The organism is Komagataeibacter xylinus NBRC 15237, assembly GCF_001571345.1.
Lineage (GTDB): Bacteria > Pseudomonadota > Alphaproteobacteria > Acetobacterales > Acetobacteraceae > Komagataeibacter > Komagataeibacter xylinus.
On the sequence record NZ_BCTP01000002.1, the window covers coordinates 57672 to 113656 of the forward strand.

Genomic DNA, 55985 nt, shown 5'->3' on the forward strand with positions numbered 1-55985 from the left:
GCAGAAAATATTCGAAACCAACCAGCACCACGGCAGACAGTGCTGTTGCCACCATAAAACGCTTGATATCCATCAGCGACCCGCCAGACTTTTACTGTTTTGCATGCCACAGCCGCAGGCCGTGCCGGGAACAGGGTCGTGACCGCCCGCGTTCCACGGGTTGCAGCGCAGGATGCGCCACCCGGCCAGCACGCTACCACGCCCTGCCCCATGAAGGGCGATCGCGTCACGCGCATAATGACTGCATGAAGGAGTGAAACGGCAATGCGCGCCCCAGATGGGGCGGATCACCAGTTGATACGCGCGAATCATCGCGCGCAGCACATGGGCAGGCAGGCTGATGGAAGACGTGCTCACGATCCTTCCTTCACCCCGGCCTTGCTCAGGGCCTTGCGGTAATCGGCCAGAAGCGACTCGAACCGCCGCCCCCGCGTGCCAGAACGGCCTATGACCACGATATCGACGCCTTCAAGCGCCTGCTCGCGGCCCAGAATCCGCACAACCTCGCGCAGGCGCCGCCGCACGCGGTTCCGCACGACGGAATTACCTACTTTTTTGGTAACGGTAAAACCAAAGCGGGCGGCATCCGCGTCACCGCGTTCAAGCGCCTGCAGCACCAGCCCCGGCATGGGGGCCTTGCGGCCTTTGGCCGCGACCCGCAGGAACTCGGCGCGTTTTTTAAGACGCGTGGACTGATCGGCCACTTCAAGCCGCCCCTTTAGTAGAGACATTCATCGTTGCGGGCCTGGAAATGGCCCGTAACGTCAAGACGTCACCTGCCTCAGGCAGAAAGACGCTTGCGGCCCTTGCTGCGACGGTTTGCAACAATCCTGCGGCCACCAACGGTTTCCATACGCGAACGGAAGCCGTGGCGACGCTTGCGGACCAGCTTCGAGGGTTGATACGTGCGCTTCACAACGGCACTCCCAGATTGACAATGACAGACAGGTTACGGAATAGATTCCATCAGGCCCAGCACCATGCACAAGGCCCGAGCGGCGCCTTATACTGCCGCTTTCGGGCAACGTCAATGCTGCCCGCCCCTTGAACCCGAACCGGATGATTTTCCGTGCCCAGCCCCAGCTCCGACTCCGCCATGACCGAAGCGCTCAGGCGGCACATCCACGACATTCGTGGCCACCTCTCGCCTGCCATGCTGCGGGCGGATTCGCTGGCCCTGAGCAAGGATGAACGCACGCGCACCGCCGCGCGCGACATCATTGCAGCGCTCGAGGCCACCACGAAGGAACTCAGCGCCATGCGCCGCCTGCTGCCCGCGCGCCAGCCCTGACGGCAATCAGGCGTGAGGGTGCTTTTCGATCAGTTCAATCTTGTAGCCGTCCGGGTCTTCGACAAAGGCTATGAAGGTCGTGCCGAATTTGACCGGCCCCGGCTCGCGCGTGACCTTGCCGCCACCAGCACGCACCTTCTCCACCAATGCCTTCACATCCGGCACGCCCAGCGCGAAGTGACCGAAACCGGTGCCCACGTCATAGCCATCATCAACGCCCCAGTTATAGGTCAGCTCGATTTCGGCCTGGCCTGCGGCATTGTCGCCATAGCCAATGAACACAAGGGTGTATTTGCCTTCCGGCACCACCTTGCGCCGTAGCTCCTGCATGCCCAGCAACTCGTAGAAGGCAAGGCTTGCCTCGAGGTCGCGCACGCGCACCATGGTATGGAGGTAGGTTCCCACTGGCGTTTGTCCCTTCAGGTTGTTTTTGCGTCCCCGCCCGCAAATCCGGTCAGGAACAAGCCGGCCTCATCTGCCATGGCAATGCAGGCGGCAGGGTCGGTCATGAGCGTGGCCCCGGCCTCGATGGCAATGCCACGCAGCCCTGCCGCCGCGGCCCCCGCAACCGTGCGCGGCCCGATGGTAGGCAGGTCGGCGCGGCGCTCCTGGCCAGGCTTGGCCATTTTGACCAGAACGCCGCCAGGCCGGTCGGGTTGCCGTAACGCGCCCACGCGCTCGAGCATGCGGTCCGTGCCTTCCAGCGCCTCGACCGCCAGCACCAGCCCGCCCTGCACCACACAGCCCTGCCCGATATCAAGCGCGCCAAGCTGGCGCACTACCCGGCAACCGAGTTCCATGTCAGCCAGAGCCGCTTCATCAGGCGCATGCCGCCCCATCGCGCCCCGACGGGCCACGGAACCGGCAAGATATTCATGTGCGCCGCGAATGGTGAAGCCTTCCTCGCCCAACACCCGCACGATGGCGCCGAGCAGGCCGTCATCACCCGCGAACAGGGCCTTGCCAATGCGCGCGAGAATGCGCGCCCCCGTGGCATCAGGCCGCAGATTGACAAGGGAGGGCCGCCGCACCGGGCCAATCATCACCAGATCGCGGCAGCCATGTTCATGCAGGGTGGACAGGATTTCACCCGCCGCGGCAAGGCGGATCATGCGGTGGGGCCAGGGGCCAATCACATCCGGCTCGGCAAACCCCTGGAAGCCGACGATAAAAACCTGCCCGCCAGCCTGCGTTACCGCGCGGGCCACCTGGCCGGGCAGCGGGCCGCCCCCGGCAAGAATGCCGACACACTGCCCCGCAAGCCGACCGGCTTCGTGCTCAGGCGCCATCGCTCTCGATCATGTCGCCGCCCTGCACGCGCACAAGCCCGCGATGGCTGGGAGCTGCGATAAAATCGAGAATTTCAACCACGCGCGCATCATCGGCATAGGTGTTGCGCACATGCTCGAGCCGGGTCTGGAACACGGTGCCGGTAGCATGCGCCGCCTTGGGATACAGCGCGCGGAACGCCTGGCGCATGCGCCGGATCTCATCAGGCTGCACGCCGTTGCGCCGCAGCCAGATCCAGTGCAGCCCCACCAGCCGCGCGCGGTTGCCCAGCACGCTGCCATACGGGATCACGTCGGCTTCCACGCCACACACACCGCCCACAAGGGCCGCACGGCCGATGCGCACGAACTGGTGCAGCGCCGCCGCCCCCATGATGCGGGCATCATCGCCAATCGTGACATGGCCACCCATGACCACGTTGTTGACGATGATCACCCCGCGCCCGAGCGTGCAGTCATGCGCCACATGGGAGTTGGCCATGATCAGGCAGTCCGGCCCGATGCAGGTAATGCCCGTGCCCGTGGCCGTGCCACGATGAATGGTCACGTTTTCACGGATGATGGTGCGCGCGCCCACCACGCACGCGGTCGGCTCGCCCCTGTATTTCAGGTCCTGCGGCGCCATGCCCACGGTGGTGAACGGGTAGCACACGACCCCTTCGCCCAGCGTGGTATGGCCGTCAATCACCACATGCGAGATCAGTTCGACATTATCGCCAATCTCGACATCAGGCCCCACCGTGCACCACGGCCCGATCCGGACCCCGCCGCCAATGCGCGCCCGACTGGAAACAATGGATGACGGATGGATTTCAAGCGCTTTGTCACGCCGTTCATCGAGTTGGGTACCGTTAGATGAACTTCCTGCCAGAATAGCCTCCATCCCCGCAAGTAACTATGGCTTTGGAAAGCGGAGCCGCGCGGCGGCCCGTTCCCTGCGGGATTACCCCATGATCATGGCGCTGAACGTTGCTTCGGCAACGGACACGCCATCAACACGCGCAACGCCCTTGAACTTCCAGACATTGGCGCGGCTGCGTTCCTTCTCCACATGAATGTGCAACTGGTCGCCCGGGCCTACGGGGCGGCGGAACTTCGCGCCATCGATGGTCATGAAATAGACCAGCTTGCCCTCGAAGGCCTGCCCGAGCGTCAGCACCACCAGGGCTGCTGCGGTCTGGGCCATCGCCTCGATGATGAGCACGCCCGGCATGACGGGGCGGGCAGGAAAATGCCCCTGGAAATGCGGCTCGTTGACCGTGACATTCTTGATGCCAACCGCCGACTGCCCCAGCACGATATCGACCATGCGGTCAATCAGCAGGAACGGATAGCGATGGGGAATCGCTTCCATGATCCGCATGATGTCAATCGATTCCAGGGTCGCGGGCTTGGCGTCCGCTGGCAGTGCCTCTACTTCTTTATCCACGTCGTCCAACCACTTGTTCGGTAAGGAGGGAAAACCTGCCACCAGATGGGCGCGGCGCCTCCTACCGGTTGAATATCTGATGACGTCTGGCGATCAGGCCTTGTCAGCCTTTTCCCCGCCGCCATCCTGCGTCGTTTTCCTGGCCATTCGACGCATAAAGGCCACGTTCCGGAAGAATTCCCGGAAAGGCATCGCCGGACTGCCGATCACGTCGGCTCCGGCGTCCACATCGGACATGACGCCACACTGCGCCCCGATCCGGGCCTTGGCACCGATCTTGATGTGTCCGATCAGCCCGGCCTGCGCCGCGACGGTCACGAAATCACCGAGTTCGGTGGAACCGGAAATCCCTGCCTGGGACACGACGATACAGCAGCGTCCCAGCCGCGCATTATGGCCAATCTGCACCAGATTGTCGAGGCGCGAGCCCGCACCGATCACGGTATCACGGATCGAGCCGCGATCCACCGTGGAATTGGCGCCGATCTCCACGCCATCTTCGAGGATGACACGGCCAAGCTGCGGCACGTTCTCGAAGCCCTCGGGCGTTACGGCAAAGCCGAACCCGTCCTGCCCGATGCGCGCGCCAGGCAGCAGGGTCACCCGCTCGCCCAGCAGCGCGTGCGAGATGGCGACATGCGCGCCAATACGGCAACGCGCGCCAATCTCGACACCCGCGCCAATGCTGGCATGGGTGCCGATATCCACCCCCGCCCCTACGCGCACCCGCTCACCAAGCACGGCAAACGCGCCAATGGCGGCGGTCGGATCAATCTCGCACCCCGCGCCGATTACGGCGGTGGGGTGAATGCCTGGCACAACCGGCGGCGCGGGATAGAACAGGGTGGCGATTCGCGCCCATGCCTGATACGGCGCGCGCGATACCAGCACCGCCGCATGCGCGGGCACCTTGTCGGCAAAGGCGGGGGCCACGATCACGGCTCCCGCGCCCGTGCCTTCAAGCAGGGGCAGGTAGCGGCGGTTATCAAGAAAGCTGACCTGCGCGCGCGTGGCGGATTGCAGGGGGGCTATGCCGGCAAACCGGCGCGCCTCGCCGCCATCCTTCGCCTCGCGCAGTTCGGCCCCGCTGCACCGGGCCAGGTCAGCCAGGTCAAATGGCCCCTGCGTGACAAAGAAGCGTGGATCGCCTGGTATGTTGTCCGGCGTCACTGTCATGAAACGGACCTTAATGCTTGGCGGGCGCAGCAGCCGCCGGGGCGGGAGCGGGCTTGTCGGCATCGGCCGTGGTGGGCATGGTGCCCGATTTGGCCAGCACCTCGGGGTCGGCATCCGCAGCGGGGATGAAGACGGTGGGCAGCACGGCGTTAAGCTGGGTTGCCACCTGCTGCGTAACGTCAAGCGGCTCCTGGCTCAGGGCCACCTGCTCACGATGCAGCACAAGGTTCATGCCACGGCTGGCGGCCACCTGCCGAATGATCTGCACCAGTTCACGCTCGATCTGGCCCAACGCCACCTGAGCCGCCTCCTGAATGACGCGGTTGCGGTTGCGAAAATCCTTCTGCGCCGCCATGACCCGTTCCTGCAGCTTGCGCTCCTGGGCCTGGATCTGGTCGGACGCCATGGTCTTCGCCTGGCCCTGCAGCTTCTGCTGCTCATCGCGCCAGCCTGCCTGCTCCTTCTGCGCCTCACGCGCGAGGTCATCACGCCGGGCGCCAAGCACGCGCTCGGCCTGCTGGGCCGCACTCGACAGGCGCATCACTTCAGGCACACTGATCACACCAATGACGGGCGCGGGCGGCGGTGCGCTCTTGGACACGTCAGGCGCCTTGGGCACGGGCGGCAGCGGCAGGATCGGCGGATTCTGGGGCTGCGCCTCCTCCATATCGGTCGGGGCGGCGGCGAGCGGCATGGGCGCCGCCGCCTCACGCTGGGGGGCACGGGCCGCAGGCTGCGATGCCTTGGGCACGAACCACCCGGCATTGCCGCCGGTTCCCTGCGCATGGGCGCTCGATACGGCCTGATATCCCCACCCGAGCAGAGCGGTTGCGGCAAGCAGACGGATGCCGGATTTACGCAACATTATCACCTCAGAATTGTTGGCCGAAGCCGAAGCGGAGCAGCTGGGTCCTGTCATTGGTTCCCTTGTGCAGGGGAACACCCAGATCAATATTCACGAGACCGAACGGACTCTTCCACGCAATGCCCACGCCTGTCGAGACAACAGGTGTCAGCGTATCGTCATAGACCGGAGTATATTTCGGCCAGTCCTTCATGGAGGTGTAGCGACGGCGCACGCGCAGGCCATCGAGGCCACCCATATCCACGAAGTAACGGCCCTTGATGCCCATGGCCGAGGCGAACGGGATGGGGAAGTCCACCTGCGCCGAGGCCGTATACATGAACCGGCCACCCAGGAAGTCCTGCTGCGAATGCATCGGGTTGCCGTCACGCGCGGGAATGGCGTAGCTTCGCGGCCCGACGCCACCATCCATGAAGCCGCGCAGCGAGTTACCACCAAGATAGAAGTTATCGATGATGTCGCTGCGACCGCCGCCCCAGTTCATGATGTCGCCCGCGCCACCACGGAAGCTGACGGTCCAGTCATGGTTGCCCATGATGCTGTCGAGCGGAATGTAGTAGGCGGCATCGACCTTGCCACGCAGGTAGCGCTCGTTGCCGCCGATACCCGCGAAGTCACCACCCACACGTACCACGAAACCTTTATGCGGCTGCTGCCGCCGGTCGCGTGTATCGTATGTCAGTGTGGTGCTGAGCTGCGACAGCAGCGACCAGCCGGACTGGTCCTGCACGTAATACGACGAATCCGACCACGTATCATCCACCTGCCGGTCGGTCAGCGTATAGCTCCACGACTGCGACAGGTGGCTGTTGTAGGAATAGCCCATCCGCAGCGTGATGCCATACCGGCCTTCAGAATAGCTCTGATAGGTCATGTAATGGTTCTGCATGCCGAAGATATCGATACCGGCCACAAGGTTGCGGTTGAGGAAATACGGGTCGGTCAGCGAGATGTCGGCCTGGTCTTCATAATACGCGGCGGTGCCGGTAAAGCCGGCATCGATGCCGGTGCCGAGCAGGTTATGCTGCTTGAGGCCAAGGTTGCCGAGCACGCCCGCATCGGTCGAATAACCGCCACCGAGCGAGAATTCGCCGGTAGGCTTTTCCACCACATCGGCCGAGATGTTAACCTTGTCCGGCGCGGAACCCGGGGTCTGGTCGATCGACACGGTCTTGAAGAAGCCGAGGTCTTCAAGAATCATCTTGGAATATTTGCGGTCGAGCGGGGTGTACGGGTCGCCTTCGGCCATGGGCAGCTGGCGGCGGATCACCTTGTCTTCGGTAATGGTGTTGCCGTTGATGTCGATGCGCTCGACATACATCCGCGGCCCTTCGCTGATGTCGAACAGCAGGTTGACGGTGCGCTTTTCGGGGTTGCGGGCGATCTCGGGGTGCACCATGGCGAAGGGATAGCCCTTGCCCTGCAGCAACTCCTGCATGTTGGTGGCGTTATGCTGGATCGCGCTGCCGTCGTACCACTGCCCATGGAAAAGCGAGATGTACTTCTTCATCGAATCCGCCGAGACATGCCGCAGCGAGGACTGCACGCTCATCTTGTTCAGGCGGTAGCGCGGGCCTTCCTCCATCGTATAGGTGATGTAGAAGCTCTTGCGGTCAGGCGAGAGTTCGCCCGTGGCGTTCTTGACCTGAAAATCGACAAAGCCGTTCTTCAGGTAGAAACGATGCAGCAGTTCGGCGTCGTATTTGATGCGCTCGGGGTTGTACTGGTCGCTTGAGGCAAAGAAACGGTACCATGCCGTCTCCTTCGAGGAAACGATGCCCGCAAGCTGCGCGCTGCTGAACGACTTGTTGCCAACGAACGTGACCTTCTTGATCAGGGTCTTCTGCGCTTCGTTGATATGGAAGATCACATCCACCCGGTTATGCGCGAGCCGGATGATCTGGGGGGTGACGGTGGCGGCGTAACGCGCTTTTTCGGCATAGACGCCCAGGATCTTCTGCCGGTCGGCCGAGATGCCCTGCGGCGAGTAGACCGCGCGCGGGCGCAGCGAGATGACCTTGGTCAGGTCCTCATCCTTGGCGGCGTGATTGCCCTCGAACACGATGCGGTTGACGATCGGGTTCTCGACCACATGCACTTCAAGCACATTACCCACGCGCTTGAGCGTTACATCATGGAACAGGCCGGTGGCGTAGAGCGTCTTGAGCGAACGGTCGAGCAGATCCTGGTTGAACCGGTCACCGGGCTGCACGACCATGTAGGACAGGATGGTGCTGGTCTCGATCCGGCTGTTGCCCTTGATGTCAACCGCCTCGATCGGGTCCTCCAGCGGGGGGGGCTTGATCGCCTCCACCTGGGGGCCCTGAGCCTCATCCGCGCCGCCGGGCGCCGCCTCTCCACCGAATGGCGTGTTCTGTGCCGCTTCATCCTGTGCGTAGGCGCCAGCGGTCCAGAACAGCGGCACAACGCAGACAGACGCAAGCAGCGCTGAACGTTTACTCGACAATATCGCTATTCCTCACCACTCGGCATGCGGATCAGCCATGCATTAAGACCGGATGGAGGGCCGGCTCCCTTCCTGTCATGTATCAGCCTTGGTGGCGCACCTATCCGATATACACCACACTGTGCAAGCACTTGTATCACTCGGTGCACCTTACCCGTGTCCAGCGCGCGAGGCGAGCCACTGAAACAGCCCAAAATGTGACAGATCGTTAAATGTCGAAAACAGGAATAGCCCGGCAATGAGGGCGAAGCCAACCTGGAAGCTGACCTCCTGCACCCGGCGCGAAACCGGTCGCCCCAGAATAGCCTCAAAAATATAAAATACCAGCCGCCCGCCATCAAGAATCGGCACCGGGAACAGGTTGATCAGTCCAAGATTGATCGACAGCAGCGCCATGAAGGAAACGAGGCTCGCCACCCCGTACTGCGCCACCTGCCCCGACATCTGGGCAATGCGCAGCGGGCCGCCAAGATCCTTGGCGGTGTGCTGGCCGGTGACCATCTGCCACAGCCCCTCAAGCGTCTGGACCGAAACGTTCCACGTCTCCTTCACGGCCGAGACGAAGGCGCGCGGCACGGATTGCGGCTGGTCGATCGTCACCGCGAAGACCACGCCAAGCTGCCCGTGCGGCTTGCCGCCCTTTTCCGCAACACTGCCGATATGGACGGGCAGCGTGCTGTCGCCCCCCGTGCGGTGAATGCCCAGCGTGGTGTCCAGGCCCGGCCGGGCGGCTACGAAGTCGTGCAGGTCGGTCGCGTCACGCACCGCGTGGTCGCCCACGCGCGTGATCATGTCGCCCTTTTCCACCCCGGCCACGGCAGCCGCGCTGCCCGGCGCCACCGTATCAACCTGCGTGAGCAGGCGGGGCTGGCCCGTCGTGGCATACAGCCCGGTAAACAGCACGATGGCGAGCAGGAAATTGAAAACCGGCCCCGCCAGGATCACGATGGCCCGCGAGCCTACCGGCTTGTCATGAAAAGTGCGACCGGGCTGCCAGGCGGCCTTCTGTTCCTCGGTCGCGTCTTCCGGCCCTTCGAATCCATGCGGGCGCACGTAGCCGCCAAGCGGAACCGGGCACAGCCGCCATTCCGTGCCCACGCTGTCATGCCAGCGCAGCAGCGGGCGGCCGAAACCGATCGAAAACACCTCGACATGCACGCCACGCCAGCGGGCGGCAAGGTAGTGACCAAGTTCGTGGATGAAGACCAGCACTCCCAACACAAAGGAGAACGCCAGAAGGGTCCGGATCAGATCATGCATGAATGCTAAGCTATCCCCCGATGGCCGCCATGACCATCCACAATCACATCAAGCCGCGCGGGCAGCGGTGCGCAGGCGGGCGACACGACGGGCTTCGCCATCCCAGTGCAGGACCTGCTCCAGCGTATCCGCGCGCTGCGGCCCGATGGACTGCATCACATCCTCGACGATGCGGGCAATATCAAGAAAGCCGATTTCGCGCTTGAGGAAAGCCTCGACCGCGATTTCATTCGCCCCGGACAGGATGGCCGGCATGGCCCCGCCCTCGCGCAGGGATTCGCGCGCAAGGCGCAGCGCGGGGAAGCGGACTTCATCAGGCGCTTCAAAATCAAGCCGCGCCAGCGCCGCAAGGTCGAGCCGGGGCGAGTTGGTGGGCATGCGCCTGGGCCAGGCCAACGTGTGGGCGATGGGGATGCGCATGTCAGCCGAGCCAAGCTGGGCCACTATGGAGCCATCGGTATACTGCACCATGCCATGCACAACGGATTGCGGGTGCACGACCACGCCGAGCTTGTCCTCGGTCACGTTGAACAGGCGGGCGGCCTCGATCAGTTCCAGCCCCTTGTTGAACATGGTGGCGGAATCGATGGTGATCTTGGCCCCCATGGTCCAGGTCGGGTGCTTGAGCGCGGCTTCAAGCGGGGCCTTTTCCATTTCCTCAAGCGTGGCGCGGCGGAACGGCCCGCCCGATGCGGTGAGGATGATCTGCTCGACCTCATCGGCCTGCTTGTCGGCCATGGACTGGAACACCGCGTTATGCTCGGAATCGACCGGCAGCAGCACAGCCCCCGCATCGGCCACGGCCTTGAGCATGACATCGCCCGCGCAGACCAGCGCCTCCTTGTTGGCAAGGGCCACGGCATTGCCGTTCTTCACCGCCGCCAGCGTGGGTTCCAGGCCGGTCGCCCCCGTAATGGCCGCCATGGTCCAGTCAACCGACAGGCTTGCCGCCTCGATCACGGCCTTGCGGCCACCGGCGGTCTCGATGCCCGTGCCCGCCAGCAGGGTTTCCAGTTCCGGCAGCAGGGTTTCATCGGCAATGACCGCGCGGCGGGCGCCCAGGGCGCGGGCCTGCTCGGCCAGTCTGGCCACATTGCGCCCGCCCACCAGCGCGCCGGTGCTGAACTGCCCGGGCGCCTGCAGCAGCAGGTCCACCGTGGAGCAGCCGATGCTGCCCGTACTGCCCAGAACGGAAACTGTCTTCATTGCAACCTTATTCCCCAAAACGTCCCATGACCGGGACCATGGCTTCAGTGCTGGCCCACATACCAGAAAGCCGCCCGCCCTGCCGCCCCCAAAGACAGCAGGGCCGCCATGGGGGCCGCGACCAGCAGCCCGTCAAAACGGTCGAGCAGGCCGCCATGGCCAGGCAGGATGGTACCCGAATCCTTTACGCCACGCGCCCGCTTGAGCGCGCTTTCCGCCAGATCACCCACCTGGGCTGCAAGGGCGATCACCCCGCCAAACACCGCACCCCGCCACAGCGCGCCCGGCTGGGCCGCGGGCATGAGGCTTGCGATCAGCATGCCGCCGAGCACTGCGCAGCCAAGCCCCCCAATGGAGCCTGACCACGTCTTGGCAGGCGAAATGCGCGGCGCCAGCTTGGGGCCACCAAAAAGGCGGCCTGTCATGTAGGCCCCGGTATCGCTCAGCGCCACGCAGGCCACGACAAACAGGACCACCCCTGCCCCCGGGTCACTCATGGCGCGCAGCCACAGCAATGACAGCCCGGCACAGCCAATGGCCACCTGCCCCGCCCCGAGCGCCGGGCCAAGCACAAGCCCCGCCACCATGACCAGCAGCGCGCCGCTCCAGTGGCCTGCCACGGCGGCAATGCCGATGCACGCGGCCCACGCCATGCACAACTGCCCGCGCCGCGTTTCAAGCCCGAAGCCGAACATCCGCGCCCACTCGACCGCCATGCCCGCCATGGCCAGCACGATCATCGCGCCATAAAGCAGGCCGCCATACCACACGCACAGCCCGGCGCACGGTATCAGCACCGCAGCCGACAGCACGCGTGCGCGCAGGTCTTTCCAGTTGCCGGATTTTGCAGGCGTGGCGGAAGCCACCGCCCCTTCACGCCGGTCTTGCACCGAATCGCCTTTCACGCCGCGAATAGATCTCGAGCACGGTATCGAAATGCGCCTCGTCAAAATCCGGCCAGGGCGTGTCGAGAAAAACCAGCTCGGCATAGGCCGACTGCCACAGCAGGAAGTTCGACAGGCGGCTCTCGCCGCTGGTGCGCACCACCAGGTCGGGGTCCGGCATGCCTGCCGTCAGCAGGGCGCTGGCAAAGAGGGATTCATCAATCTCGTCAGCCGCGATATCGCCCCGCGCCACGGCCTGCGCCATGCGGGCCGCCGCCTGCACGATATCCGCCCGCCCGCCATAGGAAAGGGCAAGAACCAGCACCAGCCGGTCATTGCCCATTGTCACCTGCTCGGCACGCCGCGCTTCTTCCTGAATGTCAGGGGGGAATCGCGTCAGGTCGCCAATGATGCGCAGCCGCACGCCTTCGCGCGACAGTTCGGCCACCTTGTGACGCAGGTAAAAGCGCAGCAGCCCGGTCAGGTCAGCGACCTCGCCGGGCGTGCGCCGCCAGTTTTCCGATGAAAAGGCATAAAGCGTAAGCCACTTCACGCCGCGCTTGATCGCGACCGTAACAGTGCGCTGCACCGCCTCGGCCCCGGCGCGATGGCCCGCCAGCAGCGGCAACCCCCGCATATTGGCCCAGCGCCCGTTGCCATCCATGATGATGGCAACATGCTCGGGCAGGCACGCAGCGCCTGCAACCGGATGATCTGACCCGGACAAGACCTGATCGTCCTCCTTCGTCATGCGCGATAGGGAGTGGGGAAAAGCGGGACAGGATGCACGGACGGGTCAGACCTGCTTGATCTCGCGTTCTTTCTCGACCAGCAGGTCGTCCACGCGCTTGACGTACTGGTCCGTCAGCTTCTGGATCGCGTCAGACCATGTCTTGACGTCGTCCTCGCTGATGTCGCCCGCCTTCTCCAGCTTCTTGGTCTGGTCCATGCCATCGCGGCGCACGCCACGCACGGCAATCTTGCCGTTCTCGGCATATTTGCCAGCGGCGCGGGCCAGTTCGTTGCGGCGCTCTTCCGTCAGTTGCGGAATGGGCACGCGCACGGTCTGGCCATCGGCCGCCGGGTTCAGGCCCAGCCCCGCATCACGGATCGCGCGCTCGACGGCACCCACCAGCGTGCGGTCCCATACCTGCACGGTCAGCATGCGCGCCTCGGGCACGGCAATGGAGCCAACCTGCGTGAGCGGCACTTCGCCGCCATAGGCTTCAACCCGCACCGGCTCAAGCAGGGCCGGGCTGGCACGACCTGAACGCAGGCCCGCGAAATCACGGCGCAGGCTTTCGATGGCGCCGTCCATGCGGCGGGTCAGATCCGCCAGCAAACTTTTCTGATCGACAGACACTGTGGCCCTCCTCCTAATAATCAGTCCATCGCCTGGCGCATCTGCGCCACGGGCAATCCGGCGTGCGTCAGCCCGCCGCCACGATGGTGGTAAAACGCCCCTCGCCCCGCATCACGCGCGAGAAGGGTTCCTGGCCGTGAATGTTGAAGACCACGATGGGCAGGCGGTTCTCGCGCGCCAGGCTGATGGCTGCCGCATCCATGACATTGAGGTCATTGGCCAGCACATCGCGGTAGGTCAGCGTGTCATACCGCGTGGCATCGGGGTGCTTGCGCGGGTCGGCGGAATACACGCCATCAACCTGCGTGCCCTTGAACAGGGCATCGCATTCCATTTCGGCCGCACGCAGCGCAGCACCCGTGTCGGTGGTGAAGAACGGGTTACCGGTGCCTGCGGCGAAGATCACCACCCGCCCCTTTTCCATGTGCCGCACGGCGCGGCGGCGGATATAGGGCTCGGCGATGGAGGACATGTGGATGGCCGTCATGACCCGCGTGGGCACGCCGTGGCGCTCGAGCGAGTTCTGCATGAGCAGCGCGTTGATCACGGTGGCCAGCATGCCGGCGTAATCGCCCTGCGCGCGGTCCATGCCGCCGGCTGCCGCCGCAACCCCACGGAAGATGTTGCCGCCGCCAATGACAAGGCACACCTCAACCCCGGTCCGTGCCACGGCCGCCACGTCAACCGCAATGGCGTCAACCGTTGCCGGATCGACGCCGTAAGACCCGCTCCCCATCAGGGCCTCGCCTGACACCTTGAGCAGAACACGCTTGTATGACGGAGCGGGGGGTTTGACGGGCTGGGTCATTGGGCCTCGGAACAGGTCAGGCAAACAGGGCTAGGGACGGGCAGGCCGCCCGGCCATGCCCTGTCATATAGACGGATGCCCCCCCCCACAAGCCGATGATGCCGCTCTTTTGAGGATTCAAGAAATGTCATCCAGGCCGATGGCACGCAGGCGGGCGCGCTCCTCGTCCCATCCCGCGCGTTCCTTCACATTGAGGAAAAGGTGGCAGTTACGGTCCAGCAGGCGGCCAAGTTCGCGCCGCGCCTTCTCGCCAATGGCGCGAATCCGGCTGCCCTTGTCGCCAATCAGGATCGCCTTGTGCGAGGCGCGCGTGACATAGATCGTGACCTCGATGCGCACCGAGCCGTCAGGGCGTTCCTCAAAGCTTTCCGTCTCCGCCGTGGCGGCATAGGGCACTTCCTGATGGGTCTGCAAGAACACCTGCTCGCGCACCATCTCGGCGGCCAGCAGGCGGTCGGGCAGGTCGGTCAGGTCATCCTCGGGGTAGAGATAGGGGCTTTTAGGCAGCTCGGCGGCGATCCGGTCGAGCAGGTCATCCACCCCCTCGCCCGAGCGCGCGCTGACCATGAACACGTGCTCGACCGGCAGGATGGCGGAAAGCTGCGCCGTGAGCGGCAGCAGCATGTCGCGCCTGACGAGGTCGGTCTTGTTGAGCACCAGCCACAGCCTGCGCTTCTGTTCGGCAAGGCGGGTGGCGATCGCGCGCAGCGCATCGGTCATGCCGGCGCGGGCATCGACGATGAGCAGGGTGATGTCCGCATCTTCCGAGCCGGTCCAGGCGGCGGCGACCATGGCGCGGTCGAGCTTGCGCTTGGGCTGGAAGATGCCCGGCGTATCGACGAGCAGCATCTGGGTGGTGCCGCGCATGAGAATGCCCAGCACCCTAAAGCGCGTGGTCTGCGCCTTGGGGCTGACGATGGACAGCTTGGTGCCCGCCATGCGGTTGAGCAGCGTGGACTTGCCCGCATTGGGCGCGCCCACAATGGCCACGAAACCGCAGCGTGTCGTATGATCAGTATCCTGGCCGGTCATTGTCCCTGCCCTTTACGGTTCGTGGTGATGGCGGCCTGGCTGTCCACGCCCAACTGGCGCAGCAGGTCCGATGCGGCATCGCTTTCAGCCGCGCGCTTGCTGCCTGCAATGCCCTGCCCGGTCTTGCCCTGCGCATCAACCGCAATGACAAAACGCGGCGCGTGCGAGGGGCCGTCCGATGAGACGACACGGTACTGCGGCAGCGGCAGCCCGCGCCCGAGCACCCATTCCTGCAAGGCCGTCTTGGGGTCCTTGGGCGGGCGGGCCTGGGCCGTGATGGCCTCGCGCCACATGCGCCGCACGAAGGCGCGGGCCGGATCAAGCCCGCCATCAAGATACAGGGCGCCAAGCACCGCCTCGACCGCATCGGCCAGTACGGTAGCCATCTGCCGCACGCCCGCGCGGGCTTCATGCTCGGCTACGTCAAGCGCCGACTGCAGCTGCATTTCATGGGCCACCTGCGCCAGCACCGTGCGCGAGACCAGATGGGCATGCCGTGGGCCAAGGGCGCCTTCCTGCTCATCGGGAAAGCGCTCGATCAGCCACTCGGCCATGACAAGGCCAAGCACCCGATCGCCGATGAATTCAAGGCGTTCGTTCGATCCTGCCCCCCGCCGGGCCACGCTGAGGCGCGTGCGGCGGTTGCCGCTGCGCTCATGCGCCGCCGAGCGATGCGTGAGCGCGCGCAGCAAAAGCTCGGGGCGGGTGAAGTGATAGTCCAGGCACGCCTCCAGCCGCCTGATCTCGGCCGCGGGAACGCGCTCGGCCTCCATGATCAGTGCACCCCCATGAACAGGCGGCCCCAGCGGATCTCGGTGGGCCAGTACCACACCTGCCAGAACGGGTGCGCGTTATCGACCGACATGAAGATCCACTTCGCCTGCCCCACCAGGTTCTCCATCGGCACGAAGCCGAGATCCTGCGGTTCATCGCCCATGAAACGGCTGTCGGCGCTGTCGTCGCGGTTGTCGCCCATGGCGAAGAAATAGCCCGGCGGCACGACATATTCCGGCGTGTCGTTCTTGCCGCCCTCATCGGTCAGCTTCAGGATATCATGCGCCACGGGGCCATGGCCGCCGCTGCCGGGCAGGATCTCGCGGTAGCGGTCGCCCTCCATGCGGGTGCGGTGCTCGTCGATGGCGGCATAATCGCCTTCAGCCTCGCGGGGCACTTCGGTGCCGTTGAGGTAGAGCTTGCCCTCGCGCATCTGCACCGTATCACCCGGCAGGCCCACGATGCGCTTGATGTAGTCGATCGAGGTATCCTTGGTGAAGCGGAATACCGCCACGTCGCCGCGATGGGGCATGCTGTTGAAAATCCGCCCCTCGAACAGGTTGGGCGCGCCGGGCAGCGCGAAATGCGAGTAGCCATAGCTGTATTTGGCCACCCACACGTAATCACCCACCTGCAGCGTCGGGATCATGGAGCCGGATGGAATGTTGAACGGCTCGAACAGCACCGTGCGCACACTCAGGGCCAGCACGCCCGCTATGACCACGGTGCGCACGAGTTCGAGCAGCCCGCCGGAGCGGCGCTCAGGCTCGGCCTGTGAGAGAATTGTCTTGTTATCGTCCATTGGCATGTCTGTATCTTCAATCCGGCTCTGGCATCGACCGGACGGGCTGCGCCGGACGAATAACGTGCGGATCAAGCCCACGCACGCCCTGCCTGTCAAGCATTGCCCAAGGGCAGCGTAAAGGGCATCAGGCCGTGGCCGCCTTCTCCGCCATGATCATGACCTGGGCAAAGGCATAAGGGTGCTCATCGGTCATGGTCAGGAATATGCGCGCTTCGTGGCCCGCGGGCAGCAGGGCCTCAAGCCGTGCCTGCGCCCCGCCCGAAAGCCGCATGACCGGCTGCCCGCCGGGCAGGTTCTCCACGCCAAGGTCGCTATGGAACACGCCACGGGCGAAGCCCGTGCCCAGCGCCTTGGCGCAGGCCTCCTTCGCCGCCCAGCGCTTGGCGTAGGTGCCCAGCCGCGCATTCCCCTGCCTGCGCGCGGCAGCCTGCTGCTCGCGCGCGGTGAATACGCGGGTGATGAAGCGCGTGCCGTGCCGGGCGAGGACCGTCTCGATCCGCCGCGCATCGCACAGGTCCGAACCGATGCCGATCAGCATGACCTGCTACCCCCTTGCCCGCTCAACCTGCACAACACCCTTAGCGGCCCGCAGCGCCACCATGATGGCGGTCAGGTGCCGCAGGTCGCGCACCTCGATATCGGCAAGGATCTCCATGAATTCAAGCTGGCGGTTGACGATGCGCAGGTTCATCATCACGCCCTCATGCTTGGCGGCGATATTGGTCAGCGTGGCCAGCATGGCGGGCTCGTTGGCGGTGACCACGCTCAGCCGCCCGGTATGGTGGCCGGTGGCGTTACGGGCAATCAGGTCGTAATCCCAGTCAAGGTCCATGAACCGCTCGGGGGTGGCGGCAAAGGTTTCCAGCGTCTGGCAGCCCAGCGTATGCACCGTAATGCCCTTGCCGGTGGAGACGATGCCCACGATCCGGTCGCCGGGCAGCGGGTGGCAGCACCCGGCAAAATGCACCGCCATGCCAGCGCCCACGCCCGCAAGCGCCATGCCGCCAGCAGCAGGCTTGCGCCGCCCCGGCACGCCGCCACCCAGCGCGCCGCCAGCAGGGGCACGCATGGACAGGCCCGGCACCATGCGCGGTGCACGCGGGGCGCGGCGTAGTTCGGGGTAGGCAAGCTGCACCACCTCGCGCGCGGACTGGTTGCCATTGCCCACGGCCACATACAGGTCGGCAACGCTTTGCAGGCGCAGGTCCTTGAGCAGGCTGTCGAGCACCTTTTCCGAACCGTCAACGCCCTCCTGCCGGAAGGCCTTGGCCAGCGCCACGCGCCCGCTTTCCAGATGGGCCTCGCGCTGCTGCAGCGCCACATGGCGGCGGATGCGCGCGCGCGCCTTGCCGGTAGCCACAAACCGCTCCCACGAGGGCGAGGGCGTGCCGCCGCGCGCGGTCATGATCTCGACCTGATCACCGTTCTGCAACTCGTGGCGCAGCGGCATCAGGCGGCCATTGATGCGCGCGCCCACGCAGGTATCGCCCACCTGACTGTGCACGGCATAGGCGAAATCAACCGGCGTCGCCCCGCGCGGCAGCGAGATCAGCTGCCCCTTGGGCGTGAAGCAGAAGACCTGGTCCTGATAGAGTTCGAGCTTGGTATTCTCGAGAAACTCATCGGGGGCCGATGAATCTTCAAGGATATCGAGCAGATCCTGCACCCAGCGCAGGCCCGAGACCACGCCCTTCGTCGCCCCCTTGGCCGCCGCATCGGGCAACTGCTTGTACAGCCAGTGCGAGGCCACGCCGTTCTCGGCCACGTCGTGCATTTCCGCCGTGCGGATCTGCACTTCAATCTTCTGGTTGCGCGGGTGGCGCAGCGTGACCCCGGTGTGCAGGCTCTGGTAGCCGTTGGCCTTGGGCGTGGAGATATAATCCTTGAACCGCCCGGCAATGACCGGATAGGCCGCATGCACCGCGCCAAGCGCGATGTAGCATGCCTCACGCGAGGGCACGATGATGCGGAAGGCCATGATGTCGGAAAGCTGCTCGAAGGCGACATTGCGCCGCTGCATCTTTTCCCAGATGGAATAGGGCGTCTTTTCGCGCCCCGTCACCTCCACACCCTCCAGCCCGGCATCAATGCACAGGGCCTGGAGTTCGCGGCGGATCTCCTCGATCACGTCGGCGCCCTGCCCGCGCAGGTAGTTGAGGCGTGCGCGGATCGTGGCCATCGCCTCGGGCTCGAGGGCGGCGAAGGACAGGTTCTGGAGTTCGACCTTGACCTTGTCCATGCCGATACGACCGGCAAGGGGGGCGTAGATCTCCATCGTCTCGCGCGCGATGCGCTGCCTGCGGTCGATGCGCTGCACGTAATGCAGCGTGCGCATGTTGTGCAGGCGGTCGGCGAGCTTGACGAGCAGCACGCGGATGTCGCGCGACATGGCCAGCACGAGCTTACGGAAATTCTCCGCCTGCTTGGTACGGTCGGACTGGAGTTCGAGCCGGGTGAGCTTGGTCACGCCATCGACCAGCTCGGCAACCGTATCGCCAAACTGTTCGCGCAACTGCTTCTGGGTCACCCCGGTATCTTCCACCGTATCGTGCAGGAGCGCTGTCACGATCGAGGCGGTATCGAGATGGAAGCCGGCCAGGATATTGGCCACGGCCAGCGGGTGGGTAATGTAGGGGTCGCCGTTATCGCGCGCCTGGCCCGCATGGGCGGCCTGGGCCACGGCAAAGGCCCGGCGGATCAGCTCCGCATCGGCGGTGGGGTCGTACGCATGGATGCGCCGGATCAGCCCCTCGCAGGAAAGGACGCGCTCCCCGCCCTCGTGCCGGGCGGGAAGGGTGGCCGCAGGCGCGGCCACGCCACCCGTGGCAGGCACGGGCAGGGAGGAAGATGTGGTTTCCGATCCGGTCGGGTCAGTCACCTTCGACCCTTTCGTCAGGAATTAACGACCCCGTCCGCTCAGGGCCGATTCAACCGATGCCTCGAGTTCTTCAGCCGACATGCCGCTGGTGGCATGGCGGGCCTCTTCCTCGGCCGAGACATCCTGCAGGCCGAAGATGTTCTGCTCGGTCGGGATCAGGTCGACCACTTCCTCATCGGCAGGCTCGGGCTCGGGCGCGCGGGCGAGCGAGCGCACAAGATCGCTGCGGATCTGCTCGAGGTTAATGGTCTGGTCCGCGATCTCGCGCAGGGCGACAACGGGGTTCTTGTCGTTATCGCGGTCAATCGTCATTTCCTCGCCGCGCGACAGGGCGCGGGCGCGCTGGGCTGCGAGCAGCACCAGTTCAAAACGATTGGGAACCCGCTCAACGCAGTCCTCGACAGTGACGCGTGCCATCAGGCCTGAACTCCGGTTGTTAAATAGGTGTGTTGATAAGAATTTACCTTATTACGCCGCCGCCTGTCGTGATGCAAGCCTTATGCGGTGCTTCAAGCCTGCTCCGGCTGCGCCATGCGCCGGATGGCCTGCCCCGCGACCCCGGGCAGGAAGGCGTCGATCCCCTGCCCTGTCACCGGGTCGCGCCAGTCGGGCATGACATCGCGCAGCGGCAACAGCACGAAGGCGCGCTGCGTTGCGCGCGGGTGCGGCACGATGGGGTCTGGCGCCGCGCGCACGAGCGTGCCCATGGAGATGATGTCAAGATCAAGCGGGCGGGCGGCGTTGGCCACCGTGCGCCTGCGCCCGGCCGCGGCCTCGATGGCGTGCAACCGGCCTAGCAGCCAGGCCGGGTCCACATCGCCCGCCATGCGCACGACTCCGTTCACGTAGGGCGGCTGGCCCGAGGGCGGCACCGGCGCGCTCTCGTACCACGCCGAGACGCCCACCACCGAAAGGCCAGGAATGCGGGCGAGTTCGTCCACCGCCCACAGGCAGGTCGTGGCCGCAGTTTCACCACTTTCGCGTGGCAGATTGGCGCCCACCGCAATAAAGGTGTCTGGGATGCAGGAGATGGATTGCGGCATGTTCATCGAGAAACTATGGTCCGGTAGCCTGCGATCGGTGAGTAATCCGCTCGTCAGGGAACTTCTGTGAGGATATACGCTTCTATATAACTGGACCGATTGCTGACACACAACTTCCCTATCGTAATAAAATACATGCCAGTCGAAATTTAACACGATCGCAACATATTCACTTTCTTGTTTCAGGGACTGAACACAAATGTTTTTTCAACCCGAGGAACGGCTCTGCCTTTTTATTGATGGCACCAGCCTGTATTCCGCATCACGCAACCTTGGTTTTGAGGTTGATTACCGCAAGCTGCTGCAATTCTTCCGTTCAAAGTCAAACGTATTGCGGGCCTATTATTATTCCGCCGTGCTCGATACCGAGGAATACTCCCCCCTCAAGCCACTGACGGACTGGCTCGTCTATAACGGCTACTCCCTCGTGACCAAGAACGCGCGCGAGTTCATCGACCATAACGGCCGCCGCCGGGTGCGTGGCAACATGGATGTGGAACTCGCGGTAGACATGATGGAAATGGCGCCGCGCATCGACCATGCCGTGCTGTTCAGTGGTGATTCCGACTTCCGCCGCCTGCTCGAATCCGTGCAGCGCCAGGGCGTGCGCACCACCGTGGTTGGCTCGATCAAGACCACGCCGCCGCTGATTGGCGATGAACTGCGTCGTCAGGCCGACCAGTTTGTTGAGCTGGCCGACATCGCCACCCACTTCATGCGCCGCCATCTTGAAAACCGCCCGCCCCGCCACAACGCCCCCCCGCCGGTGCGCCACCCGGCGGACCAGATGAGCGAACAGGACGGCGACTGAGACAAAAAACCCGCCCGGGGCAAGACCGGGCGGGTTTTTCAATACAGATCATTGATAAATAAAGAATAAAAGTTTTCGGGTGTCGCTTTTCAAAGCTTTTTTAAAAAAAAGCTTCACCAAAAACTTTTATCATTTCAGCACATGACCTGCCCTCAGCCATCAAGTTGCAGGGCATTGCGGGTGCGTTCGCGCACCTGTGCGCACAGGGCCGCATCCTGCCCGAGCCTGGTGCCATAGGAAGGCACCATCTCGCGCAGCCGCGCCTCCCACTGGGGCAGGCGGTCGGCAAAGCAGCGCTGCAACACCGTGAGCATGATGGGTGCCGCGGTGGAGGCGCCGGGCGAGGCCCCGAGCAGGCCCGCGATGGAACCGCTGCCGCCGGTCACGATCTCCGTGCCGAATTGCAGCACGCCGCCCTTCTGGGCGTCCTTCTTGATCACCTGCACGCGCTGGCCTGCGGTAATCAGTTCCCAGTCTTCCTTGCGGGCGGTGGGCACGAAGTCACGCAGCGCCTTGAGCCGGTCCTCGTTGGACTGCATGACCTGCTGGATCAGGTATCTGGTCAGCGGCATGTTGTCGCGCGCGACCGCCATCATCGCCCCGATATTGTCCATGCGGATGGAGCGCGGCAGGTCGAGCCACGACCCCTGCTTGAGGAACTTGGTCGAGAACCCGGCATAGGGCCCGAACAGCAGGCCCTGCCTGCCATCGATCACACGGGTATCGAGATGCGGCACCGACATGGGCGGCGCACCGACCGAGGCCTTGCCATACACCTTGGCATGGTGCTGGGCCACCACATCGGGGTTGGTGCAGCGCAGGAACTGCCCGCTGACGGGAAAGCCGCCAATGCCACGGGCTTCGGGGATGCCACTTTTCTGGAGCAGGTGCAGCGCACCGCCGCCTGCGCCGACAAACACGAACCTGGCGCGCACCTTGCGCTCGCCTCCGCCATGCACGGCACGGACCGCAACATCCCACTGCCCGTCGCTCGTGGGGGTGAGATCCTCGACCTCATGGGCAAGGTTGAGGTCAAAGCCAGGCTTGCTGGCCAGCAGGTCGATCAACCGGTGCGTCAGCGCGCCAAAATTCACGTCCGTGCCCGCCGGGTGCCAGGTTGCGGCCAGGGGCTGGCCGGGCGCGCGGTCCTGCATGACCAGCGGCATCCACTGCCGCATCTGGCCTTCATCGGTGGTGAACGACATGCCCTCGAACAGCGGGTGCTGCTGCAGGGCGGCGTAACGGCGGCGCAGGAAATCGACATTCTCCGCCCCCCACACAAAGCTCATATGCGGAATGGGGTTGAGGAAATCACGCGGGGAGGCAATCTGCCCGGTTTCAACAAGGTAGGACCAGAACTGGCGCGAAACCTGAAAGGCCTCGTTCACGTTCACGGCCTTGGAAATATCCACCGTGCCATCGGGGCGCAGGGGGGTGTAGTTCAGCTCGCACAGGGCCGAATGGCCGGTGCCCGCGTTGTTCCAGCCATTCGAGCTTTCCAGCGCCACGTCATCAAGCCGCCCGAACAGGGCGATGGACAGGCCGGGCTCAAGCTGGCGCAGCAGGGCGCCGAGCGTTGCACTCATGATGCCGCCACCAATCAGGACCACATCGTACGTGGTGGCGGATGAGGGATTCGAGGTCATGGCATTCTCCGGATCGGCATCGGAAACCCGCTGCGTGACTGTTCATCGGCTGGACCGGGCAGCCCGCCCGGCGGCGCGGGACACCCGGCCTGATTACATTCATGTTGGCGCCGGTGACACCCGGCGCGCCGGCCCCATGCGCAATGGGCAACCGGACTGTCAGCCCTTTCCTTGCCACCATGTGCGCCGGGGCGCTGCATCATCTCTACGCGAGGACGCCATATTCATGCCCCAATGGCCCCCGCCCATTCACCCCCGCGCGGGCCGCAAACCGGCACGCGGGCAGGCGCTGGCCTTCCCGCTGGCCTTCCCTACACGCATCGCGGCGCGCCGTCATCCGCACTGATCCATGCAGGTGGCCGGAGTCCCGCCATAGCCGTGGCGGATCATCACCGCCGCCACCATGCACGACAGCACGCGCACCGCCACCGGGTCTGCCCGGCTGGTCAGGATGACCGGCACGCGCATACCCATGACAATGCCCGCCGCCTGCGCCTGCCCGATGAAGGTCATCTGCTTGGCCAGGATATTGCCCGCCTCAAGGTCGGGCACCACCAGAATATCCGCCTGCCCCGCCACGGGCGAGACCACGCCCTTGCAGCGCGCAGCCTCGGGGCTGACAGCATTATCAAGGGCAAGCGGCCCGTCCACCACGGCACCCGTGATCTGCCCGCGTTCGGCCATCTTGCACAGCACCGCCGCATCGAGCGTGGAGGGGAGTGCGGGGTTGACCATCTCCACCGCCGAGAGCAGCGCCACCCTGGGCTGCGCCATGCCCAGCATGTGCGCAAGGTCGATGCTGTTCTGCACGATGTCGCGGCGGGATTCGAGGTCGGGCGCAATATTGACCGCGCCATCGCTCACCAGCAGCACGCGCGGGGCCTGCGGGGCATCGAGCACATAGACATGGCTCATGCGCCGGGCCGTGCGCAGCCCGCCCTCGTGGTGGCCAAGTTCGTGCAGAAAGATGCGCGAATGCAGCGAGCCCTTCATCAACGCCGCCACCTCGCCATCACGCGCCATGCGCACGCCGTGCCGGGCGGCGTCCTCCGCCGTGGGCAGGTCGATGAAAATACACCCCGCAAGCGACACGCCCGATGTGCTGGCCAGTTGCCGGATCTGCCCCTCCGGGCCAATCAGCACCGGCTGGGCCAGATTGTTACGCGCCACCTCGGCCGCGGCCTCAAGGGCGGGCAGGCTGCACGGATAGACCACGCCCAGCCGCATGGGGGCATGGCCGGACAGGGTATGGGCCAGATCATCAAAAAAACGCAGGCTACGCATCATGCCTTCTTTCGGGTTGCGGGCAGGGGCTGCTTCCCTGATGCCACAGCCTCCCGTATCCACCCGCCATCATCTTTATGCGAGGCGGCAACTGGCACGGATGGGAACGCTGCCCGTTCCGGCGTGCGGGCACGCCACCGCACGCGCGCCCATTGAGGCCCGTGGGCCGCCCGATGGACCGCGCCACAAGCGCGGCACTTCCACAGTTCCCCCCGTGACAGGCCACCCGCCCCTCATGCATGCTGGAGGGGAATACGGGTACGGGCCTGAACGCCACCCACCATGACAAGGAGAATATTCATGTCCACCGCATCGCTGGTCGGTTTTATCGGCTTTGGCGCCATGGCGTCACGCATGGGGGCCAACCTGGCCAAGGCGGGCTACGGGCTCGTGGCCTATACCCCATCAGGCAAGGGGGGCGATGGCAGCACGCGCTTCGTGCCCACGCCGCGCGCGCTGGCGCAGGAAGCGGATGTCGTGATCGTGTGCGTGCCCGATGACGAGGCGCTCGAAGCCTCGCTGCAGGGCGCGGATGGCGTGCTGGCAGGCATGAAGCCCGGCAGCCTGCTGATCAATACCAGCACCGTCGCCCCCGAGACCTCCGTAGCCCTGGCCGAACAGGGCAAGGCGCTGGGGCTGACCGTAATCGACGCGCCCGTGGCGGGCAGCACGCCAGAGGCGGAATCGGGCAATCTGATCATTCTCGCGGGTGGCACGGCGGAGGCGATCAGCCGCGCCCAGCCGATGTTTGACGCCATGGGCCGCCTGACCATCCATGCCGGCCCCGCGGGCAGCGGCTCCAGGCTCAAGCTCGTCATCAACGGCATCATGGGCGCCACGCTGGCCGTGGTGGCCGAAGGCGTGACCTATGGCCTGGCATCCGGGCTGGAGCGCGACATGCTGTATGACGCGCTCGATGCGGTGCCGGTCATCTCGCCGCACCACAAGCGCAAGCTCAAGGCCGCGAAGGCAGGTGATTTCAGCCCGCAATTCCCCACCCGCCTCATGCAGAAGGACATGCGCCTGCTGCTGACCGACGGCGCCCGGCAGATGGCCCCGCTGCCCGCCATGGCCGCCGCCACCCAGAGCCTGTCGCTCACCCGCAGGCGTTACCCCAACGAGGATTATTCCGCCCTGTTTGCGGTAATGGAATCCATGGTGGCCAACACGCCCTGATGAAACACCGCCTGTAGCAAAAGTTTCTGGTGAAGCTTTTTTCAAACAGCGTCGGGAAACGCCGCCTTTGCCGAACAAGGGCGGCACACAAAAACATCTGTTTTCATCAATATGCGGGTTTCATATCCGCCCGCGCACCATCGCGGCCATGACTGCCAGCCTGTCGCCCAACCCACGCGGCTGCGGGCTTGCTGGCACGGCGCGGGCTTTCATGTCGCGCAGGCCAAGGGCCGCAGGCAGGCTTGCGGCCAAGGCCGGGCGCGGCAGGCGGCCACCCGCGCGCGCCTGCGCCAGCCAGTCCTGTCCCTGCTGGCGCAGCGCCCCTCGCAGGGCCGCGATCTGGCCGGGGGTTGCCTGGCCGATGCGTAGCCCGTCACGCGTAAGGTTAGCCTCGGCCAACATGTCATCGGGCAACGGGCAGCGGCCTGCGGCCAGCACGGCTGGCAGGTAGCGCACCAGCGCCCCCACCCCGTACACCCCGCCATACAGGCGCACCCGCTCCAGCACCGGACCATCCTCAACGCCCGCGGCCATCGCCATGGCCACCTGCATGCCCCCGGCACCCGCCAGCATGGCGGCCTGCCAGTGCGCGCGGTCAGGCAGGCCGTCAAGTTCATCCTCGCGCGCCGTGATGATGGCCTCGATCGTATCGCGCCGCACCTGCCCCCGCGCCAGCAGGCCAAGCAGGGCGCGGGCGGTGTCGTGGCGCTGGGCATTGCCACTTTCCACCACGTCACGCCACCATTGCAGGCGGATCAGCCCCGCCATCGGCCCCGCCACCGCCCATGAGGCAGGCGTGGCCACGGCGCGCACGCATTCATGGTTGAAGGCGATCAGCACCATCGCCGCCGCGCGGGCCGGCGCAGGCAGGAACAGCGCGCAGAAAAAGCGGTCCGGGTCCGCCGCGCGGGCGGCGTGCAGCATGGACACGCCATCGTGCGCGACGGGAGATGCATCCATCGGGCCGGTCATGGCGTTTGATTCCGAAGGCATGGGAGGCGCGCGTTCATATGTCCGTCACTTGACGCACCGGGCCCGCCCCCATAGCAATCTTGGTATGGCGGCCACGTGCCGCCCCTTGCAATTCCCAGGAGAATGTTCATGGCTTTCGAATTGCCGTCCCTTCCCTTCGCCTACAATGCCCTCGCCAACCGTGGCATGTGCCAGGAAACACTGGAACTCCATCACGACAAGCACCACCAGGCCTATGTGACGGCGCTGAACGGGTTTGTCGAATCCAAGCCGGAACTGCAGGGCAAGTCGCTTGAGGAAATCATCCTCATGGTCAAGGGCAAGCCCGACCTCGCCCCCGTGTTCAACAATGCGGGACAGCACTGGAACCACATCCTGTTCTGGCAGAACCTGGCACCCAAGGGCGGTGCGATCCCCGATTCCCTGAGCAAGAAGATCGTTGAGGATCTGGGCAGCATCGAGAAGTTCAAGGCCGACTTCAAGGCCGCTGCCGCCTCGCAGTTCGGCTCTGGCTGGGCATGGCTGGTTCTGGGTTCCGACGGCAAGCTGAAGGTGACCAAGACCGCCAACGGCTCCAACCCACTGGCCGAAGGCCAGGGCAAGGTGCTGCTCGGCCTCGATGTGTGGGAGCACTCCTACTACCTCGACTTCCGCAACCGTCGCCCCGACTACATCGTCAACTACCTCGACCAGCTCGCCAACTACGAGTTCGCCGAGGCACAGCTCCAGTCCGCCTGATCTGGCCCTGCGGCCCGGACTACGGAAAACCCGGCTTCGCGCCGGGTTTTTTGCGTCTGGAGCAGATCCGGTTTGAATGAACACGTTCGAACTGGTGAAGATGCGCGATAAACAATGAGCCAGAGCAATTCCACCGAGCCGGAGTTCCGTGGAATTGCTCTAGTGCTGTTCGGGCGGCGCATTGCTGCCCAGCGCGCGCAGCTTCGTGCCGCGCATGAGTTCCGCCTCGATCTGCTCCAGCGTCATGCCCCGAGTCTCGGGCACGCGCAGCGCCACCATGGCCATGAACACCACGTTGAGCGCCGCATAGACCCACAGCACCCACCCTGCCCCCAGCACCTCAAGCCCGGTAAGGAACGTGGCGCTGACCACCATGTTGGCGATCCAGTTGGCGCAGGTGGAGCACGCCATGCCGAACTCGCGCCCGCGCAGCGGCAGGATCTCCGCGCAGAGCAGCCACGCCAGCGGCCCGGCCGAGAACGCGAAGGCCGCGACAAACACTAGCATGCACACCCCCATAACCAGCCGCAGCCCCGGCATGGGCGGCACGCCGCCTGCCAGGATCATGGCCTGCCCCGCCATGGCCAGCGCCATGACCGCGAATCCGCCAATCAGCATGGGCCTGCGCCCGATCCGGTCCACCCAGAACGTCGCCACAAAGGTTGAAAGCAGGTTGATCACCCCCACCCCCACCGGCCCCCACACCTGCACGTAATGGCTGTAGCCCACCAGCCCGATGATGTAGGGCGCGTAGTACAGCACCGCGTTGATGCCCGAGAACTGCTGCGCCACCTGCAGGCCCACCGCCAGCCACATGGCGCGGCGGCAGTTGGGGTCATGCATGAAATTGCCGATACCGTCCTTGCGTGCCGCCAGCCGGGCCATGATGGCGTTGCGCTCGGCCATGACCAGCCGGGGCAGGCCGCGCAGTTCGATCAGCACGCGCCGCGCGTCACGCTCGCGCCCCTGGGCCAGCAGCCAGCGCGGGCTGGGCGGCAGGAACATGACCCCCATCATGAACACAAGGCCCGGAAACCCCACGATGCCCAGCATCCACCGCCACACGCCAAAATAGGAAAACAGCCCATCCGACACATAGGCCGCGAGCAGCCCGCACGAGATCATGAGCTGATAGCCCAGGATCATCGTGCCCCGGCGGCCGGAATCGGCAATCTCGGCAATATAGAGCGGAGTGGTGAACGTGGTGGCCCCCGTGGCCACGCCAAGAAGCAGGCGGGCGAACAGGAGCGTGCCGAACGATGAAGCCTCGGCACAGAGCAGCGGGCCGATCACGAACAGCCCCGCCGTGAGCACCAGCGTGCGCTTGCGCCCCCATGTGTGCGAGAGCCATGCGGCGGCCATCACGCCAAGGGCGGCACCGAGCAGCATGATGGCCACGATCGATTCGCGCTGCAGGTCCGACAGGGTGAATTCCTGCGCGATCAGGTCGAGCGCGCCGGACATGACCCCCGTATCCAGCCCGAACAGGATGCCTGAAAGGGCCGCCAGCCCCCCGATCAGCCCTGCGCGGCCACGTATGGCCGGGGGGTGGTGGGAGCCTGCGGGCTGGCCTGTCTGCGCGATACCGGGCGGCCTGTGCATCCTGCCTGCTCCTGCTGTTGACAGCAGCAACGATGCAGACAGGGGGAAGTTCGCCCCACCCGGGGGCGAACATAGTCGCGTCGGGCGCGATCAGCCCTTTTTCGCTGTCTTTTCAGGCGTGCTGTCATTGGCGGGGGTGGCGGCACTGGTAATGACCGAGCTGATGGTGTCACGCAGCACGCTCACGCGCACGCCCTGCGCGATCTCGACCTCGACCTCGTTCGACTCCGCCGAGACCTTCTGCACCACGCCGATGATGCCGCCAGCCGTCAGCACCCGGTCGCCCCGGCGCAGCTCGGAAAGCTGGTTGCGCAACTGCTTCTGCTTGACCTGCTGCGGGCGGATGAGCAGGAAATAGAAAATGCCGAACATGGCCACATAAGGCAGCACCGCCATGATGCCATCGCCGCTCAGCAGGCCGCCACCCGCAGCCTGGGCATGGGCGGGCGTGGTCAGTAAATCATTGAAAATAGAGGCCATTACAATCTTTCCGGCAGAATGAAGGGTTGAACGGGTTGCGGGTTTGCCATGCGGACCATAGTTTTCGCCTGTTTCCCGTCAAGGCGTTCGCCTGGCCCGTGTCAGCCAACGCGCTCCGGATCGCCCGGTGGCATGCGCCACCGCCCTGTCATGCCCGAATCAGGATCGACGATGGACCAGACCACCCTCCCCGTTCTCGAACGCATTGCCGCAGCCCTCGAGCGCCTCTCGCCGCCCGCGCCCTCGCTTGCCGGGCTGGAGCAGGCGGATGCCTTCATCTGGCACCCTGGCCTTGGCCGCCTGACCCCCGTGGCCCACGTGGCGCATGTGGAAATGGGGCTGCTGCAGGGCATCGACCGCCAGCGCCAGATGCTGCTCGACAACACGCTGCACTTCGCGCACGGCCTGCCCGCCAACAACGCCATGCTGTGGGGCGCGCGCGGCATGGGCAAGTCCTCGCTCGTCAAGGCCGCCCATGCGCAGGCCAACCTTGAGGGTGGCAAACCCGCGGCCCTGGGCAAGGGGCGGCTGGTGCTTGTCGAGATCCAGCGCGAGGATCTTTCCACCCTGCCCGACCTGCTGGCACTGCTGCGTGAAAGCCCGCGCCGGTTCATCGTGTTCTGCGATGATCTGTCGTTCGAACGCGAGGATGCGGACTACAAGGCGCTCAAATCCGTGCTTGATGGCGGCATTGCCGGGCGGCCGCCCAATGTCCTGTTCTATGCCACGTCGAACCGCCGCCACCTCATGCCGCGCGAGATGATCGAGAACGAAAGTTCGAGCGCCATCAACACATCCGAGGCAACGGAGGAAAAGGTCTCGCTTTCCGACCGTTTCGGGCTATGGATCGGCTTTCACAACTGCGCGCAGGATACCTTCATGGATATGGTCCGCGCCTATGCGAAGGAACGCGGCCTGCCGATTGGCGACAAGGACCTCGTGCGCCGCGCCAATGCGTGGTCGCTTTCGCGCGGCGGGCGCTCGGGGCGCGTGGCCTTCCAGTTCATCGAGGATCTGAGCGCGGAACTTTCTGCCCGGCCATGATCCATCACAAGGATTGATCCGTGCGGCTGCTGGCATGCTGGGCGTGTCCATCCCCCTTGGTGGACCACCACAGGCCAGCATGAAGCCCGATGCGAAAGGATGCGCCAACCGCGTTACAAAACATGACGGCACGGAAGCATTTGCCCTGCTCGTAAAAAACATCCTTAATATCGCCATGGCGGCAGGATAATGTTCGGAATGCGTCGCAATATATGGTGTACCAGACGCCCTGCCCATGGCACATCAGGCTGCCATGCCCTGTTAACAGTCAAGAGAGACAATGGATCAGTCGTTACCGCCTGACAGCATGCAGTCCTCCGCCCCGGCCAGCGGGCGGGATCTGCGCCGAATCCGTGCCAACCCCGATTTCTGGTATCCCGTTGCGTGGTCACGGGAACTGAAACCCGGCAAAACCATTGGCACCCGCTATGCGGGCCAGCCCATTGCCCTCGTCCGCCCGAAGGAAGGGGGCAGCGTCTTTGCGCTTGAAGACCGCTGCGCCCACCGGCAGGTGCCCCTGAGCAAGGGCACGGTCAAGGGCGACTCCGTGCAATGCTGCTATCACGGCTGGGCCTATGGCCGCTCGGGCCGGTGCATCGACGTGCCCTATCTGGGCAAGGGCAAGCTGCCCAACGGCGTGCGCACCTACCCCGTGCGCGAAGTCGATGGGCTGATCTTCGTGTTCCCCGGCGATCCGGCCAAGGCGGAGGCGACGCCCTTCCCGCGCCTGGCGGAGGTGGCGAACCCCGCCTACAAGACCCGCCGCTTTGGCCAGCTTGTGCATTGCCACTACAGCTTCATGCACGAGAACCTGATGGATATGAACCATCAGTTCATGCACATGAAGCAGATGGGCCAGATGAAGCCACGCTTCCTGGGCCAGGAACGCGGCCCCGGCCTGGTGGAGGCGCGCTACAGCTTTGCGCGCACAAGCGGCAAGCAGCCGATTGGCGAGGCGCTGATCTTTGGCCAGAAGCGCGATAACAGCGAGAGATTCGCCCATCGCGATGTCATGACCATCCGCGCCACCTACCCTTACCAGACGCTTCATATCCAGACAGGCGACAACCCGCCGGTCATGGATCTGTGGATTGCCTACGTGCCGCAGGACGAAGCGGAACTGACCAACCGCGTGTTCGGCCTGCTTTCCATCAAGCGGCCCGGCATTCCCGGCGTGCTGGACCTGGCGTGGCCGTTCCTGACCGCGTTCACCGAGCGGATCTTCCGCGAAGACCGCGAGATCGTGGAACTCGAGCAGAATGCCTGGTACGAGCAGGGCGGCGACCGCAACCAGGAAATCTTCCCGGTCATCAACAACCTGCGCTCGCTGCTGGTGGAATGCGGCCTGCCCGCGCAGGACGATACGCCCGCACCGGTTGCACGGGGTGCGGCATCGGCATGATGGATCAGGGGGGACATGGTTCAGCCACCTTACTTGAGGCCGGCGAATATCGCCTGCGTGAAGTCCGCACATCTGATGCAGGCACGATGCACAGGCTGATCAATGACTGGAGCGTGGTGCGGATGCTCAGCCGCGTTCCCTTCCCCTATTCGCTGGCCATGACCGAGGACTGGATCGCCTCCACCATCGAACAGTCGCAGCATGGCGATGCCTATCACTTCGCCATCACCTGCCCGCAGTCCGACCAGCCTGATGCGCTGATCGGCTGCATCGGGCTGCGCATCAATGCCGCCGACCGCTCGTGCTCGCTGGGCTACTGGGTGGGCCGCGCGCACTGGAACCGCAAGGTGGCCAGCACCACGGCAGGCCGGCTTGCCCGCTGGGCGCTGGCCAACCTGCCGGTGGACCGGCTGACCGCCTCCGCCGCACATGACAATCACGCCTCGGTCGCGGTGCTCAGGCGCATCGGCTTTCGGGAAAATGGCACGGCCACGCAGGAATTCGTCTCACGCGGGGGGGAATACCCGGTGCGCCTGTTTGAAGCACGGCATGCCGACCTGTCTGGCGAGGAGATGATGGAAGAGACCGAAGCTGGCGATACGCGCCGGATCGTGCTGGTAGCCGCCGTGGCCCTGGTGGATTCGGATGCCCGCGTGCTGCTGGCCCGCAGGCCCGAGGGGAAGTCCATGGCCGGGCTGTGGGAGTTCCCCGGTGGCAAGGTGGAAACGGGTGAGACGCCCGAGGCCGCCCTGATCCGCGAACTTGATGAGGAGCTGGGGCTGGACGTGGCCCGCTCGTGCCTCGCCCCCTTCACCTTTGTCTCGCATGATTACGGGCATTTCCACCTGCTCATGCCGGTTTATGTCTGCCACCGCTGGAAGAACACGCCCACCCCGCGCGAAGGGCAGAAGCTGGAATGGGTGCCCGCTGCAAAACTGCGCGACTACCCCATGCCCGATGCCGACCGCCCGCTGATCCCGCTCCTGCAGGATCTGCTGTAAAATACGGAGAATGACATGATCGATCTCGGCCAGTCCGCCCGCATACCAACGCAGGAGGACATTGCAGCAGTCGAGAAACGGATCGGCGCCTCCTTTGATCCCGCCTACCGGGAATTCATCGCCCACCATAACGGCGCCCGGCCGGACTATAATACCTGCACGGTCGCACCTGACAATTCCTGCGGCATAGACCAGTTTCTTGACATTGCCGACATAGCCGGACGGATGGTTCTCCTTGCCGATAATGTGGTATCGGCCCTTTTTTTCCCGTTTGCCGAGGGCGAGAGTTCAAACTGTTTCATGATGCGTAAGGACGGCACGCCGGGCGTGTGGTTTTACGACCATGAGATGATGGGCATGGAAGCCCTGACGCCCGTAGCCCCGTCCCTGAACGCTTTCCTGCCCATGCTGCTGCCCCGCGGCACCATCGCGGTAACGCTGAAACCCGGACAGGTGAAGTCCGTCTGGTCCGACCCGGACTTCGTGCCCGTTTTCCACGAAAAATAAAACGCGCAGGGGATCAGGCTGCGGGGAAGGCGTACGGCTCCTGCCCCGGCACGTCCACGCGCAGGCTGAACAGGCTGCCTGCCTGCGGGTTGCGGGCCAGCACGTCATCGGGCGTGCTCTTGCGTGCCGTGGTCACGTACAGCGTGCGCAGGTCCGCCCCGCCAAAGGCTACCTTGGTCACGTTGAGCGCGGGCATGGCAATCGGCTCGAGCCGCGTACCATCAGGCTGGAAACGCTCGATGCGCCCGCCATTCCACACGCCCACCCACAGCGTGCCCGCGCTGTCCACCACCACGCCATCGGGGTAGCCATTATCCACGCGGGCAAAGATCCGCCGGTTCGACAGGCTGCCATCGGTTGCAAGGTCAAACTCGTAAATCAGGCCCGCGGGCGAATGGTTGTGATAAAGCCGCGTGCCATCGGGCGAGATGCCGGGGCCGTTGGTCACGACATAGCCTTCATCATGCCGCAGCAGGTCAAGCCCGCGCGCGGAGCGGGTGACGGAATACAACGCGCCGGAGGGCGTGCCTTCTTCATCATCCATGGTGCCGAACCACAGCCGGCCTTTTGAATCGACGCAGCCATCATTGATGCGGTTGCCCGGATGCTCCGGCTCCACTTCCACCATGCGATGGAAGGCACCGGTGCGCGGATCGAACCGGTACAGGCCATCCTTCAGCCCGCAGACCAGCGTGCCGTCGCTGGCCGGCACGACAAAGCCGGGCCGTGCCGGTGCCTGCCACGACGCCCTGGCCCCGCTGGCCGGGTCAAGCCGGTGGATGGCCTGGCCCACGATATCGACAAAATAAAGCGCCTGCTCGCGCGTGGACCAGACCGGCCCCTCGCCAAGTTGCGCCCTGATATCCCATACGCATTGCGGGTGTGGCATCGCTGGCGTGTTCATGCAGTCTCCTTTGGGGTAAGCTTGTGGTCGTTACAGGGTGGGGCCAGAATGCCCCTGCCCGCAACCTAGTGGAATGCCGATCATGAATCCCACCGCCTGCCTGCTGGTCATTGGCAACGAAATCCTGTCCGGCCGGACACAGGATGTAAACGTGCAGTATGTTGCCCGCCGCCTGTCGGAAACCGGCATCACGCTCAGCGAAGTGCGCATCATTCCTGATATCCGCGCGGTCATTGTCCGTAACGTGACCGAGGCGCGGGCAGCCTATGACAATGTGTTCACGACCGGCGGCATCGGGCCGACGCATGATGACATCACCTCCGCCTGCGTTGCGGAATCGTTTGGCGTGCCCTGGGTGCACCACCCTGAAACCTTCAGCCTGCTCGAAACCCATTTCGCGCCTGGTGAGTTCAACGCCGCCCGCCAGCGCATGGCCACCATGCCGCAGGGGGCAACGCCCATCCGCAATGCGGTTTCGGTCGCACCCGGCTTTAGCATGGGCAATGTGCATGTGATGGCGGGCGTGCCGCGCATCATGCGCGCGATGTTTGAGGAAATGCTGCCCACCCTGCCCCATGGCACGCCCGTCACCTCACAGGCGTGGCATGCCAATGGCCTGTACGAAGGCACGCTCGCTGCTCCGCTCGAGGCGATACAGGAGCGCTACCCCGCCATTGACATCGGCTCCTACCCCTACCGGCTTGATGAGAGCCAGCGCGGCGTGTGCCTGCTGTGCAAGGGCACGGACACGCAGGCCGTCAGTGCCGCCGCCACCGCCGTGCGCGACCTGATTGCGGGCCTTGGCTTTGCGCCGTTGCCGGGTGAGCCGGCAAAAGCCTGAACCTATCGGGAAACAGTAAAAGTTTTGGGGTGCCCCTTTTTTTCAAAAGGGGACTTTCTTCGAAGCTTTTTGAAAAAAGCTTCACCAAAAACTTTTACTGGACGAAGTCGTCAGGCGACGGCTTCACGCCCCATGGCGAGGAATTTTTCGCGGCGCTGCGCCTTGAGCAGCACCGGGTCCTTGGCCAGCAGGCCGGGCAGTTCGGCGGCAATGGCATCGCCCACGGCGCGGATGGCGGCCTTGGGGTCACGCTGCGCACCGCCAAGCGGCTCGGGAATGATCCGGTCGATCAGCCGCAACTGGAGCAGGTCCTGCGCGGTGATCTTGAGCGCATCGGCTGCGGTGGAGGCCTGCTTGGGGTCGCGCCACAGGATGGAGGCACAGGCCTCGGGCGAGATGACGGAATAGATGGCGTGCTCGAGCATCATCACCCGGTCGCCCGCGCCAAGGGCCACGGCACCGCCGGAGCCACCCTCGCCAATGACGGTGGCAATGACGGGCACCGGCACGTTCAGGCAGGTCTCGATGGAGCGGGCGATGGCTTCCGCCTGGCCACGGGCTTCGGCATCAATGCCGGGCCATGCGCCGGATGTGTCGATAAAGGTCAGGACCGGCAGGCCGAATCGCCCCGCCAGTTTCATCAGGCGCTGGGCCTTGCGGTAGCCCTCGGGCCGGGCCATGCCGAAATTATGCTTGAGGCGGGTCTCGATCTCGGCACCGCGCTCGGTGCCGATGACCACGACGGGCTGGTCATTGAACCGGCCCACGCCGCCAATGATGGCCTTGTCATCGCCAAACAGCCGGTCACCGGCGAGCGGCGAGAACTCGGTGATCAGCGCCCCGATGTAATCGACCGTGTGCGGGCGCTGGGCATGGCGGGCCACCTGCACCTTCTGCCACGGGGTCAGCTTGGCGTAGGCCGTACGCAACTGCCGGTCGGCTTTTTCGCTCAACCGGGTGATCTCTTCCGCGATGTTGATCCCGTCCGGACCGGACATCCTGCGAAGTTCGTCGATCTTGTTCTCAAGCTCGGCGACCGACTTTTCGAAATCTAGAAACTGGCGCATGCGCTGCCGATAGCACAGCCTGCGTGCCAGCCAAACATTTTCACGCACGGAATTCCGCCTGCCATGCATTTTTGTCCATCCCGCCCTGCCGGGCGCTGGCATGCATTGCATCCCTCCAACGCGCATCGTGTCCTGGCGGCAGGCCGGTTTTCAATTGCCTGCAACAGCAGGGGCGGGAACGGTCTTTTTTAATGAAGGCTGCATTGTTCGAAGCTTTTTGAAAAAAGCTTCACCAGAAACTCTTTTTCGCCTGGCAGTTTTTCAATCGTGCTGCTGCGCCAGCGGGTGGTGCTGGGCCACGGCATCACGCAGGCGGTCGAGCATGACGTGGGTATAAATCTGGGTGGTGGCGATATCCGCATGGCCAAGCAGCACCTGCAACGCGCGCAGGTCCGCCCCATGGGCCAGCAGATGGGTGGCGAAGGAATGGCGCAGCACATGCGGCGACAGGCGCTGCGGGTCCAGCCCCGCGCGCAGCGCCACATCGTGCAGGATTCGGTCGAATCCCTGCCGGGTCATGGGCTGGCGGGCACTCCGGCCGGGGAAAAGGTACGGGCTTTCCCGCCCGGCATCGAGCGCCATCAGCGCGCGCGCCGCCGCGCGCGCCCGGGCTGACATGGGCACCATGCGCTCGCGCCCGCCCTTGCCGCGCACCAGCATCATGCCCGGTGCCGCATCCACCGCGCGGCGGGGCAGCGATAGCAGTTCCGATATGCGCAGGCCCGAGGCATACAGCATCTCGAGCGCCGCCTTCGCCACCATGAGCCGGCGCCCGCGCGCGGGTGTTGCATCGGGCTCGGGCACGCAGGCGGCCAGCAGTTCCGTCACCTCGGGCTCGGACAGGAATCGCGGCAGCGGCGCATCGAGCCGGGGGGCTTCAAGCAGGGCGGCGGGGTTGTCAGGCCGCATCCCCTCGCGGGCCAGGAACAGGAAATACTGCTTGAGGCACGACAGCCTGCGCGCCTGCGTACGCGCAGCCAGCCCCTGCCGCGCAAGGCCCGAGAGGTAGTCGCGCAGGTCACTCTCGCCCGCCGTGAGCGGGGTCATGCCCCGCGCGTGCAGGGCGGCATCCATATCCGCAAGGTCACGGGTATAGGCGCGGATGGTGTTCAGCGCCGCCCCGCGCTCGGCGGCCTGCATTTCAAGAAAGGCGTCAACGCCGCTTGCGCTCACCGTGCGCCCCGCCCGCTCAGCCCGGCGCCAAGGGGGCTACCGGCAGCGGTGCAGGCGCGCCTAGTGGCGGCAGGGCCGCAGGCGGCGGCGGGGCGGCAAAGGGCACATCCTTGTGCACATCCTCCTGCACCAGCGCGGGGGGAAAGGCCCCGAGCGCGAAAAAGCCCCCGATCACGCACAGGACCAGAACACTGGCCAGGGCAATAACAATACGGATCATTCAACCGCTTTCCTATGCTGCAAACCCCGGTGGCCCCTGGCCGGGCGGGCGCAGGCGCGTTGCCCCGCCCACGCGGGGCTGGCCCTGACCACGGACTCTACCGGTCCTGTCCTGCTGTATGTTAGGTTGCGCGGCATGTCACGCCAGATTCCCCCCATTCGGCCCCAGCCGGAGCCCGCATCCCTTGCCATCCCCCTTGACCTGAACGCCGTTGGCCCGGCCAGCCCCCGGCAGCCGGGCAGCGGGCGCACCATCGTGCTGGTCGGGCTGATGGGCGCGGGCAAGACCACGATCGGCCGCCTGCTGGCCACGCGCCTGGGCGTGCCCTTTGTCGATTCGGACGAGGAAATCGAGCGCGCCGCCGGCTGCACCATCGCCGACCTGTTCCAGCGCTATGGCGAGGCCGAGTTCCGCCGGGGCGAGCGGCTGGTCATCCGCCGCCTGCTGTCCGGCCCCCCCGTGGTGCTGGCCACGGGGGGCGGGGCCTTCATGGACGGGCGCACACGCGCGAGCGTGCGCGAGCACGCCGTCTCGATCTGGCTGCGCTGCCCGCTTGACGTGCTGGTGCAGCGCGTGGCCGACCGCACGCACCGCCCGCTGCTCAACAACGCCACACCGCATGCCGTGCTGGCCGACCTTATGCGCCTGCGCCATCCGGTCTATGCGGAGGCGGACATTATCGTTGATTGTGGAGATGACAACGTGGAACACAGCGCCGACCATGTGCTGCACGCCCTGCAGCACAACCAGCAGCCCCTGCGCGTGCCCGTGCGGCTCGACCGCGCCAGCTACGAGGTGCTGATCGGCCCCGACGTGATCCGCCGCGCGGGCGCGCTGCTCGCCCCCGTGCTGCCACAGAAGCGCGTGATGGTGATTACCGATGCCACCGTATCGCCCCTGCACCTGCCCCGCCTGCTTGAAGCCCTGGCCGAGACCGGCATCCGCGCCGAGACCATCACCATCCCGCCCGGCGAGGGTTCAAAAAGCATCAGCCAGTACGAGCGCGTGACCAACGCCCTGCTCGAGGCGCATGTCGAGCGCGGCACCACGGTCGTGGCGCTGGGTGGCGGCGTGGTGGGCGACCTGTCAGGATTCTGCGCGGCCACCACGCTGCGCGGCCTGCCGTTTGTGCAGATCCCGACCACGCTGCTCTCGCAGGTGGATTCGTCAGTCGGTGGCAAGACCGGCATCAACACGCCCTTTGGCAAGAACCTGCTCGGCGCGTTTCACCAGCCCATCGCGGTGCTGGCCGATACCTCCACGCTGGCCACCCTGCCCGTGCGGGAACTCAAGGCCGGTTACGCCGAGATCGTGAAATCCGGCCTGCTGGGCGATGCGGGGCTGTTTGACTGGTGCGAGCGCCATGGCGCCGCGGTGCTGGCGGGCGATCCGGCCATGCAGGCCGAGGCCATCCGCCTCGCCTGCGCCTTCAAGGCCCGCGTGGTGGTGGCCGATGAGCGCGAGGAGCGCAAGACCGACGGCCGCGCCCTGCTCAACCTGGGCCATACCTTTGGCCACGCGCTGGAAGCCGAGATGGGCTATGACGGCAGCCTGCTGCATGGCGAGGCGGTCTCGATCGGGCTGCGGCTGGCCTTCATGCTCTCGGCCCGGCTGGGCTACTGCCCGGCCGAGGATCTGGACCGCGTCACGGCCCATCTCGAGCGCCTGTCCATGCCCGCGCGCATAGGTGACACGGGGCGCAATTTCTCCGCAGCCCAGCTCGTGCGCAACATGCAGCGCGACAAGAAGATGCGCGATGGCCGCCTGTCCTTCGTGCTGGTGCGTGGCATTGGCCGGGCCTTCACCTGCCGCGACGTGCCCGACGAGGCCGTGCTTGACGTGCTGCGCGCGGATGGCTGCACGGCCTGATGCCGTGGGCGGGGCTGTGATATTCTGACCACAGGCCGCCCACTCCCCGCCGCGTGCCCCGCGACATTTACCTTATTTCAATCCTTGCCCCGCAAAACGATCCTGCCATGGATTGATGCGGATGAACGCAGTTTCGCACGCCCCTGATATCCCGCTGGCGCTGGAATGGCGGCGCATACGCCGCCCGGATCAACCCGTATCAGGCCAGTGTGGAACATGCCCCCATCTCCACCAAATAAAGAAGGCGTCTGATCAAGCATCAAGGACGGGACCATGCGTCTTCGCGCGGCACTGCTGGCGACTGCATTGACGACAACACCGGTCATGGCCGCAATGGCCACGACCATCACCGGGCCTTACGTCGATATCGGCGGTGGCTACGACCTGACCCAGACACAGCACATGCACTCCTATGACGGGCAGGCGATAACGGAAAACGAAAACCTGGCCGGCGTTTCGAACCTGCCCCCGGCAGCCCAGAACTTTGTGAAACAAAACCTGCAACAGGAAATGAGTCCCGCAGCCCATGCGCGCGAGCGCATGCATCACGGCGATGGCTGGACCGGCTTCGCCTCCTTCGGCTGGGGCTTTGGCAACGGCCTGCGGGCAGAAGTGGAAGGAGCCTATAACTGGTCGGAAACCACCCGCTACACCACCACATCCTATCATGGTGGCGGGGGCAAGACCGATGGCGCCGACCGCTCCTATGGCGGCTTTGTCAACGTGCTGTATGACATCGACCTCAAGCGCCTGTTCGGCATCGACGTGCCGGTAACGCCTTTTATCGGCGTGGGCGCGGGCTATCTGTGGCAGACCGTGAATGATGCAACGCCCATCGCGAACAGCAACATAATCGTGCGCCATAACGGCACCAATGGCAGCTTTGCCTATCAGGGAATTATTGGCGCGGCTTATGACATTCCCGGCGTGCCAGGCCTGCAGATGACCACCGAATACCGCATGATCGGCCAGGTGGAATCCTTCAATACGGGCAATCTCGGCCAGACTGCGTTCAATGGCAGCAACACGCCGGTGACCGACCACGATTCCATCCGTTACGACCAGCGCTTCAACCATCAGTTCATCGTGGGCGTGCGCTATGCGTTCAACAACGCGCCGCCTCCGCCGCCGCCCGCGCCCGTAATCGTGCCACCCGCGCCAGTGGCTGCCCGCACCTATCTGATCTTCTTCGACTGGGATGGCGCGGCCCTGACCCAGCGCGCACGCGCCATCGTGGCGCAGGCGGCGCAGGCCTCCAGCCATGTGCAGACCACCCGGCTTGAAGTAAACGGTTATACCGATAACTCCGCCGCCCATCCCGGCCCGCGTGGCGAGAAATACAACCTTGGCCTGTCACTGCACCGGGCGGAGAGCGTGAAGGCGGAACTGATCCGCGACGGGGTGGCAGCCAGCGCCATCGACATTCATGGCTATGGCGAGGCCCATCCCCTTGTGCCGACCGGCCCGGACACGCGCGAGCCACAGAACCGCCGGGTGGAAATCATCCTGCACTAGGTATGACTGCAATATATTGAAAAAAATGGAGAATCCGGCACGGGGCGCATCAGCCCGCAACCCGTGCCGAAGAATCCGTTTCCGGCCCCGAAACGGGTTGAAACAGACCTTCCGTTTACACCATTGTCCTATGCAAAATGAGGGGGGCTGGAAAAGCGGTCCTAAAAAATCCTTATAAAATCAGGGTTTTTTATAGACCGTCGTAAAGAGGACTCAAAGATATGTGTTTTTTTTGCCACACCTGTCCCGCATGGCGCATTTTGCCCATTCTCAAGCCGGGCCAGACAGGCTAATCCCCGCTTCATAGCTTGCGGGTAATCTCAGGCTGCCCTGTCTCGGGGCAAATCCCATTGCCCGATCACAAGACGGGGCTCTGCCCTGCAACAACAGATTAAGGACTGAAACATGCGTCTTCGCGCAGCGTTACTGGCAACCAGCCTGCTGGCAGCGACACCGTTCGCAGCCAAGGCAACGACCATCACCGGCCCGTATGTCGATATCGGCGGCGGCTACAATCTGTCCCAGACCCAGCACATGCGTGATGCTGAAGCCGAACGCGGCAATGGTGAAGGCCGCCTTGGCCACCGTCATGGCTGGACGGGCTTCGGCTCGGTTGGCTGGGGCTTCGGCAACGGCCTGCGCGCTGAAGTTGAAGGGGCCTACAACTGGTCCGAAATCTACAGCAAGGCCCGTGGTGACAAGGGCAGCGACCGCTCCTATGGCGGCTTCATCAACGTGCTGTATGACATCGACCTGAAGCGCCTGTTCAACATTGATGTGCCCGTCACGCCGTTCGTCGGTGTTGGTGCCGGTTACCTCTGGGAGAACATGCAGAAGGGTGCCTATAGCGGCGCCTACGGCGGCGGTGCCGGCTCCAGCCTGAAGGGCACCAATGGCAGCTTCGCCTACCAAGGTATCGTCGGTGCGGCCTATGACATTCCGGGCGTGCCCGGCCTGCAGATGACCACCGAATACCGCATGGTGGGTCAGGTCGAGTCCTTCGGCATGGGCAACATCCGTGCGGAAGACGGTTCGGCCGTGCGCTTCGACCACCGCTTCAACCACCAGTTCATCGTAGGCGTCCGCTACGCGTTCAACAACGCGCCGCCGCCGCCGCCGCCGGCTCCCGCCGTCGTGCCGCCCGCGCCGACCGCAGCGCGCACCTACCTGGTCTTCTTCGACTGGGACGGCGCAGCCCTGACCGGCCGCTCGCGTGAGATCGTGGCCGAAGCCGCTCAGGCTTCCACCCACGTCCAGACGACCCGCATCGAGGTTAACGGTTACACCGACAACACCTCCGCCCATCCGGGTCCGCGCGGTGAGAAGTACAACCTTGGCCTGTCCATGCGTCGTGCTGACAGCGTGAAGGCTGAACTGATCCGTGACGGCGTGCCCGCCAACGCCATCGACATCCATGGCTACGGCGAAGCCCATCCGCTGGTGCCCACCGGTCCCGATACCCGTGAGCCTCAGAACCGTCGCGTCGAGATCATCCTGCACTGATCCCGACCAGACTGGTCAAAGGAAAGGGAGCCTTCGGGCTCCCTTTTTTTGTTTCTGAAACTTTGTTTAATATTGTCAGCGCGCCCGACAGAGTGTGTTCCCTGCGCCACAAAATCTGCAAAATCTTCTGCCACAAGATTGTTTGCAACAGATAGAAAACTACGCAAGTCATTGTTTTAAAATAGAAAAGTATCCATCACCGATTTGTCTGCACCGCGTGTTACCTTTGTGCACGGCTGGAACAACGGGCAATGCGGAACCACATGTCCTGCATCGTGTTTAAGTGATGAGATCGATTAATCATCGCATCATGGCAATGATGTCGTTTACAAAGAAGTAATAACATGAGGAAGGACCAACAGATGCGTCTCCGCTCTGCCCTGCTGGCAACCAGCCTGCTGGCAGCGACACCGTTCGCAGCCAAGGCAACGACCATCACCGGCCCGTATGTCGATATCGGCGGCGGCTACAATCTGTCCCAGACCCAGCACATGCGTGATGCTGAAGCCGAACGCGGCAATGGTGAAGGCCGCCTTGGCCACCGTCATGGCTGGACGGGCTTCGGCTCGGTTGGCTGGGGCTTCGGCAACGGCCTGCGCGCTGAAGTTGAAGGGGCCTACAACTGGTCCGAAATCTACAGCAAGGCCCGTGGTGACAAGGGCAGCGACCGCTCCTATGGCGGCTTCATCAACGTGCTGTATGACATCGACCTGAAGCGCCTGTTCAACATTGATGTGCCCGTCACGCCGTTCGTCGGTGTTGGTGCCGGTTACCTCTGGGAGAACATGCAGAAGGGTGCCTATAGCGGCGCCTACGGCGGCGGTGCCGGCTCCAGCCTGAAGGGCACCAATGGCAGCTTCGCCTACCAAGGTATCGTCGGTGCGGCCTATGACATTCCGGGCGTGCCCGGCCTGCAGATGACCACCGAATACCGCATGGTGGGTCAGGTCGAGTCCTTCGGCATGGGCAACATCCGTGCGGAAGATGGTTCGGCCGTGCGCTTCGATCACCGCTTCAACCACCAGTTCATCGTAGGCGTCCGCTACGCGTTCAACAACGCGCCGCCGCCGCCGCCGCCGGCTCCCGCCGTCGTGCCGCCCGCGCCGACCGCAGCGCGCACCTACCTGGTGTTCTTCGACTGGGACGGCGCAGCCCTGACCGGCCGCTCGCGTGAGATCGTGGCCGAAGCCGCTCAGGCTTCCACCCACGTCCAGACGACCCGCATCGAGGTTAACGGTTACACCGATAACACCTCCGCCCATCCAGGTCCGCGCGGTGAGAAGTACAACCTTGGCCTGTCCATGCGTCGTGCTGACAGCGTGAAGGCTGAACTGATCCGTGACGGCGTGCCCGCCAACGCCATCGACATCCATGGCTACGGCGAAGCCCACCCGCTGGTGCCCACCGGTCCCGACACCCGTGAGCCCCAGAACCGTCGCGTCGAGATCATCCTGCACTGATCCCGACAAAAGAAAGGAAGCCTGTATGGGCTTCCTTTTTTTACTTTTATTCTTACCCGACGTATCCTATCACAAAGCAACTCCACGTTATGACAGGCCCATCGGGTGCCCTGGTCTCATCCCACACCCGGGAACAAGGATTATCTTTTGTCCAGACCCTCATCTCAAAAACTCATGCAATTCCTCAAATTCGGAATTGTCGGTGCGTTGGGACTGGTATGGGATACGTCAACCGTTTATGCGCTGCGCCCTCTACTCGGCCTGACAGTAGCCACGATTGTGGCCTACTTTGTGGCTGCTTCCATCAATTGGTTGATCAACCGGTTCTGGACATTTCGCAATGCGGGCAACCAGCATCATTTCATTATCCAGTGGCTGCGCTTTCTGGCAGCGAACTCACTGGGCTTTTTCCTGAACCGTGGCTGCGTGTTCATGCTGTTCCACACCTCGCCCGTGTTCAAGGCCTATCCGGTTCTGGCGCTGGCAGCCGGGGCGGTGGCAGGCATGATGTCGAACTTCCATATCAGCCGCAAACTGGTCTTCCCTAAAGAACGTCTGGCGCTGAAGGTGGAAACGGCAGAAATCGTGCCGTTTCAGCCCGAACGCCCCGTGCCCCAGAAGGCCGTTTCCAGCCAGACGGCGGTTGTGAACTCACGCAGCAAGGTCGGATAACGCGCCTGCGCGCCGCAGGCCGCACCCACCGCCTCCAGCCTGCGCACGCCATCTTCCACCAGCGCCGTGTAGTCATCTCCCCCATAAAGCGCGATCCACGACCAGTATGGATTGCCTTCGCGCACTGTCAGCGGGCTTGCATGCAGCCTCGCCCCCACTTCCGCATAGCCGATCAGGCACGGGGCCATGGTCACCAGCAGGTCCAGCAGGTCGCCCGTCTGGGCACGGTCAAGTATAAAACGGCTATAGGCAAGTAATTCCAGAGATTCCTCTGCCTGTTCCAGCGCTGCTTCTTCTATGCCCCACGTGCGGCAGTAGCCCACATGCATGGCCAGTTCCGTATCCAGTATGCCCGACATCAGCCCAGCCGCATGCCGCATGCCCGCAACCGTATCGGCCTTGTACACCGCCAGCGCACAGGCACGGGCATACTGGATGAGGTACAGGTAGTCCTGAATCAGGAAATTGCGGAACGCCTCGGGCGGTAATGTGCCATCCGCAATACCACGCACGAAGGGGTGGCGCACGAAGCCCAGCCACTGCGCCATGCAGTCACGCCGCAGGCGGCCCGCAAGCCCCGTGGCCAGCAGGGGCCAGTCACGTTCGGCCTGCCATTCGTCGTCCATGTTCCATCCTTTCATGCAGGGGGCGTGCCTGTCACGCATTCGCCATCTGGGGTTTACGCGCATGTTGGCACTTCCGGTCTGGTGCTACGTGCGCTAGGTGAATGAATCCGGTTTTACATCTATATCTTTCAATACAGGATCGTCTGTTTCCCGCCATGCCCACAACAAACGACATTCGTGCCACCTTCCTCGACTATTTTGCCGGGAACGGGCATCAGATCGTGCCGTCCTCGTCACTGGTGCCGCATAACGATCCGACGCTGCTCTTTACCAATGCGGGTATGGTGCAGTTCAAGAACGTGTTCACCGGGCAGGAAACGCGCCCCTATTCCCGCGCCACCACGGCCCAGAAGGTCGTGCGCGCGGGCGGCAAGCACAACGACCTGGACAATGTGGGCTACACCGCCCGCCATCATACTTTTTTCGAGATGATGGGTAATTTCTCGTTCGGGGACTATTTCAAGGCCGAAGCCATTGAACTGGCCTGGAAGCTGGTCACCGGCACCTTCGGCCTGCCCAAGGACAGGCTGCTGACCACCGTCTATGCCGATGACGAGGAAGCAGCCGCCCTGTGGCGCAAGATTGCCGGCCTGTCCGATGACCGGATCATCCGCATCCCCACTTCCGACAATTTCTGGCGCATGGGCGATACCGGCCCCTGCGGCCCGTGCTCGGAAATCTTCTATGACCACGGCCCCGAAGTGGCCGGCGGCCCCCCCGGCTCGCCGGATGAGGACGGCGACCGGTTTACCGAGATCTGGAACCTCGTGTTCATGCAGTATTTCGAGAACCCGCCCGGCACGCGCGCACCGCTGCCGCGCCCCTCGATTGACACCGGGCTGGGGCTGGAGCGCTTTGCCGCCATCCTGCAGGGCAAGCGCGACAATTATGATACCGACACCTTCCGTGCGCTGATCCTGGCCTCGGCCGAGGTCACGGGGCAGGACCCCGATGGCCCGTTCAACGCCAGCCACCGCGTGGTGGCCGACCACCTGCGCTCGACCTCGTTCCTGATCGCCGATGGCGTGCTGCCGTCCAAGGACGGTCGTGGCTACGTGCTGCGCCGCATCATGCGCCGCGCCATGCGCCACCTGCACCTTATGGGCACGACGGAGCCGACCTTCTACCGGCTGGTCCCGGCCCTGATCCGGCAGATGGGCGAAGCCTATCCCGAGCTGATCCATGCCCGCGCCCTGATCGAGGAGACGATGAAGGGCGAGGAACTGCGCTTCAAGGCGATGCTCGACCGTGGCCTGTCGCTGCTGGCCGACGAGACCGAGCGTCTGGGCAATGGCGCGCCGCTGCCCGGCGATGTGGCCTTCAAGCTGTATGACACCTTCGGCTTCCCGCTTGACCTGACACAGGACGCCCTGCGCGGCACCAGCCACGGGGTGGACGTGGAAGGCTTCAACGAGGCGATGGACGTGCAGCGCAAGCGCGCCCGCGCCGCCTGGAGCGGCTCGGGCGACAGCGCGACCGAGACCGTGTGGTTCGAGGCGCGCGACACCTTCGGCGCCACCGAGTTCCTGGGCTACACCACCGAGACCTCGGATGCCGAGGTGCAGACCGTGGTGTTGGATAACGCGCAGGTCGAAGCCGCAGGCCCCGGCACGAAGGTGGCCCTGCTGCTCAACCAGACCCCGTTTTATGGCGAGAGCGGCGGCCAGGTGGGCGATACCGGCACCATCACGGCACCCGGCCTGCACATTGCCGTAACCGACACCCAGAAGAAGCTGGGCGACCTGCTGGTGCATTACGGCACCGTGGTTGAAGGCACGGTCAAGCCCGGCATGGCCGTGACCGCGCAGGTGGATCATGCCCGCCGCAGCGCCATCCGCGCCCACCATTCGGCCACGCACCTGCTGCACGAGGCCCTGCGCCGCCGTCTTGGCGCGCATGTGACCCAGAAGGGCAGCCTGAACGCGCCTGACCGCCTGCGCTTTGACGTAAGCCAGCCCCGCCCGATCACGCCCGAGGAACTGGCCGAGATCGAGGCCGAGGTGAATGCCCGCATCCGCGAGAATACGGATGTGACCACACGGAGCATGACGCCCGAAGAAGCCATCGAGCAGGGTGCGATGGCCCTGTTTGGCGAGAAATATGGCGATGAGGTCCGCGTTGTTTCCATGGGCGGGCCGGAAGAAGGCCGCGCGGGCTGGTCGATCGAACTGTGCGGTGGCACGCATGTGCGCCGCACGGGCGATATCGGGCTGTTCCGCATCACGTCGGAAAGTGGCGTGTCCTCCGGCGTGCGCCGCATCGAGGCCGTGACCGGGCTTGCCGCGCAGAACGCGACGGTGGCCACCGAGGAGCGCCTGAACCAGATCGCCGCCATGCTGCGCGTGCCTGCAGCCGAAGCGCCAGAGCGCCTGGCCGTGGTGCTGGAAGAACGCAAGGTCATGGAGCGCCAGATTTCCGACCTGCAGCGCAAGCTGGCCTCGGGCAGCCAGGCGGCGGCAAGCATTGTGGAAATTGGCGGCATCAAGCTCGATGCCCGCAATGTGGGCGAATTGCCGCCCAAGGAACTCAAGCCGCTGGCGGATTCGCTGCGCAAGGAAATCGGCTCGGGCGTGATCGCGCTTGTTTCCACCGCCGATGGCAAGGGCAGCATTGTCGTTGCCGCAACGCCGGACCTGGCCGAGAAGGTTGATGCCGTCACCCTGGTGCGCGCGGCAAGCGCTGCCATGGATGGCAAGGGCGGCGGCGGCCGACGCGACATGGCGCAGGCCGGTGGCCCGGACATCAGCAAGGCCGATGCCGCCCTTGAGGCCGTGCGTGCAGCCCTGGGACAGGCCGCCACCGCCTGACCCGACGGGCAGAAACATCCATACGCCCATGCAACGGCGCACCTCGGTGCGCCGTTGTGCTGTACGGCACCTGCTGCAAGACAGAAATACTTCAATGCATAAAGTTAATATTCATTAACTATATTATGATAACATAGTATTTCCGTATAACTTCATAGCGAAACAAATGGGACTGCCAGATGTTTCCATGATATAGACAAAGCGGGACATGCCTCCGACCGGTGCATAGCCCCTTGATGCCACGACAGGACATGACTTCACACCGGTCCGGACATTCAGGTGACAGGATATTACAATGGCCCATACCAATACTGCCCGGGAAACCCTCATCGACCTGCTGCACGGGGTGGAGCGTTTCAACACCGAAGTCTTTCCCCAGAACCGCGACCTCTTCGCCAGCCTTGCCGAGAGCCAGTCCCCCGATACGCTGTTCATCGCCTGCGCCGACAGCCGGGTGAACCCCAGCATGATCACCCAGACCCAGCCGGGCGACCTGTTCGTGCTGCGCAATATCGGCAACATCGTGCCGGCCTATGGCGAGATGCTCGGCGGCGTGTCGTCGGCCATCGAATACGCGGTCAGCGCGCTCAAGGTCTCGCACATCATCGTCTGCGGCCATTCCAACTGCGGCGCGATGAAGGCCCTGCTCGACCCGCAGGCCAGCCACCTCGACAAGATGCCCACCGTGGCAAGCTGGCTGCGCAATGCCGAGGCCGCGCGCGCCGTGCTCGAGGCCACCGATGCCGGCCCCGCCACCGTGCGCAGCCTGTCCGAGCAGAACGTGCAACTCCAGATCGCGCACCTGCGCACCCACCCCGCCGTGGCGGCGGGGCTTGCCCGCGGCACCCTGACATTGCAGGGATGGTTCTATGATATTGCCAGCGGGGAAGTGGTGGTGCTCGATGAAACCTCGCGCACTTTCATCCATGTCGATGAAGCGATTGCCAAACTGCGCGCCCAGCAGGCCGACAGCGCCACGGCGTAACCTTCTGCCATGGCCAGCCCTGGTCGGGCTGGCCATGATCTGGGTCGCCTGCCCCGCATGGGCGGCGGGCAGCCTCAAACTGGCAACCTGGAACCTGGAATGGCTGACCACGCGCGCGCAGGGTGACCCTGCCCTGCCGCCCGATGTCACGCCCCGCACCCCCACCGACATGGCGCGGCTGGCGCATTATGCCAGCCGCCTCGCCCCCGATATCGTGGCACTTGAGGAGGTGGACGACCCGGCCCTTGCCGCTCGCCTCTTCCCCACGCCCGCCTATCATCTCTTCATAACCGGTGATTCCGTGGTGCAGCGGGTCGCCGTCGCCGTGCGGGCCGACCTGAGCGTGGTGCGCCACCCCGATGTCACCGCGCTCGATGTCTATGCCGCCGATGCGCCGCGCCACCTGCGCGCGGGGCTGGACCTGACCATCGGCACGGGGGCTGACAGCCTGCGCGTGCTGGTGGTGCACCTCAAGGCCGGATGCCGCGATTCCAGCCCCACCGACCGCAGGCCCGCCTGCAATACCCTGCAGCGGCAGGTGGCCGTGGTGCAGGACTGGATCATGGAACGGCAGGATGAAGGCGAGGCCTTCGCGGTACTGGGCGATTTCAACCGCCTTTTCGCCCCCGATGACCCGATGCTGCATGCCTTGGGTGAAAACGGTCCCCTCACGCTGGCCACGGCAGGGCATGCCAGCCCGTGCGGAGCGGGAACCTACTTCATTGACCATCTCATCATGGGGGGTGCTGCGCGCGACTGGGTGCAACCGGGCAGCCTGCGCGTGATGCTCTATCGGGACCGGGCGCAGGACGGCAGCGCCCACCTGTCCGATCACTGCCCGGTTTCGGTCCGGCTGTCGCTGCCGTAAGGAGAGCGCGTCCTTATTCGGGCCAGATGCCCGAGGCGTGCAAGGCACTCCACCCCACAATCATCACGATCATCACGAACGCCACCGCCCCCATGAGCTGGAACAGCTCTTTATAGGGCATGAATGGCGGGGCCGCCGCCGCGTCAACCGCGGCCTGCGTGGTGGCCACGGCATCATGCGGGGTAGCGACAACCTGCGTCTGGGCCTCGGGCACGGGGCCGGGATCAGGAACCGTGCTCGCGGCCATGGCCGCTTCATCTTCCTGCACGGCTTCATGCAGGGCCTCAACCGGGTGTTCCACCCCTACGGGCACAGCGGACTGCGCCACCACGGCCGGATCCTGATCGGGGGTATCGGTCATTGACGCTGTACTCCTGCTTTGGCCAAGTCTATGCCATATAGGACAGCCCGGCACGATAACCAGGGCACAGAATAGGACATCCCGTGCCATACTGCCACATGCCCCATAAACAGGAGAGACGCATGCCAGCCCTGAAACCGACCCGCCGGGAGTGCCTCGCCGCATTGGCCGCCAGCCTGCTGCCCCTGGCCCTGCCCGGCAGGGCCCATGCGGGCAGGCCGCTGCGCATTGGCATGATCGGGGCGGGGCATGCCGGCACCACGCTGGGGCGTTTATGGACGCGGGCGGGCCATCAGGTCATGTTCAGCGCGCTCGAGCACAGGGAGGCGGAAAAGCGGGCATCGGAGTTCTACCCCCTCGCCCGCGCGGGCACGGTGCAGGAGGCCGCGAAGTTTGGCGATGCCGTGGTGCTGGCCGTGCCCTATGGCGCCCTGCCCCAGCTTGGTCACACCATTGGCTCCATCGTGGGCTCCAAGCCGCTGATTGACGTGACCAACCCCTATGGCTGGCGCGATGGCAAGATCGGGCGGCTGGCGCTGCGCAATGGGGCGGGCATTACCACGCAGTCGCTCTTTCCTGCCGCGTCCGTGGTGCGGGCCTTCAATTCCGAGGACATGACCACGCTCGCCGCCCAGACATGGCGCCCGCCGCCGCGCCTGGCCCTGCCCATGGCGGGCGACGTGGTGCAGGCGCTGTACGTGGCGGGCTGGCTGATCCATGACGCGGGGTTTGACCCGGTCATGGCGGGGCCGCTTTCAACGGCCAGCCTGTTCCAGCCCGGCGGCCCGGCGTTCGAGGCGCAGATGAACGCCACCGACCTGCGCCACCTGCTTGGCGTGACAGCCAACAACCCCGTTGACCGCACGCTGGCTTCTCAGTTCGCAGGCGGGATGTAGTTCGCCCGCCGCAGCGCGAAGCCGAACTGCACCCAGCCAATGCCGGCTGCAATCAGTTCAACGGCAATGAACGTGCCGATCAGCCACAGCCCCGACCACGGCAGGGTGACGTACAGGCACACCCCAACCAGCAGGCTGATCAGGCCGCCGAGCAGGATGAACCACCACCCCTGCAGCCCGCGCTGCTGGAACGCCATGATGATGCGCGCGATGCCCGATATCACCAGGCAGGCGGAAATGAAGAGGGTGATGACCATGGAGCCGGTGCTCGGCTCCTCCATCATCATCGTGCCCGCAAGGATATAGAGCGCGCCGCCCGCAATCGACATGAGCCGCCCGCTCCAGTCACGCACCACGAAGGCATGCACAAGCTGCACCGTGCCCGCCACGAACAGGAGCACGCCAAACAGGATGGTGCTGGCAAGTGACACGGCCAGCGCATCGACCCATGCCATGATGCCCAGCCCGAACGAGATCGCGCCCAGCCCCACAAACAGCGGCCAGCGCTGCGTCAGTGACGTATCCATTGAGTGAAGGTCCTCCTGATTATTGATGGATGGGTTCATCCGCATGCTGCCCGTTTTCATAACAGGCAGCACCCCTGATGCGATACAGGCTTTGTGGCAATGATTGACACGCACCCCCCGGTACTTCTATACGCGCCCGACTGCCGGGAACGTGGACGATACGGCTGGTGCCCATGGGTGATTGCTCCCCGGCGCCAGTAATACGGATCGCGCCCGCCCTGTTCATGCGGAACAGGGCCTACCGGTGCCACACCATGGCCCCAGGCTCACGCCACAGGCCGTGCAGATTGAAGAGAAGAGAGCGCACCATGAGCAAGCGCCTTGAGAGCAAGTATAAAATCAACCGCCGCCTTGGCGTAAACCTGTGGGGCCGCGCCAAGTCGCCGGTCAACAAGCGCGAGTATGGCCCCGGCCAGCACGGCCAGCGCCGCAAGCAGAAGCCTTCTGACTTCTCCGTGCAGCTGATGGCCAAGCAGAAGCTCAAGGGCTACTACGGCAACATCGGCGAGAAGCAGTTCCGCAAGTATTACGATGAGGCCGTGCGCCGCAAGGGTGATACCTCGGAGAACCTGATCGACCTGCTCGAGCGCCGCCTCGACGCGGTGGTGTACCGCCTGAAGTTCGCGATCACCCCGTTCGCGGCCCGTCAGTTCATCAGCCACGGCCACATCACGGTCAATGGCCGCAAGGTCAACATCCCCTCCTTCCTGGTGCGTGATGGCGACGTGATCGAAGTGCGCGAGAAGTCCAAGCAGCTCGCCATCGTGCTCGATGCCGCCCAGAGCGGCGAGCGTGACGTGCCGGAATACATGGAAGTGGACCACCGCCAGATGAAGGGCTCCTTCCTGCGCAGCCCCAAGCTGTCGGATGTGCCCTATCCGGTGCAGATGGAACCGAACCTGGTCATCGAATTCTACTCTCGCTGATCAAGTCCCGGAACCGGGCAGGCGTGACGCCGGGCGTGGGGATTTTTCCCTGCGTCCGGCGTCCGCGTTTCTGGCCCCTGCCCGCTTCCGCCTCCCTTCCGCCAGGCCAGCCGCAGGAATGGACAAGACCGTGACCGCCACCGCCGCCGAAACCCCGCTTGCCGCCGAGATCACCCGCCGGCGCACATTCGCCATCATCTCGCACCCCGATGCGGGCAAGACCACGCTGACCGAGCGCATCCTGCGCGCGGGCGGCGCGATCCAGATGGCAGGCAACGTGCGGGCCAAGGGCGAGCGGCGGCGCACGCGCTCGGACTGGATGGGAATCGAGCGCGACCGCGGCATCTCGGTCGTGACCTCGGTCATGACGTTCGAGTATGGCGGCTGCATCTTCAACCTGCTCGACACGCCGGGCCATGAAGACTTCTCGGAAGATACCTACCGCACACTGACGGCGGTGGATGCCGCCGTGATGGTGATCGACGCCGCCAAGGGCATCGAGGCCCGCACGCGCAAGCTGTTCGAGATCTGTCGCCTGCGCGATATTCCCATCGTCACCTTCATCAACAAGATGGACCGCGAATCGCAGGACCCGTTTGCCCTGCTTGATGAAATTTCGTCCTCGCTGGCGCTCGATGTCTCGCCCGCCACATGGCCGGTGGGCCGTGCCGCCAAATTTGTCGGCACCTACGATATCCATAAACGCGAACTGCATGTGACCGAGGAGCTGGACCAAAGCGACCCGCGCATGGTACAGCTTGGCGAGGAACTGGAACTGGTCGAGGCGGCGCTGCCGGAATTCGACCTTGAAAGCTTCAATGCGGGCCACCTGACGCCGGTGTTCTTCGGCAGTGCGATGAAGGAAATCGGTGTGACCGACCTGCTCGACGCGCTGGCCGCCTTCGGCCCGCCCCCGCGCGACCAGGCTACCGAGACACGCAACGTCCGCGCCGATGAACCGGCGCTGACCGCGCTGGTGTTCAAGATCCAGGCCAACATGGACCCCAACCACCGCGACCGCATGGCCTTCGCGCGCATCTGCTCGGGCAAGCTACAACGCGGCATGCGGCTCAAGCATGTGCGCATTGGCAAGCAGTTCGCGCTGCACACGCCGCAGTTCTTCTTCGCCCGCGACCGGCAACTGGCCGAGGAAGCCTTTGCAGGCGACGTGGTGGGCATTCCCAACCACGGCACGCTGCGCATTGGCGACACGCTGACCGAGGGCGAGGACCTGCGCTTTACCGGCGTGCCCTATTTCGCGCCTGAAATCCTGCGCCGCGTGCGACTTGATGATGCGATGAAGGCCAAGAAGCTGCGCCAGGCCCTGACCGAACTGGCCGAGGAAGGCGTGGTCCAGCTCTTCCGCCCACAGGATGGTGCGCCCCCCATCGTGGGCGTAGTCGGCACGCTGCAGCTTGACGTGCTGCAATCGCGCCTGAAGGGCGAATACGGGGTCGCCATCGGCTTCGAGTCGACGCCCTACAACCTCGCCCGCTGGGTCACCGGCCCGCGTGACAGGCTGGAAGCCTTCTGCATGGCCAACCGCACGGCCATGGCGGATGATATTGATGGCGACCCGGTCTTCCTCGCCTCATCGGCGTTCATGATGAAGCGCACGGCTGAGGGCAACCCGGAGCTGACCTTCCACGACATCAAGCAGATTGGCCAGGAAATCGGCTGACCGCGCGGGCGAGGCCCTTATGGGGTCTTGCCTATCCCTGCCTGTCTGCCCCATCTAGGCGCATCATGTCCGACACACAGCCCCGCCTGAACCTGCCCCGCCTGCACCTGCATGACAGCAGGACGCGCAGCACCACGCCCTTCACGCCGCTCGCCCCGGATAACGTGCGGGTCTATTACTGCGGCCCCACGGTCTATGACCTGGCGCATATCGGCAACCTGCGCGCCATGCTGACCGCCGACGTGCTGGTGCGCCTGCTGCGCCACCTGTATCCACACGTCACCTACGTGCGCAACATCACCGACGTGGATGACAAGATCAACGCCCGCGCCCATGCCAACAATGAGTCGATTGCCGACCTGACCGCGCGCACGATCCATGATTTCCATGAGGATCTGGCCGCCGTCCGCATCCTGCCGCCAGATATCGAACCCCGCGCCACGCACCATATTGGCGAGATGCAGGACATGATCGCCCGCCTGATCGAAAGCGGCCATGCCTATGAGGCCGAGGGTCATGTGCTGTTCGCGGTCGACACCTATCCATCCTACGGCGCGCTGTCGGGCCGCAGCCCCGATGACCTGATTGCCGGTGCCCGCGTGGAAGTGGCCCCCTACAAGCGCAATGCGGGCGACTTCGTGCTGTGGAAACCATCAGACGACCAGATGCCGGGCTGGGACAGCCCGTGGGGCCGGGGCCGTCCGGGCTGGCATATCGAATGCTCGGCCATGTCGCACCGCTATCTGGGCGAGAGCTTCGACATCCATGGCGGCGGCTCCGACCTTTTGTTCCCGCACCATGAGAACGAACGCGCGCAGAGCATGTGCTGCCACCCGCACGGGCACTTCGCCAATCACTGGGTGCACAACGCCATGCTGCTGGTGAACGGGGAGAAGATGTCGAAATCGCTCGGCAACTTCCTGACCGTGCGCGACGTACTGCGTGACACCCCGGCCGAGGCCCTGCGCCTTCTATTGCTGCGCGCGCAGTACCGCTCGGTGCTGAACTTCACCCGCGAAGGGCTGGACGAGGCCAAGCAGATGCTCGACCGCTTCTACCGCGCGCTCGAGGCCCTTGACCCTGCGCAGCCAGCCGTAGAGCCGCCCGAGAGCGTGGTGAGCGTTCTGTGCGATGACCTGAACACCCCCCGCGCACTGGCCGAGATGCATGCGCTGGCCGACAGGGCCGTAGCGGGCGACAGCATGGCCGCCGCACAACTCAGGGCCGCGGGCAACCTGATCGGCCTGCTGCATGACACGCCCGAGGCATGGTTCCGCAGTGGGGCGAAAGTCGACCCGGCTGAAATCGAGCGCCTGATTGAAGAACGTCTGGCCGCCCGCAAGGCGCGTGACTTTGCTCGCGCGGATGAAATCCGCAACACCCTCGCGGCACAGGGCATTGTGCTTGAAGATGGCCCGCAGGGCACGACATGGAGGCAGGCATGACCGGCCGTGATGGCGGGGCGGATATCGGCCCCATTGGCAACAGCCCTGTCGTGATCCTTGTCCGGCCCCAGATGGCCGAGAACATTGGCACCACCGCGCGCGCCATGGCCAATGGCGGGCTGTTCCACATGCGTCTTGTCGCCCCGCGCGATGGCTGGCCGCTGGAGCGCGCGTGGCGCAGCGCCTCGGGTGCCGACCGCATTCTTGAATCCGCCCAGGTGTTTGAAACCGTGGATGATGCGGTGGCCGACCTGCACCACGTCTTCGCCACCTGCCCGCGTCCGCGCCATATCGTCAAACCCGTGCTGACCGCACGCGGGGGCGCTGCCGAACTGCGCGAGATGACTGATCGCGGCCTGAAGGTGGGGCTGATGTTCGGCCCCGAACGCGCGGGGCTGGATAATGA

Annotated in this window: 60 protein-coding genes (2 of these 60 cut by a window edge); 24 read left to right on the plus strand and 36 right to left on the minus strand. The window is 64.6% G+C overall.

The window, feature by feature from the left end:
- The 4 genes from yidC to rpmH all read right to left on the minus strand — a co-directional run.
- Positions 1–73, minus strand: the start of a protein-coding gene (yidC, locus tag GXY01S_RS01105; RefSeq protein WP_061271550.1) for a membrane protein insertase YidC. Its footprint begins 1694 nt before the window's first position; only the first 73 of its 1767 coding nucleotides appear in the window; its start codon is at positions 71–73; the stop codon falls past the left edge of the window.
- Complete coding sequence (gene yidD, locus GXY01S_RS01110; protein WP_061271551.1) at positions 73–357, minus strand: membrane protein insertion efficiency factor YidD; 285 nt, start codon at positions 355–357, stop codon at positions 73–75. The genes yidC and yidD overlap by 1 nt, the downstream gene beginning before the upstream one ends.
- Positions 354–704: a ribonuclease P protein component gene (rnpA, locus tag GXY01S_RS01115; RefSeq protein WP_061271552.1), complete on the minus strand. Its 351-nt coding sequence runs from the start codon at positions 702–704 to the stop codon at positions 354–356. The genes yidD and rnpA overlap by 4 nt, the downstream gene beginning before the upstream one ends.
- Positions 705–781: 77 nt before the next feature.
- Complete coding sequence (gene rpmH, locus GXY01S_RS16895; protein WP_082770661.1) at positions 782–916, minus strand: 50S ribosomal protein L34; 135 nt, start codon at positions 914–916, stop codon at positions 782–784.
- Between the two features lie 153 nt (positions 917–1069).
- Here rpmH and GXY01S_RS01120 point away from each other — a divergent pair, with 153 nt between their 5' ends.
- Positions 1070–1291 (plus strand): hypothetical protein, encoded by a 222-nt coding sequence (locus GXY01S_RS01120; protein ID WP_129551748.1) that lies wholly within the window; start codon positions 1070–1072, stop codon positions 1289–1291.
- A 6-nt stretch (positions 1292–1297) separates the two neighbouring features.
- Here GXY01S_RS01120 and gloA read toward each other — a convergent pair whose 3' ends face one another.
- The 20 genes from gloA to folK all read right to left on the minus strand — a co-directional run bounded on the left by gloA (position 1298) and on the right by folK (position 20576).
- The gene (gene gloA, locus GXY01S_RS01125; RefSeq protein ID WP_061271553.1) at positions 1298–1696 is read right to left on the minus strand and encodes a lactoylglutathione lyase; all 399 of its coding nucleotides are present in this window, start codon (positions 1694–1696) and stop codon (positions 1298–1300) included.
- 14 nt (positions 1697–1710) lie between these two features.
- The gene (locus tag GXY01S_RS01130; protein ID WP_061271554.1) at positions 1711–2580 is read right to left on the minus strand and encodes an LpxI family protein; all 870 of its coding nucleotides are present in this window, start codon (positions 2578–2580) and stop codon (positions 1711–1713) included.
- The gene (lpxA, locus tag GXY01S_RS01135; RefSeq protein ID WP_061271555.1) at positions 2570–3463 is read right to left on the minus strand and encodes an acyl-ACP--UDP-N-acetylglucosamine O-acyltransferase; all 894 of its coding nucleotides are present in this window, start codon (positions 3461–3463) and stop codon (positions 2570–2572) included. Before lpxA ends, GXY01S_RS01130 begins: the two co-directional genes overlap by 11 nt.
- Before the next feature lie 60 nt (positions 3464–3523).
- A complete protein-coding gene (gene fabZ, locus GXY01S_RS01140) occupies positions 3524–4009 on the minus strand; it encodes a 3-hydroxyacyl-ACP dehydratase FabZ (protein ID WP_061271642.1) in 486 nt (161 codons plus the stop codon).
- 93 nt (positions 4010–4102) lie between these two features.
- Positions 4103–5185, minus strand: coding sequence for a UDP-3-O-(3-hydroxymyristoyl)glucosamine N-acyltransferase (lpxD, locus tag GXY01S_RS01145; protein WP_061271643.1), 1083 nt, complete (start codon positions 5183–5185; stop codon positions 4103–4105).
- A 10-nt stretch (positions 5186–5195) separates the two neighbouring features.
- A complete protein-coding gene (locus GXY01S_RS01150; RefSeq protein WP_061271556.1) occupies positions 5196–6050 on the minus strand; it encodes an OmpH family outer membrane protein in 855 nt (284 codons plus the stop codon).
- 7 nt (positions 6051–6057) lie between these two features.
- The gene (gene bamA, locus GXY01S_RS01155; RefSeq protein WP_082770663.1) at positions 6058–8475 is read right to left on the minus strand and encodes an outer membrane protein assembly factor BamA; all 2418 of its coding nucleotides are present in this window, start codon (positions 8473–8475) and stop codon (positions 6058–6060) included.
- A 192-nt stretch (positions 8476–8667) separates the two neighbouring features.
- Positions 8668–9777 carry an RIP metalloprotease RseP gene (gene rseP, locus GXY01S_RS01160; RefSeq protein ID WP_061271558.1) on the minus strand — a complete coding sequence of 370 codons (1110 nt, stop codon included), beginning with the start codon at positions 9775–9777 and terminating at the stop codon, positions 8668–8670.
- 48 nt (positions 9778–9825) lie between these two features.
- Positions 9826–10983 carry a 1-deoxy-D-xylulose-5-phosphate reductoisomerase gene (gene dxr / locus GXY01S_RS01165; RefSeq protein WP_061271559.1) on the minus strand — a complete coding sequence of 386 codons (1158 nt, stop codon included), beginning with the start codon at positions 10981–10983 and terminating at the stop codon, positions 9826–9828.
- Between the two features lie 44 nt (positions 10984–11027).
- Complete coding sequence (locus GXY01S_RS01170) at positions 11028–11873, minus strand: phosphatidate cytidylyltransferase (RefSeq protein WP_061271560.1); 846 nt, start codon at positions 11871–11873, stop codon at positions 11028–11030.
- Positions 11857–12531 carry a polyprenyl diphosphate synthase gene (gene uppS / locus GXY01S_RS01175; protein WP_242501409.1) on the minus strand — a complete coding sequence of 225 codons (675 nt, stop codon included), beginning with the start codon at positions 12529–12531 and terminating at the stop codon, positions 11857–11859. The genes GXY01S_RS01170 and uppS overlap by 17 nt, the downstream gene beginning before the upstream one ends.
- 132 nt (positions 12532–12663) lie before the next feature.
- Positions 12664–13230: a ribosome recycling factor gene (gene frr / locus GXY01S_RS01180; RefSeq protein ID WP_061271562.1), complete on the minus strand. Its 567-nt coding sequence runs from the start codon at positions 13228–13230 to the stop codon at positions 12664–12666.
- 67 nt (positions 13231–13297) lie between these two features.
- A complete protein-coding gene (gene pyrH / locus GXY01S_RS01185; protein WP_061271563.1) occupies positions 13298–14038 on the minus strand; it encodes a UMP kinase in 741 nt (246 codons plus the stop codon).
- A 117-nt stretch (positions 14039–14155) separates the two neighbouring features.
- Complete coding sequence (gene era / locus GXY01S_RS01190; RefSeq protein ID WP_061271564.1) at positions 14156–15070, minus strand: GTPase Era; 915 nt, start codon at positions 15068–15070, stop codon at positions 14156–14158.
- Positions 15067–15843, minus strand: coding sequence for a ribonuclease III (rnc, locus tag GXY01S_RS01195; protein ID WP_061271565.1), 777 nt, complete (start codon positions 15841–15843; stop codon positions 15067–15069). The genes era and rnc overlap by 4 nt, the downstream gene beginning before the upstream one ends.
- Positions 15844–15845: 2 nt before the next feature.
- Entirely contained in the window at positions 15846–16646 is an 801-nt protein-coding gene (gene lepB, locus GXY01S_RS01200; protein ID WP_061271566.1) for a signal peptidase I, read from the minus strand.
- 127 nt (positions 16647–16773) lie between these two features.
- On the minus strand, positions 16774–17187 hold the full coding sequence (gene acpS / locus GXY01S_RS01205) for a holo-ACP synthase (protein ID WP_061271567.1): 414 nt from the start codon (positions 17185–17187) through the stop codon (positions 16774–16776).
- Positions 17188–17193: 6 nt separating this feature from the next.
- A complete protein-coding gene (locus GXY01S_RS01210; RefSeq protein ID WP_061271644.1) occupies positions 17194–19488 on the minus strand; it encodes a RelA/SpoT family protein in 2295 nt (764 codons plus the stop codon).
- Positions 19489–19548: 60 nt separating this feature from the next.
- Complete coding sequence (rpoZ, locus tag GXY01S_RS01215; protein ID WP_061271568.1) at positions 19549–19944, minus strand: DNA-directed RNA polymerase subunit omega; 396 nt, start codon at positions 19942–19944, stop codon at positions 19549–19551.
- Between the two features lie 92 nt (positions 19945–20036).
- On the minus strand, positions 20037–20576 hold the full coding sequence (gene folK / locus GXY01S_RS01220; protein WP_255210333.1) for a 2-amino-4-hydroxy-6-hydroxymethyldihydropteridine diphosphokinase: 540 nt from the start codon (positions 20574–20576) through the stop codon (positions 20037–20039).
- Between the two features lie 193 nt (positions 20577–20769).
- On the opposite strand from folK, the gene GXY01S_RS01225 reads away from it, so the two are divergent.
- Complete coding sequence (locus GXY01S_RS01225; protein WP_061271569.1) at positions 20770–21381, plus strand: LabA-like NYN domain-containing protein; 612 nt, start codon at positions 20770–20772, stop codon at positions 21379–21381.
- Positions 21382–21533: 152 nt separating this feature from the next.
- On the opposite strand, the gene GXY01S_RS01230 is transcribed toward GXY01S_RS01225, so the two are convergent.
- Entirely contained in the window at positions 21534–23027 is a 1494-nt protein-coding gene (locus tag GXY01S_RS01230; RefSeq protein WP_061271570.1) for a malate:quinone oxidoreductase, read from the minus strand.
- On the opposite strand from GXY01S_RS01230, the gene GXY01S_RS01235 reads away from it, so the two are divergent.
- Complete coding sequence (locus tag GXY01S_RS01235; RefSeq protein ID WP_061271571.1) at positions 23026–23373, plus strand: hypothetical protein; 348 nt, start codon at positions 23026–23028, stop codon at positions 23371–23373. The genes GXY01S_RS01230 and GXY01S_RS01235 overlap by 2 nt on opposite strands.
- Here GXY01S_RS01235 and GXY01S_RS01240 read toward each other — a convergent pair.
- The gene (locus GXY01S_RS01240) at positions 23361–24314 is read right to left on the minus strand and encodes a bifunctional enoyl-CoA hydratase/phosphate acetyltransferase (RefSeq protein ID WP_061271572.1); all 954 of its coding nucleotides are present in this window, start codon (positions 24312–24314) and stop codon (positions 23361–23363) included. The two genes, GXY01S_RS01235 and GXY01S_RS01240, sit on opposite strands and share 13 nt — an antisense overlap.
- A 297-nt stretch (positions 24315–24611) precedes the next feature.
- Between GXY01S_RS01240 and GXY01S_RS01245 the strand changes: the two genes are divergently transcribed.
- Positions 24612–25487: an NAD(P)-dependent oxidoreductase gene (locus GXY01S_RS01245; RefSeq protein WP_061271573.1), complete on the plus strand. Its 876-nt coding sequence runs from the start codon at positions 24612–24614 to the stop codon at positions 25485–25487.
- A gap of 120 nt (positions 25488–25607) precedes the next feature.
- Here GXY01S_RS01245 and GXY01S_RS01250 read toward each other — a convergent pair whose 3' ends face one another.
- Positions 25608–26459 carry a squalene/phytoene synthase family protein gene (locus tag GXY01S_RS01250; RefSeq protein ID WP_061271646.1) on the minus strand — a complete coding sequence of 284 codons (852 nt, stop codon included), beginning with the start codon at positions 26457–26459 and terminating at the stop codon, positions 25608–25610.
- 129 nt (positions 26460–26588) lie between these two features.
- On the opposite strand from GXY01S_RS01250, the gene GXY01S_RS01255 reads away from it, so the two are divergent.
- The gene (locus GXY01S_RS01255; protein ID WP_061271647.1) at positions 26589–27197 is read left to right on the plus strand and encodes a superoxide dismutase; all 609 of its coding nucleotides are present in this window, start codon (positions 26589–26591) and stop codon (positions 27195–27197) included.
- 159 nt (positions 27198–27356) lie between these two features.
- Here GXY01S_RS01255 and GXY01S_RS01260 read toward each other — a convergent pair whose 3' ends face one another.
- Both GXY01S_RS01260 and yajC read right to left on the minus strand, forming a co-directional pair.
- Complete coding sequence (locus GXY01S_RS01260; RefSeq protein WP_061271574.1) at positions 27357–28799, minus strand: sugar porter family MFS transporter; 1443 nt, start codon at positions 28797–28799, stop codon at positions 27357–27359.
- 90 nt (positions 28800–28889) lie between these two features.
- A complete protein-coding gene (yajC, locus tag GXY01S_RS01265; RefSeq protein WP_061271575.1) occupies positions 28890–29279 on the minus strand; it encodes a preprotein translocase subunit YajC in 390 nt (129 codons plus the stop codon).
- Between the two features lie 171 nt (positions 29280–29450).
- Between yajC and GXY01S_RS01270 the strand changes: the two genes are divergently transcribed.
- The 5 genes from GXY01S_RS01270 to GXY01S_RS01285 all read left to right on the plus strand — a co-directional run bounded on the left by GXY01S_RS01270 (position 29451) and on the right by GXY01S_RS01285 (position 33233).
- Complete coding sequence (locus GXY01S_RS01270) at positions 29451–30323, plus strand: ATP-binding protein (protein WP_061271576.1); 873 nt, start codon at positions 29451–29453, stop codon at positions 30321–30323.
- A 13-nt stretch (positions 30324–30336) separates the two neighbouring features.
- The gene (locus GXY01S_RS17855; protein WP_156470280.1) at positions 30337–30513 is read left to right on the plus strand and encodes a hypothetical protein; all 177 of its coding nucleotides are present in this window, start codon (positions 30337–30339) and stop codon (positions 30511–30513) included.
- A gap of 90 nt (positions 30514–30603) precedes the next feature.
- The gene (locus tag GXY01S_RS01275) at positions 30604–31725 is read left to right on the plus strand and encodes an aromatic ring-hydroxylating oxygenase subunit alpha (protein ID WP_061271577.1); all 1122 of its coding nucleotides are present in this window, start codon (positions 30604–30606) and stop codon (positions 31723–31725) included.
- Positions 31722–32726 carry a bifunctional GNAT family N-acetyltransferase/(deoxy)nucleoside triphosphate pyrophosphohydrolase gene (locus GXY01S_RS01280; protein ID WP_061271578.1) on the plus strand — a complete coding sequence of 335 codons (1005 nt, stop codon included), beginning with the start codon at positions 31722–31724 and terminating at the stop codon, positions 32724–32726. The genes GXY01S_RS01275 and GXY01S_RS01280 overlap by 4 nt, the downstream gene beginning before the upstream one ends.
- Before the next feature lie 15 nt (positions 32727–32741).
- Positions 32742–33233, plus strand: a complete 492-nt coding sequence (locus tag GXY01S_RS01285) for an SMI1/KNR4 family protein (RefSeq protein WP_061271579.1) — start codon at positions 32742–32744, stop codon at positions 33231–33233.
- Between the two features lie 13 nt (positions 33234–33246).
- On the opposite strand, the gene GXY01S_RS01290 is transcribed toward GXY01S_RS01285, so the two are convergent.
- On the minus strand, positions 33247–34137 hold the full coding sequence (locus GXY01S_RS01290; RefSeq protein ID WP_255210335.1) for an SMP-30/gluconolactonase/LRE family protein: 891 nt from the start codon (positions 34135–34137) through the stop codon (positions 33247–33249).
- Between the two features lie 82 nt (positions 34138–34219).
- On the opposite strand from GXY01S_RS01290, the gene GXY01S_RS01295 reads away from it, so the two are divergent.
- The gene (locus GXY01S_RS01295; protein ID WP_061271648.1) at positions 34220–34978 is read left to right on the plus strand and encodes a competence/damage-inducible protein A; all 759 of its coding nucleotides are present in this window, start codon (positions 34220–34222) and stop codon (positions 34976–34978) included.
- A gap of 110 nt (positions 34979–35088) precedes the next feature.
- Here the strand turns inward: GXY01S_RS01295 and GXY01S_RS01300 are convergent, their stop codons facing one another.
- The 3 genes from GXY01S_RS01300 to GXY01S_RS01310 form a co-directional block, all read right to left on the minus strand.
- Positions 35089–36045, minus strand: a complete 957-nt coding sequence (locus GXY01S_RS01300; protein ID WP_061271649.1) for an acetyl-CoA carboxylase carboxyltransferase subunit alpha — start codon at positions 36043–36045, stop codon at positions 35089–35091.
- Between the two features lie 261 nt (positions 36046–36306).
- Positions 36307–37218 (minus strand): site-specific tyrosine recombinase XerD, encoded by a 912-nt coding sequence (locus GXY01S_RS01305; RefSeq protein ID WP_061271581.1) that lies wholly within the window; start codon positions 37216–37218, stop codon positions 36307–36309.
- Between the two features lie 16 nt (positions 37219–37234).
- Positions 37235–37438 (minus strand): hypothetical protein, encoded by a 204-nt coding sequence (locus GXY01S_RS01310; RefSeq protein WP_061271582.1) that lies wholly within the window; start codon positions 37436–37438, stop codon positions 37235–37237.
- Between the two features lie 135 nt (positions 37439–37573).
- Here GXY01S_RS01310 and aroB point away from each other — a divergent pair, with 135 nt between their 5' ends.
- From aroB to GXY01S_RS01335, 5 genes are all read left to right on the plus strand, one after another.
- Complete coding sequence (gene aroB / locus GXY01S_RS01315; protein WP_061271583.1) at positions 37574–39307, plus strand: 3-dehydroquinate synthase; 1734 nt, start codon at positions 37574–37576, stop codon at positions 39305–39307.
- Positions 39308–39580: 273 nt separating this feature from the next.
- Positions 39581–40822 (plus strand): OmpA family protein, encoded by a 1242-nt coding sequence (locus tag GXY01S_RS01320; RefSeq protein ID WP_061271584.1) that lies wholly within the window; start codon positions 39581–39583, stop codon positions 40820–40822.
- Positions 40823–41227: 405 nt separating this feature from the next.
- Positions 41228–42325: an OmpA family protein gene (locus GXY01S_RS01325; RefSeq protein ID WP_061271585.1), complete on the plus strand. Its 1098-nt coding sequence runs from the start codon at positions 41228–41230 to the stop codon at positions 42323–42325.
- Between the two features lie 362 nt (positions 42326–42687).
- Positions 42688–43785: an OmpA family protein gene (locus tag GXY01S_RS01330; protein WP_061271586.1), complete on the plus strand. Its 1098-nt coding sequence runs from the start codon at positions 42688–42690 to the stop codon at positions 43783–43785.
- Positions 43786–43959: 174 nt separating this feature from the next.
- A complete protein-coding gene (locus GXY01S_RS01335; RefSeq protein WP_061271587.1) occupies positions 43960–44457 on the plus strand; it encodes a GtrA family protein in 498 nt (165 codons plus the stop codon).
- Here the strand turns inward: GXY01S_RS01335 and GXY01S_RS01340 are convergent.
- On the minus strand, positions 44379–45083 hold the full coding sequence (locus GXY01S_RS01340) for a TenA family protein (protein WP_061271588.1): 705 nt from the start codon (positions 45081–45083) through the stop codon (positions 44379–44381). The genes GXY01S_RS01335 and GXY01S_RS01340 overlap by 79 nt on opposite strands.
- Positions 45084–45238: 155 nt before the next feature.
- Between GXY01S_RS01340 and alaS the strand changes: the two genes are divergently transcribed.
- The 3 genes from alaS (at position 45239) to GXY01S_RS01355 (ending at position 49743) form a co-directional block, all read left to right on the plus strand.
- A complete protein-coding gene (gene alaS, locus GXY01S_RS01345; RefSeq protein WP_061271589.1) occupies positions 45239–47890 on the plus strand; it encodes an alanine--tRNA ligase in 2652 nt (883 codons plus the stop codon).
- A gap of 295 nt (positions 47891–48185) precedes the next feature.
- Complete coding sequence (locus GXY01S_RS01350; RefSeq protein WP_061271590.1) at positions 48186–48875, plus strand: carbonic anhydrase; 690 nt, start codon at positions 48186–48188, stop codon at positions 48873–48875.
- A 34-nt stretch (positions 48876–48909) separates the two neighbouring features.
- Positions 48910–49743 carry an endonuclease/exonuclease/phosphatase family protein gene (locus tag GXY01S_RS01355; RefSeq protein ID WP_061271591.1) on the plus strand — a complete coding sequence of 278 codons (834 nt, stop codon included), beginning with the start codon at positions 48910–48912 and terminating at the stop codon, positions 49741–49743.
- 13 nt (positions 49744–49756) lie between these two features.
- Here GXY01S_RS01355 and GXY01S_RS01360 read toward each other — a convergent pair whose 3' ends face one another.
- On the minus strand, positions 49757–50104 hold the full coding sequence (locus GXY01S_RS01360) for a hypothetical protein (protein WP_061271592.1): 348 nt from the start codon (positions 50102–50104) through the stop codon (positions 49757–49759).
- A gap of 122 nt (positions 50105–50226) precedes the next feature.
- Between GXY01S_RS01360 and GXY01S_RS01365 the strand changes: the two genes are divergently transcribed.
- Positions 50227–51000, plus strand: coding sequence for an NADPH-dependent F420 reductase (locus tag GXY01S_RS01365; protein ID WP_061271593.1), 774 nt, complete (start codon positions 50227–50229; stop codon positions 50998–51000).
- Here the strand turns inward: GXY01S_RS01365 and GXY01S_RS01370 are convergent.
- Complete coding sequence (locus tag GXY01S_RS01370) at positions 50979–51527, minus strand: HdeD family acid-resistance protein (protein WP_061271650.1); 549 nt, start codon at positions 51525–51527, stop codon at positions 50979–50981. The two genes, GXY01S_RS01365 and GXY01S_RS01370, sit on opposite strands and share 22 nt — an antisense overlap.
- Positions 51528–51835: 308 nt before the next feature.
- Here GXY01S_RS01370 and rpsD point away from each other — a divergent pair, with 308 nt between their 5' ends.
- The 4 genes from rpsD to GXY01S_RS01390 all read left to right on the plus strand — a co-directional run.
- Positions 51836–52453: a 30S ribosomal protein S4 gene (rpsD, locus tag GXY01S_RS01375; protein ID WP_025437534.1), complete on the plus strand. Its 618-nt coding sequence runs from the start codon at positions 51836–51838 to the stop codon at positions 52451–52453.
- A 118-nt stretch (positions 52454–52571) separates the two neighbouring features.
- A complete protein-coding gene (locus tag GXY01S_RS01380; RefSeq protein WP_061271594.1) occupies positions 52572–54134 on the plus strand; it encodes a peptide chain release factor 3 in 1563 nt (520 codons plus the stop codon).
- Between the two features lie 65 nt (positions 54135–54199).
- A complete protein-coding gene (gene cysS / locus GXY01S_RS01385; protein ID WP_061271595.1) occupies positions 54200–55579 on the plus strand; it encodes a cysteine--tRNA ligase in 1380 nt (459 codons plus the stop codon).
- On the plus strand, positions 55576–55985 hold the 5' portion of the coding sequence (locus GXY01S_RS01390) for an RNA methyltransferase (protein ID WP_174520891.1). The gene runs 373 nt beyond the window's last position; the window shows 410 of its 783 coding nt (coding positions 1–410); the start codon lies at positions 55576–55578; the stop codon falls past the right edge of the window. Before cysS ends, GXY01S_RS01390 begins: the two co-directional genes overlap by 4 nt.

Bases quoted from the DNA above. Each gene is read 5' to 3' on its own strand.
- GXY01S_RS01130 (WP_061271554.1), bottom strand. From the start codon at position 2,580: ATGGCGCCTGAGCACGAAGCCGGTCGGCTTGCGGGGCAGTGTGTCGGC.
- lpxA (WP_061271555.1), bottom strand. From the start codon at position 3,463: ATGGAGGCTATTCTGGCAGGAAGTTCATCTAACGGTACCCAACTCGAT.
- lpxD (WP_061271643.1), bottom strand. From the start codon at position 5,185: ATGACAGTGACGCCGGACAACATACCAGGCGATCCACGCTTCTTTGTC.
- GXY01S_RS01150 (WP_061271556.1), bottom strand. From the start codon at position 6,050: ATGTTGCGTAAATCCGGCATCCGTCTGCTTGCCGCAACCGCTCTGCTC.
- rseP (WP_061271558.1), bottom strand. From the start codon at position 9,777: ATGCATGATCTGATCCGGACCCTTCTGGCGTTCTCCTTTGTGTTGGGA.
- dxr (WP_061271559.1), bottom strand. From the start codon at position 10,983: ATGAAGACAGTTTCCGTTCTGGGCAGTACGGGCAGCATCGGCTGCTCC.
- uppS (WP_242501409.1), bottom strand. From the start codon at position 12,531: ATGGATGGCAACGGGCGCTGGGCCAATATGCGGGGGTTGCCGCTGCTG.
- pyrH (WP_061271563.1), bottom strand. From the start codon at position 14,038: ATGACCCAGCCCGTCAAACCCCCCGCTCCGTCATACAAGCGTGTTCTG.
- era (WP_061271564.1), bottom strand. From the start codon at position 15,070: ATGACCGGCCAGGATACTGATCATACGACACGCTGCGGTTTCGTGGCC.
- rnc (WP_061271565.1), bottom strand. From the start codon at position 15,843: ATGGAGGCCGAGCGCGTTCCCGCGGCCGAGATCAGGCGGCTGGAGGCG.
- lepB (WP_061271566.1), bottom strand. From the start codon at position 16,646: ATGGACGATAACAAGACAATTCTCTCACAGGCCGAGCCTGAGCGCCGC.
- acpS (WP_061271567.1), bottom strand. From the start codon at position 17,187: ATGCTGATCGGCATCGGTTCGGACCTGTGCGATGCGCGGCGGATCGAG.
- rpoZ (WP_061271568.1), bottom strand. From the start codon at position 19,944: ATGGCACGCGTCACTGTCGAGGACTGCGTTGAGCGGGTTCCCAATCGT.
- folK (WP_255210333.1), bottom strand. From the start codon at position 20,576: ATGAACATGCCGCAATCCATCTCCTGCATCCCAGACACCTTTATTGCG.
- GXY01S_RS01225 (WP_061271569.1), top strand. From the start codon at position 20,770: ATGTTTTTTCAACCCGAGGAACGGCTCTGCCTTTTTATTGATGGCACC.
- GXY01S_RS01235 (WP_061271571.1), top strand. From the start codon at position 23,026: ATGGCATTCTCCGGATCGGCATCGGAAACCCGCTGCGTGACTGTTCAT.
- GXY01S_RS01230 (WP_061271570.1), bottom strand. From the start codon at position 23,027: ATGACCTCGAATCCCTCATCCGCCACCACGTACGATGTGGTCCTGATT.
- GXY01S_RS01240 (WP_061271572.1), bottom strand. From the start codon at position 24,314: ATGATGCGTAGCCTGCGTTTTTTTGATGATCTGGCCCATACCCTGTCC.
- GXY01S_RS01245 (WP_061271573.1), top strand. From the start codon at position 24,612: ATGTCCACCGCATCGCTGGTCGGTTTTATCGGCTTTGGCGCCATGGCG.
- GXY01S_RS01250 (WP_061271646.1), bottom strand. From the start codon at position 26,459: ATGACCGGCCCGATGGATGCATCTCCCGTCGCGCACGATGGCGTGTCC.
- GXY01S_RS01255 (WP_061271647.1), top strand. From the start codon at position 26,589: ATGGCTTTCGAATTGCCGTCCCTTCCCTTCGCCTACAATGCCCTCGCC.
- GXY01S_RS01260 (WP_061271574.1), bottom strand. From the start codon at position 28,799: ATGCACAGGCCGCCCGGTATCGCGCAGACAGGCCAGCCCGCAGGCTCC.
- yajC (WP_061271575.1), bottom strand. From the start codon at position 29,279: ATGGCCTCTATTTTCAATGATTTACTGACCACGCCCGCCCATGCCCAG.
- GXY01S_RS01270 (WP_061271576.1), top strand. From the start codon at position 29,451: ATGGACCAGACCACCCTCCCCGTTCTCGAACGCATTGCCGCAGCCCTC.
- GXY01S_RS01275 (WP_061271577.1), top strand. From the start codon at position 30,604: ATGGATCAGTCGTTACCGCCTGACAGCATGCAGTCCTCCGCCCCGGCC.
- GXY01S_RS01280 (WP_061271578.1), top strand. From the start codon at position 31,722: ATGATGGATCAGGGGGGACATGGTTCAGCCACCTTACTTGAGGCCGGC.
- GXY01S_RS01285 (WP_061271579.1), top strand. From the start codon at position 32,742: ATGATCGATCTCGGCCAGTCCGCCCGCATACCAACGCAGGAGGACATT.
- GXY01S_RS01290 (WP_255210335.1), bottom strand. From the start codon at position 34,137: ATGAACACGCCAGCGATGCCACACCCGCAATGCGTATGGGATATCAGG.
- GXY01S_RS01295 (WP_061271648.1), top strand. From the start codon at position 34,220: ATGAATCCCACCGCCTGCCTGCTGGTCATTGGCAACGAAATCCTGTCC.
- GXY01S_RS01300 (WP_061271649.1), bottom strand. From the start codon at position 36,045: ATGCGCCAGTTTCTAGATTTCGAAAAGTCGGTCGCCGAGCTTGAGAAC.
- GXY01S_RS01310 (WP_061271582.1), bottom strand. From the start codon at position 37,438: ATGATCCGTATTGTTATTGCCCTGGCCAGTGTTCTGGTCCTGTGCGTG.
- aroB (WP_061271583.1), top strand. From the start codon at position 37,574: ATGTCACGCCAGATTCCCCCCATTCGGCCCCAGCCGGAGCCCGCATCC.
- GXY01S_RS01320 (WP_061271584.1), top strand. From the start codon at position 39,581: ATGCGTCTTCGCGCGGCACTGCTGGCGACTGCATTGACGACAACACCG.
- GXY01S_RS01325 (WP_061271585.1), top strand. From the start codon at position 41,228: ATGCGTCTTCGCGCAGCGTTACTGGCAACCAGCCTGCTGGCAGCGACA.
- GXY01S_RS01330 (WP_061271586.1), top strand. From the start codon at position 42,688: ATGCGTCTCCGCTCTGCCCTGCTGGCAACCAGCCTGCTGGCAGCGACA.
- GXY01S_RS01335 (WP_061271587.1), top strand. From the start codon at position 43,960: ATGCAATTCCTCAAATTCGGAATTGTCGGTGCGTTGGGACTGGTATGG.
- GXY01S_RS01340 (WP_061271588.1), bottom strand. From the start codon at position 45,083: ATGGACGACGAATGGCAGGCCGAACGTGACTGGCCCCTGCTGGCCACG.
- alaS (WP_061271589.1), top strand. From the start codon at position 45,239: ATGCCCACAACAAACGACATTCGTGCCACCTTCCTCGACTATTTTGCC.
- GXY01S_RS01350 (WP_061271590.1), top strand. From the start codon at position 48,186: ATGGCCCATACCAATACTGCCCGGGAAACCCTCATCGACCTGCTGCAC.
- GXY01S_RS01355 (WP_061271591.1), top strand. From the start codon at position 48,910: ATGATCTGGGTCGCCTGCCCCGCATGGGCGGCGGGCAGCCTCAAACTG.
- GXY01S_RS01360 (WP_061271592.1), bottom strand. From the start codon at position 50,104: ATGACCGATACCCCCGATCAGGATCCGGCCGTGGTGGCGCAGTCCGCT.
- GXY01S_RS01365 (WP_061271593.1), top strand. From the start codon at position 50,227: ATGCCAGCCCTGAAACCGACCCGCCGGGAGTGCCTCGCCGCATTGGCC.
- GXY01S_RS01370 (WP_061271650.1), bottom strand. From the start codon at position 51,527: ATGGATACGTCACTGACGCAGCGCTGGCCGCTGTTTGTGGGGCTGGGC.
- rpsD (WP_025437534.1), top strand. From the start codon at position 51,836: ATGAGCAAGCGCCTTGAGAGCAAGTATAAAATCAACCGCCGCCTTGGC.
- GXY01S_RS01380 (WP_061271594.1), top strand. From the start codon at position 52,572: ATGGACAAGACCGTGACCGCCACCGCCGCCGAAACCCCGCTTGCCGCC.
- cysS (WP_061271595.1), top strand. From the start codon at position 54,200: ATGTCCGACACACAGCCCCGCCTGAACCTGCCCCGCCTGCACCTGCAT.